This is a genomic window from Aeromonas sp. TW 6, assembly GCF_013168745.1.
Lineage (GTDB): Bacteria > Pseudomonadota > Gammaproteobacteria > Enterobacterales > Aeromonadaceae > Aeromonas > Aeromonas caviae.
Map to the genome: position 1 here is coordinate 57,672 of NZ_JABERS010000007.1, position 56,460 is coordinate 114,131.

Annotated in this window: 54 protein-coding genes and 1 pseudogene (2 of these 55 running past the window's edge); 24 read left to right on the forward strand and 31 right to left on the reverse strand. The window is 63.2% G+C overall.

Features of this window, described 5'->3' with window-relative positions; all coding sequences use genetic code 11:
• The 4 genes and pseudogenes from HKD46_RS05210 to HKD46_RS05225 all read right to left on the reverse strand — a co-directional run.
• Positions 1-740, reverse strand: partial view of an efflux RND transporter periplasmic adaptor subunit gene (locus HKD46_RS05210; RefSeq protein ID WP_109112196.1) — the 5' portion only. It extends 280 nt beyond the left edge of the window; only the first 740 of its 1,020 coding nucleotides appear in the window; it begins with the start codon at positions 738-740; the stop codon falls past the left edge of the window.
• Between the two features lie 39 nt (positions 741-779).
• Positions 780-1,225 (reverse strand): annotated as a pseudogene (locus HKD46_RS05215) (DUF6691 family protein).
• A 13-nt stretch (positions 1,226-1,238) separates the two neighbouring features.
• Positions 1,239-1,652, reverse strand: a complete 414-nt coding sequence (locus tag HKD46_RS05220; RefSeq protein ID WP_042881673.1) for a YeeE/YedE family protein — start codon at positions 1,650-1,652, stop codon at positions 1,239-1,241.
• Positions 1,649-1,963: a helix-turn-helix transcriptional regulator gene (locus HKD46_RS05225; protein ID WP_042864166.1), complete on the reverse strand. Its 315-nt coding sequence runs from the start codon at positions 1,961-1,963 to the stop codon at positions 1,649-1,651. The genes HKD46_RS05220 and HKD46_RS05225 overlap by 4 nt, the downstream gene beginning before the upstream one ends.
• An 87-nt stretch (positions 1,964-2,050) precedes the next feature.
• Here HKD46_RS05225 and HKD46_RS05230 point away from each other — a divergent pair, with 87 nt between their 5' ends.
• From HKD46_RS05230 to HKD46_RS05245, 4 genes are all read left to right on the forward strand, one after another.
• A complete protein-coding gene (locus HKD46_RS05230) occupies positions 2,051-2,236 on the forward strand; it encodes a DUF2892 domain-containing protein (protein ID WP_041213243.1) in 186 nt (61 codons plus the stop codon).
• Between the two features lie 13 nt (positions 2,237-2,249).
• Positions 2,250-3,560: an NAD(P)/FAD-dependent oxidoreductase gene (locus tag HKD46_RS05235; protein WP_260395633.1), complete on the forward strand. Its 1,311-nt coding sequence runs from the start codon at positions 2,250-2,252 to the stop codon at positions 3,558-3,560.
• A gap of 371 nt (positions 3,561-3,931) precedes the next feature.
• A complete protein-coding gene (locus tag HKD46_RS05240; RefSeq protein ID WP_043154730.1) occupies positions 3,932-4,306 on the forward strand; it encodes a hypothetical protein in 375 nt (124 codons plus the stop codon).
• 182 nt (positions 4,307-4,488) lie between these two features.
• Positions 4,489-5,217: an MgtC/SapB family protein gene (locus HKD46_RS05245; RefSeq protein WP_041213246.1), complete on the forward strand. Its 729-nt coding sequence runs from the start codon at positions 4,489-4,491 to the stop codon at positions 5,215-5,217.
• A 78-nt stretch (positions 5,218-5,295) separates the two neighbouring features.
• Here the strand turns inward: HKD46_RS05245 and HKD46_RS05250 are convergent, their stop codons facing one another.
• The 8 genes from HKD46_RS05250 to grpE all read right to left on the reverse strand — a co-directional run bounded on the left by HKD46_RS05250 (position 5,296) and on the right by grpE (position 16,204).
• Positions 5,296-6,306, reverse strand: coding sequence for a substrate-binding domain-containing protein (locus tag HKD46_RS05250; protein WP_109112194.1), 1,011 nt, complete (start codon positions 6,304-6,306; stop codon positions 5,296-5,298).
• A 27-nt stretch (positions 6,307-6,333) separates the two neighbouring features.
• Positions 6,334-7,749 carry a sucrose-6-phosphate hydrolase gene (locus tag HKD46_RS05255; RefSeq protein ID WP_171864992.1) on the reverse strand — a complete coding sequence of 472 codons (1,416 nt, stop codon included), beginning with the start codon at positions 7,747-7,749 and terminating at the stop codon, positions 6,334-6,336.
• Positions 7,749-9,113 carry a sucrose-specific PTS transporter subunit IIBC gene (locus HKD46_RS05260; RefSeq protein WP_041214803.1) on the reverse strand — a complete coding sequence of 455 codons (1,365 nt, stop codon included), beginning with the start codon at positions 9,111-9,113 and terminating at the stop codon, positions 7,749-7,751. Before HKD46_RS05260 ends, HKD46_RS05255 begins: the two co-directional genes overlap by 1 nt.
• A gap of 83 nt (positions 9,114-9,196) precedes the next feature.
• Complete coding sequence (locus HKD46_RS05265) at positions 9,197-10,156, reverse strand: aminoimidazole riboside kinase (RefSeq protein WP_171865010.1); 960 nt, start codon at positions 10,154-10,156, stop codon at positions 9,197-9,199.
• A 111-nt stretch (positions 10,157-10,267) separates the two neighbouring features.
• Entirely contained in the window at positions 10,268-11,758 is a 1,491-nt protein-coding gene (locus HKD46_RS05270) for a carbohydrate porin (RefSeq protein ID WP_171864993.1), read from the reverse strand.
• Positions 11,759-12,024: 266 nt separating this feature from the next.
• Positions 12,025-13,161: a molecular chaperone DnaJ gene (gene dnaJ / locus HKD46_RS05275; protein WP_010673647.1), complete on the reverse strand. Its 1,137-nt coding sequence runs from the start codon at positions 13,159-13,161 to the stop codon at positions 12,025-12,027.
• A gap of 254 nt (positions 13,162-13,415) precedes the next feature.
• Positions 13,416-15,344 carry a molecular chaperone DnaK gene (gene dnaK, locus HKD46_RS05280; RefSeq protein WP_010673646.1) on the reverse strand — a complete coding sequence of 643 codons (1,929 nt, stop codon included), beginning with the start codon at positions 15,342-15,344 and terminating at the stop codon, positions 13,416-13,418.
• A 284-nt stretch (positions 15,345-15,628) separates the two neighbouring features.
• Positions 15,629-16,204, reverse strand: coding sequence for a nucleotide exchange factor GrpE (gene grpE, locus HKD46_RS05285; protein WP_042014244.1), 576 nt, complete (start codon positions 16,202-16,204; stop codon positions 15,629-15,631).
• Between the two features lie 263 nt (positions 16,205-16,467).
• Here grpE and nadK point away from each other — a divergent pair, with 263 nt between their 5' ends.
• Positions 16,468-17,352 (forward strand): NAD(+) kinase, encoded by an 885-nt coding sequence (gene nadK / locus HKD46_RS05290; protein WP_010673644.1) that lies wholly within the window; start codon positions 16,468-16,470, stop codon positions 17,350-17,352.
• A gap of 24 nt (positions 17,353-17,376) precedes the next feature.
• Here the strand turns inward: nadK and HKD46_RS05295 are convergent, their stop codons facing one another.
• Complete coding sequence (locus HKD46_RS05295) at positions 17,377-18,237, reverse strand: GGDEF domain-containing protein (RefSeq protein ID WP_311697600.1); 861 nt, start codon at positions 18,235-18,237, stop codon at positions 17,377-17,379.
• Complete coding sequence (locus HKD46_RS21300) at positions 18,168-18,533, reverse strand: hypothetical protein (RefSeq protein WP_234887996.1); 366 nt, start codon at positions 18,531-18,533, stop codon at positions 18,168-18,170. Before HKD46_RS21300 ends, HKD46_RS05295 begins: the two co-directional genes overlap by 70 nt.
• A gap of 305 nt (positions 18,534-18,838) precedes the next feature.
• On the opposite strand from HKD46_RS21300, the gene recN reads away from it, so the two are divergent.
• From recN to HKD46_RS05330, 7 genes are all read left to right on the forward strand, one after another.
• Positions 18,839-20,503, forward strand: coding sequence for a DNA repair protein RecN (recN, locus tag HKD46_RS05300; RefSeq protein ID WP_042014248.1), 1,665 nt, complete (start codon positions 18,839-18,841; stop codon positions 20,501-20,503).
• Between the two features lie 471 nt (positions 20,504-20,974).
• A complete protein-coding gene (locus HKD46_RS05305) occupies positions 20,975-21,415 on the forward strand; it encodes a universal stress protein (protein WP_042864170.1) in 441 nt (146 codons plus the stop codon).
• A gap of 194 nt (positions 21,416-21,609) precedes the next feature.
• Positions 21,610-22,773, forward strand: coding sequence for an efflux RND transporter periplasmic adaptor subunit (locus tag HKD46_RS05310; RefSeq protein ID WP_171864994.1), 1,164 nt, complete (start codon positions 21,610-21,612; stop codon positions 22,771-22,773).
• Positions 22,770-24,794: a MacB family efflux pump subunit gene (locus tag HKD46_RS05315; RefSeq protein WP_171864995.1), complete on the forward strand. Its 2,025-nt coding sequence runs from the start codon at positions 22,770-22,772 to the stop codon at positions 24,792-24,794. The genes HKD46_RS05310 and HKD46_RS05315 overlap by 4 nt, the downstream gene beginning before the upstream one ends.
• Positions 24,791-26,164 (forward strand): efflux transporter outer membrane subunit, encoded by a 1,374-nt coding sequence (locus HKD46_RS05320; RefSeq protein WP_171864996.1) that lies wholly within the window; start codon positions 24,791-24,793, stop codon positions 26,162-26,164. Before HKD46_RS05315 ends, HKD46_RS05320 begins: the two co-directional genes overlap by 4 nt.
• A 132-nt stretch (positions 26,165-26,296) precedes the next feature.
• Complete coding sequence (locus HKD46_RS05325) at positions 26,297-27,103, forward strand: siderophore-interacting protein (RefSeq protein WP_161470471.1); 807 nt, start codon at positions 26,297-26,299, stop codon at positions 27,101-27,103.
• A 251-nt stretch (positions 27,104-27,354) separates the two neighbouring features.
• A complete protein-coding gene (locus tag HKD46_RS05330; protein WP_161470472.1) occupies positions 27,355-28,461 on the forward strand; it encodes a 3-deoxy-7-phosphoheptulonate synthase in 1,107 nt (368 codons plus the stop codon).
• Positions 28,462-28,931: 470 nt separating this feature from the next.
• Here the strand turns inward: HKD46_RS05330 and HKD46_RS05335 are convergent, their stop codons facing one another.
• Together HKD46_RS05335 and dsdC are read right to left on the reverse strand one after the other, a co-directional pair.
• Entirely contained in the window at positions 28,932-29,339 is a 408-nt protein-coding gene (locus HKD46_RS05335) for an H-NS family nucleoid-associated regulatory protein (protein ID WP_010673634.1), read from the reverse strand.
• Positions 29,340-29,688: 349 nt separating this feature from the next.
• Complete coding sequence (dsdC, locus tag HKD46_RS05340; RefSeq protein ID WP_161470473.1) at positions 29,689-30,633, reverse strand: DNA-binding transcriptional regulator DsdC; 945 nt, start codon at positions 30,631-30,633, stop codon at positions 29,689-29,691.
• Between the two features lie 215 nt (positions 30,634-30,848).
• Here dsdC and dsdA point away from each other — a divergent pair, with 215 nt between their 5' ends.
• Complete coding sequence (gene dsdA / locus HKD46_RS05345; protein WP_161470474.1) at positions 30,849-32,180, forward strand: D-serine ammonia-lyase; 1,332 nt, start codon at positions 30,849-30,851, stop codon at positions 32,178-32,180.
• A 339-nt stretch (positions 32,181-32,519) separates the two neighbouring features.
• Complete coding sequence (locus tag HKD46_RS05350; RefSeq protein ID WP_010673631.1) at positions 32,520-32,696, forward strand: hypothetical protein; 177 nt, start codon at positions 32,520-32,522, stop codon at positions 32,694-32,696.
• A 66-nt stretch (positions 32,697-32,762) separates the two neighbouring features.
• On the opposite strand, the gene icd is transcribed toward HKD46_RS05350, so the two are convergent.
• On the reverse strand, positions 32,763-34,016 hold the full coding sequence (icd, locus tag HKD46_RS05355) for an NADP-dependent isocitrate dehydrogenase (RefSeq protein ID WP_010673630.1): 1,254 nt from the start codon (positions 34,014-34,016) through the stop codon (positions 32,763-32,765).
• A gap of 401 nt (positions 34,017-34,417) precedes the next feature.
• On the opposite strand from icd, the gene HKD46_RS05360 reads away from it, so the two are divergent.
• From HKD46_RS05360 to HKD46_RS05370, 3 genes are all read left to right on the forward strand, one after another.
• Positions 34,418-35,271, forward strand: a protein-coding gene (locus tag HKD46_RS05360) for an IS5 family transposase (protein WP_103261584.1) whose coding sequence is annotated in 2 segments (ribosomal slippage) — positions 34,418-34,760 and positions 34,760-35,271 — 855 coding nt in all. Because the reading frame shifts where the segments join, the coding sequence is not laid out codon by codon here.
• Between the two features lie 1,934 nt (positions 35,272-37,205).
• On the forward strand, positions 37,206-38,264 hold the full coding sequence (locus HKD46_RS05365) for a sensor domain-containing diguanylate cyclase (protein ID WP_053288364.1): 1,059 nt from the start codon (positions 37,206-37,208) through the stop codon (positions 38,262-38,264).
• Between the two features lie 86 nt (positions 38,265-38,350).
• Complete coding sequence (locus tag HKD46_RS05370) at positions 38,351-38,638, forward strand: hypothetical protein (protein WP_039041204.1); 288 nt, start codon at positions 38,351-38,353, stop codon at positions 38,636-38,638.
• A 102-nt stretch (positions 38,639-38,740) separates the two neighbouring features.
• On the opposite strand, the gene HKD46_RS05375 is transcribed toward HKD46_RS05370, so the two are convergent.
• From HKD46_RS05375 to HKD46_RS05405, 7 genes are all read right to left on the reverse strand, one after another.
• The gene (locus tag HKD46_RS05375) at positions 38,741-39,019 is read right to left on the reverse strand and encodes a hypothetical protein (protein ID WP_029314742.1); all 279 of its coding nucleotides are present in this window, start codon (positions 39,017-39,019) and stop codon (positions 38,741-38,743) included.
• A gap of 280 nt (positions 39,020-39,299) precedes the next feature.
• Entirely contained in the window at positions 39,300-40,022 is a 723-nt protein-coding gene (locus tag HKD46_RS05380) for an ABC transporter substrate-binding protein (RefSeq protein ID WP_029314741.1), read from the reverse strand.
• A gap of 190 nt (positions 40,023-40,212) precedes the next feature.
• Positions 40,213-40,707 (reverse strand): GDYXXLXY domain-containing protein, encoded by a 495-nt coding sequence (locus HKD46_RS05385; protein ID WP_171864997.1) that lies wholly within the window; start codon positions 40,705-40,707, stop codon positions 40,213-40,215.
• Positions 40,704-41,711, reverse strand: coding sequence for a DUF4401 domain-containing protein (locus tag HKD46_RS05390; protein WP_171864998.1), 1,008 nt, complete (start codon positions 41,709-41,711; stop codon positions 40,704-40,706). The genes HKD46_RS05385 and HKD46_RS05390 overlap by 4 nt, the downstream gene beginning before the upstream one ends.
• The gene (locus tag HKD46_RS05395) at positions 41,704-42,642 is read right to left on the reverse strand and encodes a DUF2157 domain-containing protein (protein ID WP_171864999.1); all 939 of its coding nucleotides are present in this window, start codon (positions 42,640-42,642) and stop codon (positions 41,704-41,706) included. The genes HKD46_RS05390 and HKD46_RS05395 overlap by 8 nt, the downstream gene beginning before the upstream one ends.
• A 217-nt stretch (positions 42,643-42,859) precedes the next feature.
• Entirely contained in the window at positions 42,860-43,417 is a 558-nt protein-coding gene (locus HKD46_RS05400) for a TMEM165/GDT1 family protein (RefSeq protein WP_010675206.1), read from the reverse strand.
• Between the two features lie 253 nt (positions 43,418-43,670).
• Positions 43,671-44,000 carry a translation initiation factor gene (locus tag HKD46_RS05405; RefSeq protein WP_010675205.1) on the reverse strand — a complete coding sequence of 110 codons (330 nt, stop codon included), beginning with the start codon at positions 43,998-44,000 and terminating at the stop codon, positions 43,671-43,673.
• A 119-nt stretch (positions 44,001-44,119) separates the two neighbouring features.
• Here HKD46_RS05405 and HKD46_RS05410 point away from each other — a divergent pair, with 119 nt between their 5' ends.
• Genes HKD46_RS05410 through HKD46_RS05420 form a run of 3 tightly spaced genes read left to right on the forward strand, consistent with a single transcriptional unit; the run spans position 44,120 to position 46,902 of the window.
• On the forward strand, positions 44,120-44,347 hold the full coding sequence (locus HKD46_RS05410) for a FeoA family protein (RefSeq protein ID WP_010675204.1): 228 nt from the start codon (positions 44,120-44,122) through the stop codon (positions 44,345-44,347).
• Positions 44,344-46,614, forward strand: a complete 2,271-nt coding sequence (feoB, locus tag HKD46_RS05415; RefSeq protein WP_103260352.1) for a Fe(2+) transporter permease subunit FeoB — start codon at positions 44,344-44,346, stop codon at positions 46,612-46,614. Before HKD46_RS05410 ends, feoB begins: the two co-directional genes overlap by 4 nt.
• Before the next feature lie 45 nt (positions 46,615-46,659).
• Positions 46,660-46,902 (forward strand): FeoC-like transcriptional regulator, encoded by a 243-nt coding sequence (locus HKD46_RS05420; protein ID WP_171865000.1) that lies wholly within the window; start codon positions 46,660-46,662, stop codon positions 46,900-46,902.
• A 61-nt stretch (positions 46,903-46,963) separates the two neighbouring features.
• On the opposite strand, the gene tapW is transcribed toward HKD46_RS05420, so the two are convergent.
• Positions 46,964-48,100, reverse strand: coding sequence for a type IVa pilus ATPase TapW (gene tapW, locus HKD46_RS05425; RefSeq protein ID WP_029314740.1), 1,137 nt, complete (start codon positions 48,098-48,100; stop codon positions 46,964-46,966).
• Positions 48,101-48,156: 56 nt separating this feature from the next.
• Complete coding sequence (locus HKD46_RS05430; RefSeq protein WP_010675200.1) at positions 48,157-48,513, reverse strand: DMT family protein; 357 nt, start codon at positions 48,511-48,513, stop codon at positions 48,157-48,159.
• 112 nt (positions 48,514-48,625) lie between these two features.
• Between HKD46_RS05430 and HKD46_RS05435 the strand changes: the two genes are divergently transcribed.
• The 3 genes from HKD46_RS05435 (at position 48,626) to HKD46_RS05445 (ending at position 51,200) form a co-directional block, all read left to right on the forward strand.
• The gene (locus HKD46_RS05435; protein WP_042878521.1) at positions 48,626-49,357 is read left to right on the forward strand and encodes an ABC transporter substrate-binding protein; all 732 of its coding nucleotides are present in this window, start codon (positions 48,626-48,628) and stop codon (positions 49,355-49,357) included.
• 75 nt (positions 49,358-49,432) lie between these two features.
• A complete protein-coding gene (gene btuC, locus HKD46_RS05440; protein WP_161470766.1) occupies positions 49,433-50,440 on the forward strand; it encodes a vitamin B12 ABC transporter permease BtuC in 1,008 nt (335 codons plus the stop codon).
• Positions 50,427-51,200: an ATP-binding cassette domain-containing protein gene (locus tag HKD46_RS05445; protein ID WP_039041214.1), complete on the forward strand. Its 774-nt coding sequence runs from the start codon at positions 50,427-50,429 to the stop codon at positions 51,198-51,200. The genes btuC and HKD46_RS05445 overlap by 14 nt, the downstream gene beginning before the upstream one ends.
• 207 nt (positions 51,201-51,407) lie before the next feature.
• On the opposite strand, the gene HKD46_RS05450 is transcribed toward HKD46_RS05445, so the two are convergent.
• A complete protein-coding gene (locus HKD46_RS05450; RefSeq protein WP_010675196.1) occupies positions 51,408-52,472 on the reverse strand; it encodes a 3-deoxy-7-phosphoheptulonate synthase in 1,065 nt (354 codons plus the stop codon).
• Between the two features lie 141 nt (positions 52,473-52,613).
• Between HKD46_RS05450 and HKD46_RS05455 the strand changes: the two genes are divergently transcribed.
• Positions 52,614-52,994, forward strand: coding sequence for a diacylglycerol kinase (locus tag HKD46_RS05455; RefSeq protein ID WP_039040385.1), 381 nt, complete (start codon positions 52,614-52,616; stop codon positions 52,992-52,994).
• A gap of 78 nt (positions 52,995-53,072) precedes the next feature.
• Here the strand turns inward: HKD46_RS05455 and serA are convergent, their stop codons facing one another.
• From serA to HKD46_RS05475, 4 genes are all read right to left on the reverse strand, one after another.
• Positions 53,073-54,305 carry a phosphoglycerate dehydrogenase gene (gene serA / locus HKD46_RS05460; protein WP_171865001.1) on the reverse strand — a complete coding sequence of 411 codons (1,233 nt, stop codon included), beginning with the start codon at positions 54,303-54,305 and terminating at the stop codon, positions 53,073-53,075.
• 265 nt (positions 54,306-54,570) lie between these two features.
• A complete protein-coding gene (rpiA, locus tag HKD46_RS05465; RefSeq protein ID WP_039040383.1) occupies positions 54,571-55,224 on the reverse strand; it encodes a ribose-5-phosphate isomerase RpiA in 654 nt (217 codons plus the stop codon).
• A 143-nt stretch (positions 55,225-55,367) separates the two neighbouring features.
• Positions 55,368-55,964 (reverse strand): 5-formyltetrahydrofolate cyclo-ligase, encoded by a 597-nt coding sequence (locus HKD46_RS05470; protein WP_161470712.1) that lies wholly within the window; start codon positions 55,962-55,964, stop codon positions 55,368-55,370.
• 104 nt (positions 55,965-56,068) lie between these two features.
• On the reverse strand, positions 56,069-56,460 hold the 3' end of the coding sequence (locus HKD46_RS05475) for a Na+/H+ antiporter NhaC family protein (RefSeq protein ID WP_171865002.1). The gene runs 955 nt beyond the window's last position; only the last 392 of its 1,347 coding nucleotides appear in the window; its start codon lies beyond the right edge, outside the window — the gene reads right to left on this strand; it ends in the stop codon at positions 56,069-56,071.

Here is a 56,460-nt window from a genome sequence, read left to right on the forward strand (position 1 = left end):
AGGCGCAGCCGGAAACTGTGGCTCTGGCTGTCGGCGTAGTTGAAGCGGGTCAGCTTGACGGGAGTCACGGCCTTGCCACCGGGCAGCAGCACCTGCACATCCGACGGCTGGCCGGCGAGAGCCAGTGCGGACTGGGGCAGCTCCAGCTCCACCCTCAGCTCGCCAAGGGAGAAACCGGATAGCAGCGGCGTACCGGGGGCCACCGTCTCCCCCAGCTCCACCAGCCGCCTGGTCACCACCCCGGCGTAGGGGGCGAGGATACGGGTATAGCCGTAGGCTTCCCGGGCCTGGATGAGGGCGGCCTCGGCGGCATTGACCTCGGCGCGGGCGGCCCGATCCGTTGCCTGGGCGTTGTCGAGCTGGGCCCGGGTGATCACCCCCTTGGCGATGAGGGCCTGATAACGGGTGAGCTGGCGCTCGGCCTCCACCTGCTGGGCCTGGGCCCTGGCCACTCGCGCCTCGGCGCCGGTCACGGCGGCAGACTGCTCCTTGCCGCTTATCTCGAGCAGGGGCTGCCCGGCCTGTACCTCGTCATTCACATCCACCAGCATGCGGGAGACGCGGCCACTGGTCTGGGCCGCGACCGTCCCCTGATGAATGGCGCTCACGGTACCGCTCAGGGTGAGCCAGTCGGTGACGCGCTGCGGGGTCAGCGTCAGCGACCCCTTGGCCTCCTCGGCCGCCACCAGGGTGGATGTCATGACCAGCAGGGTGGTCACCAGCAACCGGATTGTGTTCATCATGATTCTCCTTCCCTGGCTCATTGGCACCTTGAAAACTCAGGCAGTACGGTGCTGGCGAGCCTTCTCCAGCACCCTGTTCCAGACCTTGTCCACCAGCAGGACCCCGGCCGCCATGGCCCCGATGAACAACATTATCATGGGCTGCCCGCTGGAAATGAGACTCAGAGCAGGCCCAGGACAGATGCCCACCAGGCCCCAACCGATCCCGAACAGTGCGGCCCCGCCAATCAGGCGGCGATCCAGCACGGGAGCGGGAACCCGGGCCATGGGCTCCCCCAGCAGGCTCAGACGACGGGGTTTCACCAGCAGGAAGTAGCCCGGCATGAAGACAGCCAGGGCCCCCCCATCACGAAGGCCAGGCTGGGATCCCAGGCACCGGCCAGATCGAGAAACCCGGTGACCCGCGCCGGATCCATCATCCCGGAGAGGGCCATTCCCAGCCCGAACAACAGACCCGCAAACACACTTGTCAGCAATTTCATGGCAATCAACCCGTCAAAACATGTGGTGAGTAAAGAACACGGTCGCCACGCCCATCCCCATAAAGGTGAGCGTCGCCACCACGGAGCGCGTCGACAGCCTCCCCATACCGCAGATGCCGTGACCGCTGGTGCAGCCATTGCCAAGACGGGTGCCGATGCCCACCAGCAGGCCGGCCAGCAGCACCACGGGCCAGCCGGGCAAGGCATCAAAGGCGGGCATGGTGGCCCAACCCAGGGTCAGCGCCAGCCAGGCCCCCAGTCCCAATCCCAGCAGAAACAGCACCCGCCAGGGGGTTTTGTACTGCATTGCACCGGCCAGAATGCCGCTGATCCCGGCCACCCGGCCGTTGAACAACATCAGGATCAGGGCCGAGAGCCCCGCCAGCATGCCGCCCCCCAACGAGAGCAGCCATTGGCTTTCCATCATCGAATTTCCTCATCTGAGTGACAAAAATGGGTTTGCAGCGCCGCCAGCACATCGGCTGCCGCCTCGCTCACCAGGGAGTAGTAGATCTGCTGGGAGACTTTGCGCGAACGGATAAGGCCGTAGCGCTTCAACACCGACAGTTGCTGGGAGAAGGCCGACTGCCCGAGCTGGCTGTGGGCCAGCAGCTCCCCGACCCCCTTCTCCCCTTCCACCAGCTGGCAGAGCACCATCAGGCGTTCGGGATGAGCCAGCGCCTTGAGCAGGCCGGCGGCGGCTGTCGCATGTCGGTTCATCTCGTCGAAGTGGCTCATAAGATTAAATTAGCAATTGCTGATATTTGTTCTATTGTATAAAACATCCCTAAATTAGCAATCACTAAACAAAAAAGGAGACGAGAAATGACCGTCGATAACGGAGTCAGAGTGGTCGCGGGTGGCATGTTGCTGCTGTCGCTGCTGCTAACGGCCTGGGTCCACCCGGGCTTTGTCTGGTTGAGCGTCTTTGTCGGGGTCAACCTGATCCAGAGCGCGTTCACCGGGGTCTGTCCCGCCGCCGCCGTGCTCAGGCGAATGGGGCTCAAATAGGCAGGCGGACATATTGGCTCACAGGAGCCGTGTAATAGAGCGGAGGCTCATTATTGCAACCATCATCATCATCGGGGCAGGGTTGGGGGGCATGTCGGCCGCCTACGAGCTCAAGGCCGAACTCGGCAAGCAGCACGACGTCATCCTGGTGAACGACAAACCCGACTTTGAATTCAACCCTTCGAACCCGTGGATTGCGGTCCGGTGGCGAGAGCGCAAAGATATCTCCCTCCCCATAGAGCCTCATGTGAAGAAGAAGGGGATCCGCTTCATCCACGCCGCCCTGACCGGGTTGCAACCCCTCGAACAGCAGATCCGCCTCTCCGATGGCCAGCACCTGCACTACGACTTTCTGGTGCTCTGCACCGGCCCCGCACTCGCCTTTGAAGAGGTGCAGGGAGCAGGCCCGACGGCGGGCGGCACCGCCAGCGTCTGCACCCTCTCCCACGCAGAGGAGTGCCTACACAGTGTCAACGGGCTGCTCGACGAACCGGGTCCGGTGATCGTCGGTGCCATGCCCGGCGCCTCCTGCTTCTGCCCGGCCTACGAATACGCCTTCATCCTCGATCGCCACCTGCGCGACAAGAAGGTGAGAAAGGACGTGCCCATGACCTTCGTCACCAGCGAACCCTACATCGGTCACCTCGGCCTCAACGGCGTGGGGGATTCCAAGGGCATGCTGGAGAGCGAGCTGCGCATGCGCGACATGCAATGGATCTGCAATGCCCGCACCGTGGCGGCCAGGGATGGGGTGATGACGGTGGAGGAGCTGGATGAAGATGGCAACGTCAAGCGCACCCACAGCCTCCCCTACAAGCATGCCATGATGCTGCCCGCCTTCGCCGGCATCAGCCCCCTACGGGGCCTCGAGGGGCTGGTCAATCCCCGCGGGTTCGTCATCGTCGACGAACACCAGCGCAACCCTGTCTTCCCGCAGATTTACGCCGCCGGGGTCTGCATCGCCATCCCGCCCCAGCACAAGACGCCGGTACCGACCGGGGTGCCCAAGACCGGCTACATGATCGAGGCCATGGTGCGCACCCTGAGCCACAACATCAAGGCGGAGCTGGACGGCCAGCCCCCGGTCACCCGGGCGGTGTGGAATGCCATCTGTCTGGCGGACATGGGGGACACAGGGGCCGCCTTCGTGGCCATGCCGCAGATCCCGCCGCGCAACGTCGCCTGGTTCAAGAAAGGGAAGTGGGTCCACCTGGCCAAGATAGCGTTCGAGAAGTATTTCCTGCACAAGATGCAGGTGGGCGACACCGAACCCATCTATGAAAAACTGATGCTCAAATACCTGGGCATCGACAAGACCCGGTAACCCCCCAAGGGCCCGCCGGTGAAGGGAAGAGGGCTCCCTTCACCGGCGCTTTCATCTCTTTTTTATTATGTTTCAATATGTTGCTATCAAGGGCTCGGGGTTTACCCAGGCCGCCGTATCGGCTACCATGTCGCCTCTTTATCACTAGCGGAGACCATCGGTGGGCAACTCATCAAGTGACAGACGCACGCCGACCCTCGTCGTCGGCACCCTGGTCGCGAGCTAGCCGCAGGTTTTTCTCTGCCGCGACTCGCCACCCTGCGAGAAGTGGATCCCTCTTTTCCCCGCTTTTCACACTTGACGTCAGGTGACGCGGACTCATCCCCCGACACCTTGCCTGCATAGTTTCTGCTTCCCAAAAGGAGGCTGCTATGCGCTTGATTTCAAACAACCCTGTCGCTGACAAATCCCCTTCCCTGCTGAGCAGACTGGGGCGGGGCCTGCGACCACTCTGGCAACGTGGCAGACGGCGTCAGCACCTCTATCGGCTGCACATCCGCTGCGAAGACAGAGCCGACATGGAGCAGGTGCTGGCGGCGGTGAGCCACACCCTGCAACCGGCCGGACTCAGTCCCCTGCAGTCCATGAAGCCCGGGCGCGGTGAAGGCCGCGTGCTGGTGCTGAGCCTCTACTGCACGCCGCCCCAGCGCCGCTATCTGGTGCAGTTCATCCACCAGGTCGGGGCTGTCCACCCGGTACGCTGGGAACTGCGCCCCCGCGCCGGGGACGACGCCACCAGGCATTGACCCTCGAATGAGGCGAGGTCCTTCCCGGGCAACCGTGAAGGGCCTTTACCCTGTTCTGCGCCATCCCGCCCCGTCAGGAGGCGGGTCGCGCCCTTGCATTCACCACGATGTCGACCTTGCCCCCCGTCTCTCACACAACCCGGGGGAGCAGGCTGGTCGGCATCCCCAGGAGGAGACTCTTCATGAGAATGTGGCAACAACTCGATTTTCTCGCCCTGCTCGACACCCTGGCCAGCCTGCTGCTCGCCTTCGTGCTGGGCAGCCTGGTCGGCCTCGAGCGCCAGTACCGCCAGCGCACCGCCGGTCTTCGCACCAACGTGCTGGTCGCCGTGGGGGCGGCCCTGTTCGTCAACCTGGCCCAGCGCATCTATGACCTGCATGGCGGCAGTTACGGGGTCGTCCACGTGGTGGCCTACATCGTCTCCGGCATCGGTTTTCTCGGCGCTGGTGTCATCATGCGGGAATCCGGCAACATCCGGGGCATCAACACAGCGGCCACCCTGTGGGGCGTGGCCGCTGTCGGGGCCGCCTGCGGCGCCGGGTTCGCCCTGGAGGCCATCCTCGGCGCCCTCTTCGTGCTGGCCGCCAACACCCTGCTGCGCCCCCTGGTCAACCAGATAAACCGTGACCCGGTGGACAACATGGACACCGAAGTGACCTATCACGTGACCGCTCTCATCGGCCGCGCTCACCAGAAGGAGGTGCTGCCCTGGCTCGAGCAGATGCTGGAGCAGGCCCACTACCCCCTGAGCGAACTCGACATCACCCCCTTCGGCGATCAGGATCTCGAGATCTCGGCGGCGCTGCTCGCCACCGCCATCGATGGCACCAAGCTCGATGCCCTGATGAACACGCTCGGGGAGCACCCTCACATCAAGCAGATCTTCTGGCGGGCCAGCATCACCGATTGACGCCCTCATACCAGGCGCAGCACAAAAAGCCCCGCCGGATCCGGCGGGGCTTTTTCACAGGAAAGGGAAGCCGTGTGCCTAGCGGCGGCTGCGCCAGCGCACCCTGGGGTTGATGACCTGGGCGGTCTGGGCTGGGGGATTGCCCGCGATGAGTTGCTGCATCATCTCGGAGGCGGCCCGGGCCAGGGCCGGGCAATCCTGGGCCACGGAATCGATGCGCATGGGGATGCAGTCGAGCAGATCGTGATCGTCGAAGGTACACAGGCGCATGCCGGTCTCCATCAGTCCCGCCTCGTTGAGGTAGCGCAGCACCCCCTCCAGCAGGGTGAAAGAGGCGGTAAAAAGCCCCTTCGGCGGTGCCCCGAGTTCGTCCACCAGCTCAGACATCAGCTGATAACCCGAGCTCGGCTGGTAGTCACGGTGGCGGACCCGGTCTGAAGTGGCCTCCAGCCCGGCCCGGTGCAATCCGAGCTCGTAACCCGCCAGCCGGTGGCGGCTGGGGGAGAGATCCAGCAGACCGCCGAAGTAGTAGATCTCCTCCCCGCAATCCTCGGCCATATCCTGCACCAGCTCGGCGGTAGCCTTGCAGGCGTCCGAGATCACCATGGGCAGGCGCGACTCACCGATGTGGCGGTCGAGCTGCACCACCGGCAAGCGGTCGTGGATGCGGGCATAGATATCGTCACTGTGGCCGCTGGAGGCGACGATGAGGCCATCCACCTGGCGGCTGATGAGGTTGTCCACCACCCGCTGCTCCAGGGTGGGGTCATCCTCGGAGCAGGCGATGAGCAGCTGGATCCCCGCCTCCCGACAGCGGGCCTCCAGGGCACGGGCGATGCTGGCGAAGCCGAAGTTGGTGAGGTCGGGGATGACCAGCCCCCAGGTGTAGCTGCGCACCTCCCGCAGGGAGCGGGCGTGGATGCTCGGCTGATAGTGGCACTCGTCCGCCACCGCCTGGATCCGCTTGCGGGTATCGTCGGCGATGCGGTATTCCGCACTCTTGCCGTTGAGCACCAGACTGGCGGTGGCCTTGGAGACCCCCGCGAGCGTGGCTATCTGGGCAATCGTGATCCGTTTCTTCTTCTCCACCTGACCTCCCGGCACACTGAGACCGGGCTATTGTACTAGGCAGGTCGCCAGCGGCCAGTGATCGAGACAAATTTTGCTGCCATCATCACCGCAACGTGCGGAAAGTACTGGGTTTTCGCCGGGGAAGTAACGGGTCGACAAGCTCTGGCGCCCGCCATCGACGAAGCACTCCAGGCTGGAGCGGTCACACAAGACGGTGATCTTGCCCCCAAGCCAGGGGGCGCTTCGCTCCTCCCACTCCCCGCTCTGCCAGTTCTGGCGACGCAGGACAAGACGCCCCGGCTGCCACACCAGCTCGACCACGGCCCCGAACCCGATGCGCCCTTCACCGCACAGCGCCAGATCGAGCCAGGCCGAGTCGATGGCCAGGGCAGGCAGCTCGTCCGGCGCCCCCTCGAAGCGGGTCTGCTCCCCTTTCAGGGCGCCCAGCTCTGCCACCGGCCGCTGGCAGAGCCACTCATCCTGCCAGAACAGCTCCCGCGGGCAGCTCATCTGGTGGATCCAGCCGTGCTCGAGAGTGGGCTGGCTCATCTCGTTCTCCTCCGGCAAGCCCAGCCAGCCGAACAGCAGGCGCCGCCCCTGGCTATCCTGGGTAGTCTGGGGGGCATAGAACTCGAATCCCCGGTCCAGCTCGTGGAAGGACCCGTGGGCGAAATGCGTCCCGTCGAAGTCACCCGCCAGCCAGCCGCACTGGTAGAGGTTGCGATAATCCTCTCCCTGCGGGGCAATCCCCTGGGGGCAGCTGATCAGCACATGGCGATCTCCCAGGGGGAAGAGATCCGGACACTCCCACATGTAGCCAAACTCCCCGAGACCGCCGCGCCCGCTGCCAGCGATGGGGCCCACCAGCGTCCAGGCATCCAGGGTGTCACCGCGATAGAGCAGCACCTCACCCCGATCGTCCAGGGTGCGGGCCCCCAGCACCATCAGCCACTGCCGACCGTCGTGCCACACCTTGGGGTCGCGCACATGGCCGCTGTAGCCTGCGGGTAGATCCAGCACAGGGCCCAGCTTGGCAAAGCCCCCCGCACCGTCGGCGCGGGCCAGACACTGGTAGGCGGTGCGGCTGCCGTCCGGGTATTTGACGTTGCCGGTGTAGATAAGGGTCAGACGCCCCTGCTCATCGCTCACCGCCGAGCCCGAATAGCAGCCGTGGCTCTCATAGGCCTCGGTGGGCAGCAGCGCCACCGGCTCGTGCTGCCAGTGCAGCAGATCGGTGGAGGTGACATGCCCCCAGCCCTTGTTGCGGTGCTCGCAACCGAGCGGGTTCCACTGGTAGAAAAGATGGTAGCGCCCGTCGTGCTCGATGAAGCCGTTGGGATCGTTGAGCAGCCCCACCGGGGCTGCCTGATGCCAGCGGGGCCGATGGGGATCGGCCGCCGCCTTGAGCTGTCCGGCCAGCAGGGACCGGACAACCTGGTTCAGGAGATGGCTTTCCTTCATCACTCCACCTTGTACTTGAGCAGGTAGGAGGCGGCGAAAGCGGCGCCAAAGGCGATCACCAGACCGATGACGTAGTGGATGAGGCTCATGGGCTGGACGATGGCCATGCCCGGGATGCCGGTCAGGCCCACCGCCGTCATGCCGACCTTGGCCGCCACCACGTAGGCGCCGCCGCAGGCCCCGCCGAACAGGCCGGCCAGGAAGGGCTTGATGTAGCGCAGGTTGACCCCGAAGATCGCCGCCTCGGTGATACCGAGCAGGCAGGACATGGCCGCCGGCACCGTGATGGCCTTGATCTTCACGTCCCGGGTCTTGAAGTAGACCGCGAGGCAAGCCCCGCCCTGGGCCACGTTGGCCATGGCCCAGATGGGCAGCAGGAAGTTGACGCCGATGGCAGGGTTGGCCAGCAGCCCCGCCTCGATGGCGTGGAAGCTGTGGTGGATGCCGGTGATGACGATGAGCGAATAGGTGCCGCCAAACACCAGCCCCGCCAGCCAGCCTGCCTGCTCATAGAGGGCGCTCAGACCGAACGAGATGCCATCCCCCAGCACCCGCCCGGCGGGGCCGATGAAGAGCAGCGCCACGAAGCCGGTGATGATGACGGTCAAAAACGGGGTGAGGATGAGATCCAGGGCGTCAGGGATGCGCTTGCGCAGCTGCTTCTCCAGGTGGGACATGAACCAGACTGCCAGGAGCACCGGGAAGACGGTGCCCTGGTAGCCGATCATGGCGACATCCAGGCCGAAGAAGTCCATGGTCTTGAAGCCCCCGGCCACGCCCCAGGCGTTGGTCAGGGCCGGGTGGGTGAGAATGCCGCCGAGCGTCGCCCCCAGATAGGGGTTTCCGCCGAATTCGCGCGCCGCCGTAAAACCGATGAGGATCGGCAGGATGATGAAGGCTGCCGAGCTGAACATGTCGAGCATGACGAACAGGGCGCTGTCGGCGTTGACCCAGCCGTAGGTGCGCACCATGCCGAGCAGCCCCATCAGCAGGCCAGAGGCGACGATGGCCGGAATGATGGGCACGAAGATGTTGGAGAGGGTCCGCGCCAGACGCTGGGCCACGTTGAGCTTGGCCGTCGCCATGTCGGTCAGCTCCGCCTTGCTGGCGGTGCCGGTCCCGGTCAGGGTGACGAACTCCGCATAGACCTTGTTGACCAGGCCGGTGCCGAAAATGACCTGGATCTGGCCGGCGTTGCTGAAGCACCCCTTGACCCCCTCCAGCTTGTCGATGGCGGCCTTGTTCACCTTGCTGTCGTCCGCCAGCACCAGCCGCAGCCGGGTGGCGCAGTGGGCGGCGCTGACGATGTTCTCCTTGCCCCCGAGCAGGGGCACCAGATCCTGGGCTATCGCACTGATATTCATATTCTTCCTCTTATGACCCGCCACGCTGGCGGGCCCTTGTCACATGAGAGTAGGGGCTGTCGAGCCGGGCTTCTAGCCGCAGATCAACAGCCGTCTGCGCCTGATCGCAAAAATTCATCCAGCTGGGTGCGGGTGGGCAGTGCCGTCATCGCCCCCTTGGCGGTGGTGGCGAGCGCCCCGCAGCCGTGGGCCTGAGCCAGAATGGCGGGCAGCTCGGCCAGCGTCGGCAGCGAGGTCCGTTCGGCCAAGGCCGCCAGCAGCCCGGCAACGAAGGCGTCCCCCGCCCCCGTGGTATCGAGTGGCGTCACTTTGGGCCCCACCCACTCCAGCAACTCGCCACCCAGACGGGCCACCACACCGGCCGCCCCCCGGGTCACCAGCACCAGGGCCGGGCCTGAAAGAGTGGCAAGCCCCGCCGCCAGATCGTCCAGACCGCTCAGCAGTTGCAGCTCCTCCACCGAGAGCTTGACCACGTCTGCGAGGGCCATGGCCTCGCGCACCACGGGCAGCATCTCGGCAGGGTTGCCCCACACCTCTGGCCTCAGGTTGGGGTCGAAGCAGACCCGCCCCCCGACGGCACGGATGGTCGCCATGGCTTGCAGACAACTGCTGCGCACCGGCTCGTTGGCGAGCGCAATGGAGCAGGTCAGCAGCCACTGCCCGGCCTGGAAGACCGGCAGATCGGCGGGGCTCAGGAACTGATCGGCGCTCGGGCGCACCATGAAGGTGAAGCTGCGCTCCCCCGCCTCATCGAGATCCACCAGCACCGTGCTGGTGCGATGGGCCGGATCCTGGATCAGGTGGCGAATGTCGACCCCCTCCCTGGCCAGGGTCTCCCCCATGAAGCGGCCGAAGGGATCCGCGCCGACCCGGCCAATGAAGGCCGATTCCCCGCCGAGCCGGGCAACGCCCACCGCCACGTTGGCCGGTGCGCCACCCGGACACTTGAGGTAGTACTGCTCCCCTTCCGGGATCAAGTCCACTACCGCATCCCCCATTACCCACACACGATTCGTCACCTTGTTGCTACTCCACTGCTGCACAGGATTTGCCGGGGTCAGCCCCGGGTTCTGGGTCCGCATTATCAGCTAAACCGTTTTAGCTAACCAACAGATCCCGGGGCCGCCTGCCATTTTTGTGATCGGGATAACGAACTAGAACCAGGTTTCCATCTGCACGCCAAAGTTCCACTCGCCCCCGGCGGTGAAGTTGCTCTGGCCCATGGCATCGGAGCTGGCGTAGTTGTCGAGCTCGGAGGACCAGTCCATCCAGGTGGCGAACACCCGCAACTCGGGCCGCTCGAAGAAGCCGGCGGTCTGCGCCTTGAAGGTCGGCGCGAAGGTGAGCTTGGTGAAATCGCCGCTCACCGCCTGACGACCCTTGTAGCCCTTGGGATCGAGGTCCATGTACTGCCAGGTCGCCTCGTAAACCAGCTCGACGTTCTGGCTCAGTACCTGGGCCAGGCGGCCATTGAGGGTCACCCAGCGGTACTCGTCCCCCTTCACGTAACGATCCTGGCTGTGCTCGGCCAGCAGGGCCGGGGCGACACGCCAGCGAGGCGCAAGATCGGTAGCGCCAAATACGGCGACCCGCACCGCATCGGCATCCGGCAGCAGCTCGCTGTCGGAGCCCAGCCCCTTGAGCTCGGCACCCAGACCGTGGCCATACAGCACCGCCGCCTTGGAGAAACCGGGGTTTATGCCAAAGAAGCTGTCGGCGTGGTAGGCCACCAGGGTGTGGGCCCCCTTGTTCGCCGCTTCGCTGCCCGCGCCGCCGTCATTGATGCGCGCCTCGTTGTCCTTGGCGGAGAGGCCGTTCAGCATCCACTGCCAGTTGCCAACGCGGTTGTTCATGGTGAGGATGTAGCTCTCGATGTCGGAGAGACCGCTCGCGCTGATGTCGCCGTAGTCGCGCCCGTAGAGGGAGAAGTTCGCCTTCCAGTTGTCGGCCAGCTGCACGTCGTAGACGCCGCCGCCGGTGCCGGCCAGGAAGACCACGTCCGAGTCGAGCCAGTGGATATCGAAGTTGTCCCGGTCAAAGCGCTTGCCCGCCCAGAGCACCGAGTGCTGGAAAGGACCGCTGAAGCTCGCCAGATCGCCGATTTCGGCAAACACCTGGCGGGTGTTGAGGCTGGAATCGCTGGCGGTCCAGTCGTTGCTGGTCTCCACCCCGTCCGCCAGCATCAGCTTGTAGCGGGCCCAGCTGCCATCGTCGAAGGTCTGGGTCTTCAGCAGGTTGGCCTCCATGTAGGTGTCATCCTCGTTGCCAAGGCGACCCACGGCGCCGCCCACCGAGCCGGCCGGGGTGATGTAGGGGCCGCCGCGGCCACCATTGCCGTTGCCGTTCACCAGCAGGCCCGAGCGGGCATAGCCGTGGAACTCGAAGCCCTGGGCCCCGGCGGTCTGCTTGTCCACCTTCTCGCTCTGGGCCTTGGCAACCACGGCGGTCTCGCGGGCTTCGTTTGCCTTGCTCTGGGCCTCATCGGCCCGCGCTTCGGCAGCGGTGGCGCGCGCCTCGGCTGCCTGCACCCGCGCCTCCAGCGCCGCCAGACGAGCCTCGATACCACCATCCGCCGCCCACAGCGGGCTGCTCATTCCCAATCCCAGCGCCACGGCCAGCGCCAACTTGCTCTTGAACATCGTCATCGTCCTCACCTGTCTTCTGTCGCCCGTCCGGGCTCTGTTGTTGTTGACGAGCCGAGGATAGCTAAACCGCTTTAGCTGACTCAATATGCCAGCTAAACCGTTTCAGCAGGAGTGTGAGCGGGATAACATTTGTACAGGAGGAATTGGTGGAAGTTGTGAGGAGGATCCCTCATCGGGATCCACTCAATAAGGGGGGGTCCAGGCCAGATGGCGGGCAAAAAAAAAAGCCGGCACATCCGTGCCGGCTTGGGTAACGCGGGTCGCGTTTATTTGGTCAGGTCGTCGAAGAAGCGTTTCACCCCTTCGAAGAAGCCTTCGGATTTCGGCTTGTGGGTCTTGGCAGCGGCGCCGCTGAAGGAGTCGTCCAGCTGGCGCAGCAGATCTTTCTGGGTCTCGGTCAGCTTGACCGGAGTCTCGATCACCACCTTGCACATCAGATCCCCCACCTGGCCGGAGCGCACGGACTTGACGCCCTTGCCCCGCAGGCGGAACAGCTTGCCGGTCTGGGTCTCCGGGGTCACCTTGAGCTTGACCCGGCCATCCAGGGTCGGCACTTCAATCTCGCCGCCGAGCGCTGCGGTGGTGAAGCTGATGGGCACTTCGCAGTAGAGGTCGTTGCCGTCACGGACGAAGATCTCGTGCTCGCGCACGTGAACCTGTACGTACAGATCCCCCGCCGATGCGCCGGTTTCCCCCGCTTCCCCTTCGCCGGAGAGACGGATGCGATCCCCGGTATCGACCCCGGCCGGGATCTTGACCGACAGGGTCTTGGTCTTCTGGTAGCGCCCTTCCCCATGGCACTTGCGGCACGGATCCTTGATGATCTTGCCGCGACCGTGACAGTGGGGGCAGGGCTGCTGCACCGCGAAGAAGCCCTGGCGCATCTGCACCTGGCCGGAGCCGTGGCAGGTGGGGCAGGTCTGGGCCTGGCTGCCGGTATGGGCACCGGAGCCGTTGCACACTTCGCAGTGGACCTGGGTCGGGATCTTGATCTCCTTGGAGACCCCGCGCACCGCCTCTTCCAGCGTCAGCTCCATGTTGTAGCGCAGATCGGCGCCACGGGCCGGGCCGCGACGACCGCCCCCGCGACCACCGAAGATGTCGCCAAACACGTCGCCGAAGATGTCGCCGAAATCGGCACCACCGCCAAAGCCGCCGTGGCCGCCACCCTGGCTCGGATCCACCCCGGCATGACCGTACTGGTCATAACGGGCACGCAGGTTCTCGTCGGTCAGGACCTCGTAGGCTTCCTTGACCTCTTTGAACTTCTCTTCAGCCCCGGCATCACCCTGGTTGCGATCCGGGTGATACTTCATGGCCAGACGCTTGTACGCCTTCTTGATCTCGCGCTCGTCGGCACCTTTCGATACCCCGAGCACTTCGTAGAAATCGCGCTTCGACATACTCATCCTGTTGCTATATCAGCAGTTACGCAGACGGGCGTTGGTTACCCAACGCCCGTAAATTCATTGACGAATCTGCTCACACTCTTACTACGAAGCCGTGATCAAGGCTCATGTGCTGCTCGGAATCCTCACGTATATCTATACGCTCCGGTTCCTGCGCTGCTCTTTACCTTGCTGACGGCCTCTCGCGACAGACCGTGAACAGATTCTGAGCCGATGGGCGAAGCGGACTTCGCCCATCCGGGTCGGGCTTACTTCTTGTCGTCTTTCACTTCTTCGAACTCGGCGTCGACCACGTCGTCGTCAGCCTTGGCAGAAGAGGAGGACTGACCGGCGTCAGCACCGGCGGCGCCTTGCGCCTGAGCCTGCTGCTGGGCAATTTCCATCAGCTTCTGGGACGCTTCCAGCAGCGCTTGCTGCTTGGCTTCGATGGCAGCCTTGTCGTCACCCTTGATGGCGGATTCCAGCTCGCTCAGGGCAGTCTCGATCTTGGTCTTCTCGTCGGCAGGCAGAGCTTCACCGGCTTCGGTGACCTGCTTGCGCACGGAGTGGACCAGACCGTCAGCCTGGTTGCGGGCCTGCACCAGCTCTTCGAACTTCTTGTCCTCGGCCGCGTTGGCTTCGGCTTCGCGTACCATGCGTTCGATCTCGTCATCAGACAGACCGGAAGAGGCCTGGATGGTGATCTTCTGCTCCTTGTTGGTCTCCTTGTCTTTCGCGGAGACGTGCAGGATGCCGTTGGCATCGATGTCGAAGGTCACTTCGATCTGCGGCAGACCGCGCGGTGCCGGGCGGATGCCTTCCAGGTTGAACTGGCCCAGGGACTTGTTGTCGCTGGCGCGCTTGCGCTCACCCTGCAGCACGTGAATGGTCACGGCAGACTGGTTGTCTTCGGCGGTGGAGAACACCTGGGACTTCTTGGTCGGAATGGTGGTGTTCTTCTCGATGAGCGCGGTCATCACGCTACCCATGGTCTCGATCCCCAGGGAGAGCGGAGTCACGTCCAGCAGCAGTACGTCGGTCTTGTCACCGGACAGTACGGCACCCTGGATGGCAGCACCCATGGCCACGGCTTCGTCCGGGTTGACGTCTTTGCGCGGCTCTTTGCCGAAGAAGTCGGCCACGGTCTTCTGAACCAGCGGCATACGGGTCTGACCACCCACCAGGATGACGTCGTCGATCTCGCCAACCGCCAGACCGGAGTCTTTCAGGGCGACACGAACCGGCTCCAGGGAGTCTTTCACCATGTCTTCCACCAGGGATTCCAGCTTGGCGCGGGTCACCTTGATGTTCATGTGCTTCGGACCGGTGGCATCTGCTGTGATGTACGGCAGGTTGACGTCGGTCTGCTGGGCAGAAGAGAGCTCGATCTTGGCTTTTTCGGCGGCATCTTTCAGACGCTGCAGGGCCAGCTGGTCGTTGCGCAGGTCAATGCCCTGCTCGCGCTTGAACTCGTCAACCAGGTAGTTGATGACGCGGTTGTCGAAGTCTTCACCACCCAGGTGGGTGTTACCGTTGGTTGCCAGCACTTCGAAGGTGGTTTCCCCTTCGACTTCGTCGATCTCGATGATGGAGATATCGAAGGTACCGCCACCCAGGTCGTATACGGCAACCTTGCGCTCACCCTTGACCTTGTTGACGCCGTAGGCGAAAGCCGCGGCAGTCGGTTCGTTGATGATGCGTTTTACATCCAGACCGGCGATGCGACCGGCATCCTTGGTGGCCTGACGCTGGGCGTCGTTGAAGTAGGCCGGTACGGTGATGACGGCTTCGGTCACCGGCTCGCCCAGGTAGTCCTCGGCGGTCTTCTTCATCTTTTTCAGCACTTCGGCAGAGATCTGCGGCGGTGCCATCTTCTTGCCTTTCACTTCAACCCAGGCGTCACCGTTGTCGGCCTTGGCGATGGCGTACGGCATGATTTTCAGGTCACGTTGTACTTCGTCATCTTCGAAACGACGGCCGATAAGACGCTTGATGGCGAACAGCGTGTTCTTCGGGTTGGTGATGGCTTGGCGCTTGGCCGGCTGACCAACCAGGATTTCGCCGTCATCGGCATAGGCAATGATGGACGGAGTAGTACGGTCGCCTTCCGCGTTCTCGATCACGCGAGCATGGTCGCCATCCAGAATAGCGACGCAGGAGTTGGTAGTACCCAGGTCAATACCGATGATTTTACCCATTTGACGAATCTCCAAATACTTTGAATAAACTGGCGAGGGGCTCGCCTTGATACGTTAACGGCTAGGTGGGGCCTGCCACTGTGGCTTTCAAGCTCCCGGCATCAAATTTTTTGTGCCGCCGTGGCCTTGCAACCTATATGGGGTCTCAAGTCGGCGCTTCAAGTCCGGCCCTGAAAAAACCTGCATACAGGCCACCTGACAGCCAAATGACGCCAGACACGTTTTTTTGGCGCCACATCCAACAAAAAGCCCGCCAAGCGGCGGGCTTGGTGAGAACAGCGTGATCAGTCAGCGGACTTGGAGACCATCACCATGGCCGGGCGGATGACGCGGCCGTTGAGCTCGTAGCCCTTCTGCATCACGGCGATCACTGTGTTCGGCGCCACGTCGGCACTGGGCACCATGCTCATGGCCTGGTGGGCATTGGGGTCGAACGGCTGGTTGGTCGGGTCCAGCGCCACCAGGCCGAACTTGGCCACGCCGCTCTGCATGGATTTCAGGGTCAGCTCGACCCCTTCAATCATCGGCTTGAGGGTGTCGTTCTCCTTGTCCGCCAGCTCGATGGCGCGCTCCAGGTTGTCCAGCACCGGCAAGAGCTCTGCGGCGAACTTCTCCAGTGCAAACTTGTGGGCTTTCTCCACGTCCTGAGCAGCACGGCGACGCAGGTTCTCCATCTCGGCGACGGCGCGAATGGCGCGCTCGCGCTCTTCCAGGGAAGCCTGCTGGGCCGCCTCCAGCTGGGCCTCCAGCTCGGCGATGCGGGCCTGCTCGGCTGTCACTTCACTGTCTACATCGGTCGGCTCGATTGGCTGGGCTTCCACTTGCTCCATCGCTTCAACCTTTTGTTCTTCGTGGCTCATGACATCTCCAATATTCAGGGGTTGCGTGTGAGGGTGGCTGGCGTTCAGACAAGCGACACGCGCCAGCAGACCCTGTGTTGGCGCTATTATGGGGACACAGCCCCGGCTTTCAAGGGGAAAAGGGCAGATCGGGCACAATGGCGCCCATCCGCGTGCCAGGCAGCCCCTTTTCGGGGCCGATTGCACCAACCGCCACGGAGGCAGACAAATCCCCGGCAAAGCGCGGTATACTCCCCCCAAGACTCTCCCAGACCCGATAACCTATGGATTCTCCGTTCAAAACCGTTGCCCTCATCGGCAAGCCCCATCACGAGGGGGCCAACCAGACCCTGACCGGCCTGTACCAGTACCTGACCAGCCGCGGCTTTCGCGTGCTGCTGGAGAGCCGGGTGGCCCATACCCTGGGGCTGCTCGGGGAGAACGTGATGGATCTGGTGCAGCTCGGCGAGCAGGCGGATCTCGCCATTGTTGTCGGCGGTGACGGCAACATGCTGGGGGCCGCCCGGGTGCTGTCACGGTTCGATGTGGCGGTGATCGGGGTGAACCGGGGCAACCTCGGCTTCCTGACCGATCTCTCGCCCCAGGATTATCTGCTGCCCCTGGAGCAGGTGCTCTCGGGTCACTTCAAAAGCGAGCATCGCTTCCTGCTGGAGGCCGCCGTCTATCGCCACGGGGAGCGCAAGTCGAGCAACCTCGCGGTCAACGAGGCGGTGCTTCACCCGGGCAAGATCGCCCACATGATCGAATTCGAGGTCTACATCGACGGCAGCTTCATGTACAGCCAGCGCTCGGACGGCATCATAGTGGCGACACCCACCGGCTCCACCGCCTACTCCCTGTCGGCAGGGGGCGCCATCCTCACCCCCAAACTCAACGCCATCACGCTGGTGCCCATGTTCCCGCACACCCTGAGCAGCCGCCCCATCGTGCTGGATGCGGACAGCGAAGTGCGGCTGCTGGTCTCGCCGGACAATCAGGACGACGCCATGCAAGTGAGCTGCGACGGCCAGGTCACCCTGGCGGTCCACCCGGGGGACGAGATCCTTATCAAGAAGAGCAGCCACAAGCTGCATCTGGTGCATCCGCTGGATTACAGCTACTTCCACGTGCTGCGCAACAAGCTCGGTTGGGGCAGCAAGCTCTTCTAGCCAGGCAACACCGGTGGCGAGGGTCTACCCCTCGCTGCTTTCGACCAGCCGAGGCGGTGCCGGCTCGAATGCCAGATTCACCCCGTTTCTCCCCGCTTCCTTCACCCGGTACATGGCAGCATCGGCTTTGGTCAGTATCAGTGCCAGGTCAGCCTCGGCACTGGCGCACACGACCCCCATGCTCACCGTAACCCCCTCGCACGGCAGGCAGGCCCCCTGCCGGGAGCCCGTCTCTATCTGGCGGCGGATCCGGTCACAGATGTCGTGGGCCATCTGGCCGCTCACGCCCCCCATGATGATGGCGAACTCCTCGCCACCGATGCGCCCCACCAGATCATCCTTGCGTACCTCGGCCACCAGCACCCCGGCCACATAGCGAATGACTTCATCCCCGCAGCCGTGACCAAACTGGTCGTTGACCCGCTTGAAGTGATCGATGTCCAGGACCACCACGCAGCGCGTCTGGCCAGGCGTAGTACCCTCTCCGTGCCTGAAGAGGCCGCGCCGATTGAGCACCCCGGTGAGGGGATCCCGCTCCGAGAGCGCCAGCAATGCCTCCTCCGTCTCCACATAGGCCACCAGAGGCAGCAACAACACCGAGCCGATGGTCAGCACCATGTGCATGAAGAAGATGAGATCGAGCCAGTCTCCGTCCCCCATCCGCTCTTCGACTCCCAGCAAGAGCAGCCCCCCCTGACTCAGCAGGATGGTGAAATGCAGCAGGTAAATGAGCGCCACCACATGGAGCACCCGCTTCTGTTGCCGGTCGAGAGAGACGATGAGGCAGGCGCACCACAGGTACAACATCGACTCCATCAGAGCCAGCACAATGCGCACGGGGGCGAGGCTGGACAGTCCCAGATAGAGCAGCAGCAACACCGCCACGCCTCCCCCCACGGCACGGGGATGCCATGCGCGCTCGTAAAGCGCACAAAAACCAGCGAGCAACAGCGGATGCTCATGAGCGAGACCAGGCCGCCGACCCGGATGCCCAGCGCCGGATGGCCGCCCAACACCCCCAGACTGAGCAGCAGGATGGAGAGGGAGAAGAGAAAAGCGGAGAGGGACCAGTACAGAAAGTTGCCTCGACCCGGCTTCAGGGAGTGGATGAACAGCATGATCAGCCCCGACATCAGGTTGATTGCCAGGGAGATCAGCAGCAGGGTCGGGGTATGGATCATCGTGACGCATCCTTGCGAAGAGGTCTGTGCACAGCCCAGGCTCAACCAGGACTGTTTCGAGTGTGTCTCAACCCGCTACTCACCACAAGAGAGCCCCTCAAGGTGGCTTCTCGCATCGCCTCAGCCCATGCCAGGTACGCAGGTTGATTTGCAGGCCATCTGATCGGCGTCACACCCATGCCGCGGCCTTGACATCCTTGCCCTCCCCCTGTTTCGCAAAAATCCTCCCTGCCCACTTTACTGTATATAAGACCAGTATATACTGGATGCATACACAGTAATGTTGACCCATACAGGATGAGACCATGCTGACCCAGCTGACCGTCAACAACTTCGCCATCGTCAAGTTTCTCGAGCTCGATCTGCAACCGGGGATGACCTGCATCACCGGGGAGACCGGGGCGGGCAAATCCATCGCCATCGACGCTCTGGGGCTGTGCCTGGGAGAGCGCGCCGAAGCCAGCATGGTGCGCCCGGGCAGCGACAAGACCGAGGTGAGTGCCCGCTTCCTGCTGGAGGGTAATCCTGCCGCCCGGGCCTGGCTCGCCACCAACGAGCTTGAAAATGACGGTGAGTGCATCGTCCGGCGGGTACTGTCCGCCGAGGGGCGCTCTCGCAGCTATATCAACGGGGTTCCCGTCCCCCTCGCCCAGCTCAGGAACCTGGGTCAACTGCTGGTCAACGTCCACGGTCAGCACGCTCACCAGATGCTGCTCAAACCCGATTACCAGCTCGCCCTGCTGGACGGCTACGCCGGTCATCATCTGCTCCTCGACGATGTGCGCCGCCACTACCAGCAGTGGCGCCAGTTGCAAAACGAGCTCAACCGGCTCAAGGCCGAGCAGCAGCAGCGGGAAGCCCGCCGTCAACTCATCGAATACCAGGTGCAGGAGCTGGACGAATTTGCCCTTCAGCCGGGAGAGTTTGAAGAGATTGAAGAGGAGCATCAGCGGCTCGCCAATGGCACCGAGCTGATGCAGGAGTGCGGGTATTGCCTCGATCTGCTCTATGACAATGAAGAGACCACCATCGCCGGTCTGCTGCAGACGGCGGTGGACAGGGCCGAGACCCTGGTCGGCATGGACAGCCGGCTTGGCAACGTGCTCGGCATGCTCAACGAAGCCCTGATCGGCGTACAGGAGAGCCACAGCGAGCTGCGCAGCTATCTCGACCGGCTGGAACTGGATCCAGAGCGCTTCAACGAGCTGGAGAGCCGCCTCTCCAAGGCCATCAACCTGGCACGCAAGCACCATGTCAAACCGGCGGAGCTGGCCCTGCACCATCAGGAGCTGGCCGCCGATCTGGCCCGCCTCAACTCCGACGAGGAACGACTCGAGGGGATGGAAGACGAGCTGGCCTCGGCCCGACAGGCCTTCGTGCAGGCCGCCGAGGCCCTGAGCCAGAGCCGCCAGCGCTATGCCGAGGAGCTGGGCGCAAAGGTAAGCGCCAGCATGCACGAACTGGCGATGCCAGATGGCCGCTTCGCCATCGAGGTGCGACCCGATGCCCAGAGCAGCCTCTCGCCCCTTGGCATCGATCGGGTGGAGTTCATGGTCACCACCAACCCGGGTCAGCCCATCCAACCCCTTGGTAAGGTGGCTTCCGGCGGCGAGCTGTCGCGTATCAGCCTCGCCATCGTGGTGATCAGTGCCCGCAAGATCTCCACCCCGACCCTTATCTTCGACGAAGTGGATGTGGGGATCAGCGGCCCGACCGCCGCCGTGGTGGGCCGCCTGTTGCGCCAGCTCGGCGAATCCACCCAGGTGATGGTGGTCACCCACCTGCCCCAGGTGGCAGGCAAGGGTCACCAGCACATGGTGGTGAGCAAACACACCGACGGCAAGACAACGGAAACCCAGATGCAGGCGCTCACCCCGGGTGCCCGGCTCAACGAACTGGCCCGCCTGCTGGGGGGCGATCAGATCACCGACAACACCCTGGCCAACGCCCGTGAGTTGCTCGCAAGCTGACCACGGGGCGGGAGGGATGCCCTCCCGTCCATGTCGGCCCTTTCAGATTGACCGTGCCATCATCGCGCTGGCCAGTTGAAGCCTCTTGCCGATGGCACCGGCCTGGTTGGCCCATGCCGTGAGCCGCAAGCAAGAACGAGGGGCTGCCCGGGCTAATCCGCGGCACGTGTCTTGATGCTCAGTCTGAACCTGCCAGCCTGGTCATCACCCAGTCGGGCTTCCATCGCCATGGTCAGGACGCCACTCATCTTCGTTGCACTCATTCACATTTCGAACGGCCCCACTCCTTCATTTTCCATTCAACTCAGTCTGTTATGATGATGTAAACGGACTCGGTACCTTCAGTTGCCATCGACAGAAGGTGACGCTTGATGCAAACACACCGGGTTCGTTTGAGCTGACATTTCGCGGGAAGGGAGGATGGGAGCGCGCTTCCGCCGTCTGACCCGCACCTGCCAAGGAGAACTGCTTATGAGCCCGACCAATATTGTGCTGTTGCTGGAAGGCAAGGATTACGAGCAGGAGACACTGGCCAAGGCGAGCCGTCTGGCACAAGGGCTGGGCGCCAACCTGACCTTGTTGCACCTGACCCACAGCAGCAAGACCCGTCGCAATAGTCTGTCCCTGTCACAAGAGGAGCGCAGCGCCCAGGGCACCCTGGATGCCAAGGCGATCATCAGTGAACTCATCACCCAGCTGTCTCATCCGGTGGATTACCAGTGTCTGGTGGTGGATGACGTGGTGCCGGATCTACAGCGCTGGCTGGCCGCCCACCCCGCCGATCTCTTGCTGGTCGGCAGCCGTCATCACTGGATGGAGGGCTCGCTGGCCCGCCTGCTCCTCTACAAACTGCCCCTCGATATCCAGATCTGCCACGAGCCTCACGCCGCCTTGCTCAAAGCCGTCGGTTGACACCACAAGACCCGCTCCCTGAGCGGGTCTTCTTGTTTCTGACGCCCCGCCGTCATCCTCCCCCAGCTTGACCTCCTCCACTGCGTCACCGCCAGAACCACACGATTTCTTACACATTGCTCGCTTCTTTTTGAGGGCCATTTGCTGCACGATATGGCCCTTGCACGCCTTCGCTCGTTTCGTTCAGGTGATAAATGAAAGCTCTTCGAAAACCCGGCAAGCTCGCCCTGCTCGCCCTTGTGCTGATCCCTCTCGTCACCTGGCTGGCCTGGCCAGGCAACACACCGGACCCGGTACTGACCGCAACGGTTACCCGACAGGATGTGGAGCAGACGGTGCTCGCCAGTGGCGTACTGCAGGCCATCGAGCAGGTGGATGTGGGGGCTCAGGTCTCGGGTCAGGTCACCTATCTCGCGGTGGAAGCGGGTCAACAGGTCAAACAAGGAGAGCTGCTGGCGGAGATCGATCCCCTGATCGCCCAGAACAACCTCAAGACCGCCGAGGCGGAGCTGGCCAGCCGCCGCGCCCAGCTCAAGATCAAGCAGGCACAGCTCAAACAGAACGAGCTTGCCTGGCGCCGCCAGCAGCAGATGTTTCGGCAGGAAGCGAGCTCTCGTGCGGATCTGGAGAGCGCCGAAGCCCAGCTTGCCGTCACCCGGGCCGAGCTGCAAAGCGCCCAGGCCGACATCGACAACGCCATCATCAAGGTGGAGCGCGCCAAGACGGAGCTCGGCTACAACCGCATTCAGGCCCCCATGGATGGTACCGTCGTCTCCATTGTCACCCGGCAGGGGCAGACCCTGGCCGCCAGCCAGACGGTACCGACCCTGCTCAAGCTCGCCAATCTCGACACCATGACGGTCAAGGCCCAGATCTCCGAAGCGGACGTCACCCGTGTCAAGGCGGGCATGCCGGTCTATTTCACCCTGATAGGGGATCCGGATACTCGCTACCACGGTACCCTGCGCACGGTCGAGCTGGCCCCCACCAACATCAATGAGCAGACGGCCAGCACCACAGCCACCAGCAATGCGGCCATCTACTACTATGCCCTGTTCGATGTGCCCAACCCCGGCCATCAGTTGAGGGTCGCCATGACGACCCAGGTCACCATCGTACTCGGCGAGCGCAAGCAGGTACTGACGATTCCCCAGACCGCCCTCGGCAAGAAGACTGGCGACAACGAGTACGAGGTCAGCCTGCTCAAGGCAGGGGACCAGAGAGAGACCCGCCGCATCAAGACCGGCATGAAGGATGACATCAAGATTGAGGTGGTGAGCGGCCTGACCGAGCAGGAGAAGGTGATCCTGGAGCAGGGCAAGCCGGCCCTGCACGATGAAGGGGAGATGGAGCCGTGAGCGAGCCCCTGATCCGTCTCAAGGGCATCGAGCGGCGCTACCAGAGCGGAGAGCACGAAGTGACCGTGCTGCACCCGCTGGATCTCGCCATCGATGCCGGGGAGATGGTGGCCATCGTCGGCGCCTCCGGCTCCGGCAAATCGACCCTGATGAACCTGCTGGGCTGCCTCGATCGCCCGAGCGGCGGCCAGTATCTGTTTCGCGGCCAGGATACCGCGACCCTGGATGCCCTCTCCCTGGCACGGCTGCGCTGCCACCACTTCGGCTTCATCTTCCAGCGCTATCACCTGCTGCCCCATCTGGATGCGGCCGCCAACGTGGAGATCCCCGCCATCTATGCCGGCACCGCCCACCTTGATCGCCAGGCCCGTGCCCGCACCTTGCTGACCCGCCTGGGACTGCAGGATCGCAGCCACCACAGACCCGGCCAGCTCTCCGGCGGTCAGCAGCAGCGGGTCAGTATTGCCCGGGCGCTCGCCAACGGCGGCGAGGTGATCCTGGCGGACGAACCCACCGGCGCTCTCGACAGCCAGAGCGGCAAGGAGGTGATGGCCATCCTCAAGGAGCTGCACGCCCAGGGCCACACCATCATTCTGGTGACCCACGACATGGCGGTGGCAAGCCATGCGGATCGCATCATCACCCTGCGTGACGGGCGGGTAGTGGAGGACAGCGGCCATCGGGCGACCGATGACAACGCAGCCTCACCCTCCCTATCCGGGACGCCGGCCCACCCGCAGCCAGGTGACGGCAGCCAGCTGCCCCCTCCCCCTGTCGGGCAAGATGCACAGAGCACAGGCGCCGCCGTCCGCACCGCAAGCCGGGGCTGGGATCGCTACCGGGAGGCGGGGCGCATGGCCCTGCACGCCATGCTGGCCCATCGCATGCGCACCTTCCTCACCATGCTCGGCATCATCATCGGCATCGCCGCCGTGGTCAGCGTGGTGGCGCTGGGTCAGGGGGCGCGCGCCAAGGTGATCGACGACATCAACGCCATGGGCACCAACACCATCGACATCTTCCCCGGCAAGGACTGGGGAGACGAGAAGGCCGCCAGCATCCAGACCCTGAACGAGCGGGATCTCGACGCGCTGCTCGGCCAGCCCTATCTGGAGGGGGCCAGCCCCCAGATAGCGACGTCGGGCCAGCTTCGCTATCGCAACAAGACCAGCAGCGGCAGCGTGATCGGGGTCGGCAACGACTTTTTCCGGGTCAAGGGGATGACGCTCACCCAGGGGCGCCTGCTCGATGAGCGGGACATTCGCAACCGGACGGCAGTCGCCGTGGTGGATGGCAAGACCATAGAGAGCCTGCTCGGCAAGGTGGACCCGGTCGGCCAGGTGGTGCTGGTCGGCACCCTGCCGGTGCGCATCGTGGGGGTGGTCACCCAGGAGACCGGCTTTGGCCGCAGCAGCCAGTCGGTCAATGTCTGGCTCCCCTACAGCGCCGTCATGAGCCGTCTCCTCTCCCAGCAGCACTTCACCCAGATCACCATCCGGGTCAAGGACGGCGTCCAGCCCGCCCTGGCCGAGCAGGCGGCAGTCGCCCTGCTGACCCAGCGCCACGGCGTGAAGGACTTCTTCACCTTCAGCAGCGACAGCATCGTCAAATCGGTGGAGAAGACCACCGCCACCCTGACACTGCTGGTCTCCGCCATCGCGGTGATCTCCCTCATCGTCGGCGGCGTCGGAGTGATGAACATCATGCTGGTCTCGGTGGTGGAGCGCACCCGGGAGATAGGGATCCGCATCGCCGTCGGCGCCCGCCAGTCCGACATACTGCAACAGTTCCTCATCGAGGCGGTGATGGTCAGCCTGCTGGGGGGGCTGCTCGGTATCGGCCTCGCCCTGCTCATCGGCGCTCTCTTCTCCCTGCTCGTGGAAAGCTTCCAGATGCGCTTCTCGCTCTTCTCCATCCTGATGGCCTTCGGGTGCTCCTCCCTCATCGGGATCCTGTTTGGTTACCTGCCCGCCCGCAATGCGGCCAGGCTCGATCCGGTGGAGGCACTGGCGAGGGAATGACGATGCACAACCTATCAAGGCTCGGGCTAAGCCTGATGCTCACCGCCAGCCTCGGTGCCTGCAGCCAGCAGAGCACCTATCACAGACCCGATCTCGACGTGGCGCCAGCATGGCAGCAGGAGAGCCGGGGTCTCACCGCGCAGCAGGCTGGCCCCTGGTGGCAGGGATTCCAGGATCCCGCGCTCGATCGCCTGGTCGAGGCGGTGCTGGCCGCCAACCCGGACATGCGGGTGGCCGGGCTCAAGCTCAAGAATGCCCTGCTCGGCGCCGATCTGGCTGACACCAACCTCACCCCCTCGGTCAGCGCCAATCTCGGGGCCAGCGGCACCAAGAACATGAAAGATGGCAGCGCCAGCAGCAACCTGGGCCCCTCCCTCATCCTCAGCTACGAGATGGATCTCTGGGGCAGACTGGCCGCGGCAAGGGATCAGGCGAGCTGGGAGGCACAGGCCAGCGAACAGGATCTGGCCGCCACCCGATTGCTGCTCATCGGCAAGACCCTGGAGCAATACTGGCAGCTGGCCTACCTCGGCTCGGCCATTACCCTGGGCACCCAGCAACTGGCCAATCTGGAGCGCATTGAGCGCCTGACCCGCGCCAAATACGAGGCGGGCGCCGTGACCCGACTCGATCTGGTACAGGCCAGCCAGCAGAAGGCAGGCAAGCAGGCGGAGCTCGCCACCCTCACCCAGCAGCGGGCACAGGCGGGCAATGCTCTTCGCCTGCTGCTGGGCCGCAGCAGCGGGCCGCTCGCTGACGCTCCCGACGCCCTGGTAATGGGCCCGATCCCGTCCCTGGCGGCCGGCATCCCAGCCGATGTGCTGGCCCGGCGGCCCGATGTGCGCGCCGCCGAACTCAGGCTGCGCAAGACTCTCGCGAGGGGAGACGAGATCCGCACCGGCTTTTATCCCACCCTGAGCCTGACCGGCGGTGCCAGCACCACCTCGGATACCCTGACCCAGGTGCTGCAAAATCCGGTTGGCACCCTGGGCGCCACGCTGGCGCTCCCTTTCCTCGAGTACAACAAGACCCGGCTCTCCATCGCCAGCGCCGACATCGACTACCAGATTGCCGAAACCGAGTTTCGCAAGCAGCTCTATACCGCGCTGCTGGAAGTGGAGGATGGCCTGGCCGCCCGTCAGCAAGGGGAACAGCGGCTGCGCTATCTGGAGCAGCAGAGGGCCTATGCCCGGGAGGCCGAGAGGCTGGCAGGCGCCCGTTTTCTGGCCGGTGCCACTGGGGTGCAACCCTGGCTGGATGAGCAGAACCGCCTGTGGGATGCCGAGCTCGCTCTGCTGGCACAGCAGCAGGCCCAGCTCAACAACATGGCAGGCATCTATCGGGCGCTGGGGGGAAGCGATCGAACCTGACCCAGGCAGAGTGTGTGGGATCGCGATGGACATCCAGAGGAGGTCAATCGCGACCCATTCTGCCCACAAACCAATTGATAATAGTTTTCATTTCATCAAGAATGGGCGCCATCATCAGCCAGGAGTATGCCCATGTCTCAACCCGCCCCGGCCAATCGCCCCCGCCTGCTCACCGTCAAGCATGTTCAGGATGTGAGCCCGCATCTGCGCCGAATCTGCCTGACCAGCCCCGAGCTTGTGGACTACCCCTTCAGCTGTGGCGGTGCTCATGTCAAGATCATGCTGCCCCGACCGGGTCAGCGCGAGATAGTGTTGCCCACCCCCACCGACAAGGGGCCTCGCTGGCTCGATCCCGCCCAGAAACCCGTCATTCGCACCTTCACCATACGCGCGTTTCGCCGAGAGGCGCTGGAGCTCGACATCGACTTCGCCCTGCACGGCGAGGCCGGCACCGCCAGTCGTTTCGCCCTGCACGCCAAACCGGGTGACAAGCTCGCCATCTCGGGCCCGGGCGGTCCCGACCCCATGCTGCAAACGGCCGAGCACTATTACATGGCGGGGGATCTCACCGCCCTGCCCGCCATCAGCGCCATGGTGGAGGTGATGCCGGCCCATGCCCTCGGCCATATCGCCCTGCTGGTCCCCCATCAGGACGACGTACAGGATCTGTCGCTGCCGGCCGGCGTCGACCTGCGCTGGTTCGTGGGCAATCCGGAGCAGGCCGCGACCCTGGTGGCGCATTTCACCGCCCAGCCTATGGTCGCCGAGGGGAGCTATTTCTGGTTTGGCGGGGAAGAGAGCCTGGTCGTGCCGCTGCGCCGCCACGTCAGACGCACCCTGAATGCCGAGCGCCAGCGGGTCTACGCAGTCCCCTACTGGCGCAGCGGCAAGGATGAAGACGCCTACCATCAGGACAGGCACGCCGTGATGGACAGCTGACCCCCTCTTTATCTGGTGACTGGCGGGCTTCTTCCCTCGGGGAAGCGGCCTGCTTTTGCTGCGGTTCCATCGCCATCGTTCTCTCTCCCCCCATCTTCGCCTGGCGATTTCATTGCACTTGCATTTGAGACAAACACCAAGATAATGACAATCATTCTCAACAACTGCGATAAGCCGTGAATCTGTCTGCTCCCAACAGGATGCCGCATACGGGTTCTCCATCGCACACATGCACAGCAAGGTAACTCCAGATGGCAGTTTTGAATTCGGTCATGCGCGCCTTCGCCATAGAGGCGCTACCCACCCCTGCCGAGCTGCTGGCGCAGCACCCCTGTCCGGCCGACATGGCCCGGCACATCGACAACCAGCGCCATCAGGCACGCCGGATCCTGGCAGGTGAAGACGATCGCCTGCTGGTCGTGATTGGCCCCTGCTCCATCCATGATCCCGTCGCGGCCCTGGACTATGCCGGACGGCTGGCACGACTCGCCACCGCCTATGAAGACAGCCTTCAGATAGTCATGCGAGCCTATTTTGAAAAGCCGCGCACCACGGTGGGCTGGAAGGGGCTGGTCTTCGATCCGCACCTGGACGGCAGCAACGACATCAATCGGGGATTGCATCTGGCACGCCAGGTGCTGCTCGACATCAATGGACTGGGGCTCGCCACCGCCACCGAATTCCTCGACACCACCAGCTTTCTCTATCTCGCCGATCTCGTCAGCTGGGGCGCCATCGGGGCACGCACCACTGAGTCTCAGGTCCACCGGCAATTGGCCTCCGCACTGCCCTGCCCCGTGGGATTCAAGAACGGTACGGACGGCAATATCCGGGTCGCCATCGATGCCATCCAGGCCAGTACCGCCTCCCATCTCTTCACCGCCCCCGGCAGCCAGGGCGGCATGGTGGTGATCAAGAGCGAAGGCAATCCCGACGGCCATATCATTCTGCGTGGCGGCACCCTGCCCAACTACCACCAGAGCGATGTGGCGGAGGCAGCAGACCGCCTCACCCGTCAGGGGCTCCCCTCTCGCCTGATGGTGGATTGCAGCCATGGCAACAGCCAGAAGCTGCACACGAACCAGCTGAAGGTCGCCAAAGAGCTCTGTCGCCAGCTGAGCGAAGGGAGCCAAGCCATCGCCGCCGTCATGGTCGAGAGCTTCTTGCTGGGAGGAAACCAGAAACCGGCTCCTCTGGGTGAACTGCAATACGGTCTGTCAGTGACCGATGCCTGCCTCTGCTGGGAAGAGAGTGAACACCTGCTTGCCATGCTGGCAGAGGCGGTCCAGGCCCGTCGCCGCACCCGGAGAAAATACACACACGCCGTTCAGTCTGCACTCGGACAACCCGTCATCTAGCATTCGGTTTATTTGTTTGCCACCAATCCGTGTCTGCCTCATCCGCACATTGTCCGGCATCGTGCGGATATATCGCAGAAGAGCGGTGTCAAACAGACCATAAATATAGGGGATAAATTAATAGGCGGTGGGCGTCATGCATCAGCATGAAAAAGAGACGGGCCGCTCAGGCATACAGATGAGGATCCACCGCCGCTATTTCATTCTGTCACAGCAGGTATCCATGATCGTTTCTCACAAGGGACGAAGAAACACGGGCTGTATGAGTCCTCAGTGCGTATAAGTGGCGAGGTGGCGTGGAAGATGATGCGCCAACTTTATTGGGCACATGATGGTTATGGCTATTCCAGACGAGGCTCTCCAATTAACCGGAGTAACCTGCGCAATTGGGTTTTACTGCGACATCCTCTGAACCCTGAAAATAATAATGCCGCCCTGCAGGCGGCATTATCGAGATCCGGATCCGGCGATCAGATCAGGAAATCGTTCAGATCCTTGCCCAGCGCAACTTGCTCGGCGATGGCCTTGGGCATACGACCCTGACCGGTCCAGGTCTTCTCCTGACCGTCTTCCTGGTACTTGTATTTCGCAGGACGTGGAGCACGCTTGCTCTTGGTGGTGCCCGCCGCAGCCGGAGCCGCCACGCTGCCGATCAGCTCACGGGGATCGATACCAGCCTGTTGCAGCATTTCGGTGAATTCATTCAGTTTGCGCTGACGCTCTTCCTGTTCGGCACGTTCCTGTTCAACGGACTCGGCACGCTCGTTATATACCAGGTCAAACTTTTCTTTCGCTTCTTGCAGTTGCTCAAACGGCAGTTCACGAATGGCAGCGCGCAAGCTGCGAATGTTCAGCAGAACCTTCAGAAACTCGTTCATTACTTCCTCACAGAATTATTTTTGTATGTCACAGGGATAACACGATTTGAGAGTAGCATGCCCATTGGATAACAACATAATGTTTTTATACCATCCGGCAGCGCTCTGACACCATATGGACATTATTCACCGTGGTTAATTCCCTGCCTGATACTTATTGGGAATACCCTCACGGACTTTATTTTCTATTTTCCCCGGTTAATCTCTGGTTCACCTCATCCGTTGCACACGCTGTTATCTCTTACCCGCGTCGCTCTGCGCCAGGTCATTTAGCAGCAGTGTCGGCACTTATTGTACAAATAGTGCGCTCATGGCCATGACCTTCGCGGACAATAAACCAGGTCCCGTGTCAGGATGCCCCTTGCGCCTGATCCTGTATCCAGCGGATGAATGCCTGGATCTTGGGACACTGGCGGTGAGGGAGGGTCGCCAGGTAATAACGCGGCTCGCAGCGCACCGCCATGTCCGGGAAGGGCATCACCAGCGCTCCGCTCGCCAGCGCCTGGCTTGCCAGTTGCCTGCGCCCCATGGCGACACCGGCGTGGTGGGTGGCGGCAAGGATCGCCAGATCCGCTCGATCAAATCCCATGTGTGATGCGCAAGTCTCCAGGGAGAGATGCCAGTGACTCCCCCAGGTGCGCCACTCGTCGCTGTCGGTGTCCTGGCCCCAGGCCTGCCTGTCATGGAGCAGGCGGCACTGCTGCAGATTCCTCACCTCCCCCATCAGACCGTGGTCGCTGGCGTATTGCGGGCTGCACACCGGCACCATGTATTCATCCATCAGGGGGTGGATGGCCAGGCCCGTCGGGGTTCTGGCATCGAAGTTGAGGGTCAGATCGATGCCGTAGCCGTGCAGGTTTATGTGCTCGTTGCCCGTCAGCAGGTTGAGCTCGATGTGAGGATGCAGACGGGAAAAATCGGCGAGCCTTGGCACCAGCCAGCACTGGGCGATGGAGGGGCGCGAGTGCAGCGTCAGGGAGCCCGACAACGCCTGCTCCCTGATCTCCAGCACCTCCTGATTGATGAACTCCAGGGAGGAGGTGAGGGCCCAGAAGATGCGCTGCCCCTCCGTGGTCAAGGCCACCTTGCGGTGAAAGCGCTGGAACAGCAAAAACCCGAGCGCCTCTTCCAGGGCCGAGATGCGGTGGCTCACCGCGCTTGGGCTCAAGGAGAGCTCGTCGGCGGCGAGCGCAAAGGAGCCGTGGCGGGCCGCCGCCTCGAAGGTGTGGAGCCTGGCTAGCTGATGGCTGCTGAGCAGCTTGCTCCTCACCCCTGGGTGCTCATCGCGTTGCATGGTTGGGCCTCCCTCTCTTTTATCTGGCAGATGATACCAGAAGGGCGAGGTTTGCATTCACCAGGAAGACTCAACTCACCCGTATGCGAAGACACAACAGGGTAGATGACCATTTGCATCAACTGGGCTCATCCAAGCCACGCGTTTTATCATTTGTCACGGCAACGCTGGTGCCATTCAATGGGATGATTCCGTCACCACCCCGAGAGGCTTTCATGACACACACCGACATTGCCGGGCTCATCGCCCGCTTCCCCCTGCTCGAACCGCTGATCGCCCTCACCCCTGTGACCTGGTTCAATCCGGGGGCCACCTCCCTCGCTGAAGGGTTGCCCCATGTGGGGCTCACCCGGCACGATGTGGCCGCCGCCTCCGCCCGGCTCGCCCGCTTCGCCCCCTACCTGTGCGAGGCCTTCCCCGAAACCCGCGCCAGCCACGGCATCATCGAGTCCGGGATCGCCGCCATCCCGACCCTGCAGGGGACCCTCAATGGGCGCTATGGCGTCGAACTCACCGGCAGGTTGCTGCTCAAACAAGACAGCCACCTGCCCATCTCCGGCTCCATCAAGGCGCGCGGCGGCATCCACGAGGTGCTGGCCCATACCGAACATCTGGCCATCCAGGCTGGGCTGCTGCGCGAGACGGATGACTATCGCACGCTGTTCTCGGACGAGTTCCGCCACTTCTTCAGCCAATACAGCATTGCGGTGGGGTCGACCGGCAACCTCGGCCTCTCCATCGGCATCATGAGCGCCCGCCTCGGCTTTCGCGTCACCGTCCACATGTCCGCCGATGCGCGGGAGTGGAAGAAGCAAAAGTTGCGCGAACATGGCGCCATCGTCGTGGAATATGCTGACGATTACGGGGTGGCGGTGGAGCAGGGGCGCAAGGAGGCCGAACGCGATCCCACCTGCTTCTTCATCGATGACGAGCACTCTCGCACCCTGTTCCTCGGCTATGCGGTGGCGGGCGAGCGGGTGAAAAAGCAGTTCGACGAGATGGGCATCAGGGTGGACGCCGACCATCCGCTCTTCGTCTACCTGCCTTGCGGCGTCGGCGGTGGCCCGGGCGGAGTGGCCTTTGGTCTCAAGCTGGCGTTCGGGGACAACGTGCACTGCCTGTTCGCCGAACCTACCCACTCCCCCTGCATGCTGCTCGGGGTCCACACCGGGTTGCACGATGCCATTGCGGTGCAAGACCTTGGCATCGACAACCTCACCGCCGCCGACGGCCTCGCGGTGGGACGCGCCTCCGGTTTTGTCGGCCGCGCCATGGAACGCCTGCTTGCGGGCTTCTACACCCTGAGCGATCAGGAGATGTACGACCTGCTGGGGCTCCTGGCCCGGGATGAAGAGATCCGGCTCGAGCCCTCGGCACTGGCGGGCATGGCAGGCCCCTGGCGAGTGGCCGCCAACCTTGAGTGGCAGAGTGGGCAGGGACTGGATGCTGCCAAGATGGCCGGGGCCACCCACCTGGTGTGGGCCACCGGCGGCGGCATGGTGCCCGCCGAGGAGATGGAGAAATACCTGGCCTGCGCCCGGATCTGATCTTTTTTTCGCCCCCGTGACCCGCCGACCTGGCGGGTTTTTCTGCTGCGAGATCAGCATGATGGCACCTCAGCCCTCGCCCCCATGACACAGACGGCCAGACTGCTGGACAGCCTGATTTGTCATCCAGCCCCACCGACTGGTTATTTTGTGATACGATAGAGACCGTTTTTTGACATCTGCGCCCCGTTGTCCCCTTTTTCCGGTGAGATAACCACCGGTTCCGGCGACCAACACCTGCCGGGCGCAGCACAACATGTGCCCAGTTCGAATCGCTCCTGCGCGACCTTGATGCCAGGAGCACTCCCCTCTGGGCACCTTAGATAAGGAGATCGGGCGATGAAACAATATCAAAGCTGGTTGGGACAATATCTGATGAGCCGCCGTGACGGAGACCACGCCATGGCATCCGAGCTCGCCAGCTCCATCTGCGAATTCTGGCAGGCCCGTGGAGATGAGGCCGAGACCAGCAAATGGCAGCAGATCTACGAGCAGCACGTGGAAAAAACCACCTGACGACCTGCTCTCCTCCATAAAAAAACCGGCGCTCATGGCGCCGGTTTTGCATTTCAACGACCCGGATCACATCTGGTCGATCATGTCTTGGGCGAACTGGGAGCAGGAACGCAGGGTGGCGCCTTCCATCAGACGCTCGAAGTCATAGGTGACGGTCTTGTTGGCGATGGCCGCTTCCATCCCCTTGACGATGAGGTCAGCCGCCTCGGTCCAGCCCAGGTGGCGCAGCATCATCTCGGCAGAGAGGATGAGGGAGCCCGGGTTGACCTTGTCCTGGCCAGCGTATTTCGGCGCGGTGCCGTGGGTGGCTTCGAACAGGGCAACGCCATCGCCGATGTTGGCGCCCGGCGCGATGCCGATGCCGCCGACCTGGGCCGCCAGCGCGTCGGAGATGTAGTCGCCGTTGAGGTTCATACAGGCAATGACGTCATACTCGGCCGGACGCAGCAGGATCTGTTGCAGGAAGGCATCGGCGATGACGTCCTTGACCACGATGGTCTTGCCGGTTTTCGGGTTCTTGAAGGAGCACCAGGGGCCGCCGTCGATGAGCTGGGCATCGTACTCTTTCTGGGCCAGGGCATAGCCCCAATCCTTGAAGGCACCTTCGGTGAACTTCATGATGTTGCCCTTGTGCACCAGGGTCACGGAGTCGCGATCGTTGTCGATGGCGTACTCGATGGCGGCACGGACCAGACGCTCGGTACCGGCCTTGGACATGGGCTTGATGCCGATGCCGCAGGACTCGGGGAAGCGAATTTTCTTCACGCCCATCTCGTTTTGCAGGAAAGCGATCACCTTCTTGGCTTCATCGCTGTCCGCCTTCCACTCGATGCCGGCGTAGATGTCTTCGGCGTTCTCGCGGAAGATCACCATGTCGGTCAGCTCGGGGTGCTTGACCGGGCTCGGGGTCCCTTCGTAGTAACGGACCGGGCGCAGACAGACGTAGAGATCCAGCTCCTGGCGCAGGGCCACGTTGAGGGAGCGAATACCGCCGCCGACCGGGGTGGTCAGCGGGCCCTTGATGGCCACGCAGTATTCACGAATGAAATCCAGGGTTTCGGCCGGCAGCCAGGCACCTTCGCCATAGACATGAGTCGATTTCTCGCCGGTATAGATCTCCATCCAGGCGATCTTGCGCTCGCCTTTGTAGGCTTTCTCGACCGCAGCATTCACCACATTCAACATGGCCGGGGTCACGTCCACACCGATACCATCCCCTTCGATAAACGGAATGATGGGGTTGTGGGGAACCTGCAGCTTGCCGCTGGCATCGACTGTGATTTTCTGGCCCTGGGTCGGGATAACTACTTTGCTTTCCATCGGCATCTCCTAACTTCCGTTTGTTATCAATCTGATCGTTGCGCGCGGCCATCTTAAGCCCATCCATTTGCATAATCAAATAGCGGGCGTGCATGTCAGACCATAGTCGGGGAGTGGATCACAGTGCGCCTGAGGATCCCCTCCTCCCTCGCCGCCCTCTGGTCCTGACGAGGCGCAGGCCCCGTCCATCCGGGCCTCTTCCTCTAGTGATGACAGCGTCTTCCTGCCCTCGCCGCCCCGAAGGCGCCACTCCCCCAAATCCCGTTCGCCTTTACATCGTCGTAACCCCTTTGGCGAGGCAAGGCGCGCCGGGGGACAGGCTGCCGGATCCGGACTAGGCTGTGTTCTTAAAGTGATGAAGATATAATCTCACATCTTCTCAACAGCTTAAGATCCATTCCGTGTCCCGCCGTTATCAGCTGACTGATGCACAATGGGGGCTTATCGAGCCCCAGTTTCCTTCTCGAAGCCTGATCGGGCGCCCTACCCGTGAACCGCGCCAAGTGCTCGATGGCATTCTCTGGATACTCCACACCGGAGCTCCTTGGCGAGACCTTCCAGAACGTTTCGGACCATGGAATTCGGTCTACAACACCTTCCGGCGTTGGCAGGATGCAGGCCGGATTGATGCCATTCTGGAAGCGCTGCAACTCAAGCTCAATGAAGAAGGGCTCATCGATTTCGACCTGTGGTGCCTGGACGGCTCCAATGTCAGAGCATCCAAAGATGCTGCCGGTGCACGTAAAAAAACACCTCAATGAATCAAGCCCTTGGCCGTTCGCGGGGAGGTTTCGGCAGCAAAATTCACTTGGTCACGGACGGTCATGGCTTACCACTGAGCTTCTGCCTGTCACCGGGGCAATCAGCAGAAATCAGCTATGCAACAAGCGCGTTGGCCATGGCGAGGATACCAACGTCATCAGGTCGCTACCGAACACGGCCAGCGCATCTTGCCGCAGACAAGGCCTATAGCAGCAAAGCCTTTCGAGCCGAGCTACGGCGGAGAAGGATAAAAGCGGTCATTCCGCAACGCAGCGACCAGCAACGGCGCCATAAGGGGCGTCCATTGGTACTGGACAAGGTGCATTACCGCAGGCGCAATGTCGTGGAGCGGTGCTTCGGTTGGTTGAAGAAGTTTCGCCGGTTTTCAACGAGATATGAAAAGCTAGCCAAGAGTTTTGCAGCCTTTATCAAACTGGCTTTCTGCCTTCGCTACTTGCGCGAGTTATGTGTGGACAGAAAACCAGCATTTTGAGAACACAGCCTAGGGGCATATGAATATCCGCCTAAAAATAAATCATTTTTGTACCATGGGTCTTTTTCATCATTAATGAGAGTTTTATGAAGGTTTAGTAAATTTTCATGTAGATTTGATTCAAATTCAGAATATCGACGCTTGCAAGGGTGAAAGTTATCAAAAAATGAATCTGTTTTGGCTTTTCTATATGCCAGATATAAATCTGACAATGTGATAAATTCTTTTTCAAATATTATTGGCATAATAATTCAATTCTGTTTAGTGTGTTTTGTTTATGCTATAAACATAGCGATTAGATTTTCATTGTTTAATGAGAACGGGTCGTAAGTTCAATTAATGAAGCGTACTAGGCATTAGATAAATCAGGTTACATCGCAATTAAATATACACTATCGATCTTTCAATATAAGGCTATTCCCAAAAGACACATGGAGCTGTTAATTGGCCTCGGGGCTGAAGGTTCGGGGTTGCCCCCTGTTGTTCGCCGAGGTGAGTCCGTTTGTCCAGGCCGCGAGGCAGGACGCCGAGCGAGCGCCGCTGGGCCAGGGATGGCCCATCGGCGCGTGCCGTGGGACAAACGGATGAACCGAGGGCACCCGACGTAGGAGGGCGAACAAGTGGGGGTGGCCTTTCTTTTGGTGACTTTTCTTTGGCCACGCAAAGAAAAGTCACTCGCCAAGCCGCGTAGCGGCGGCGAAACCCCGTCGAGGACGGAGTCCTCGTGTCCTGCATGGCGAAGCCGTGCTATTGAGGCGTGGGGCGGCATTCGCCAAGCAATGCCGTTACCCACCCCTCACCCTAGCCCTCTCCCCCAAGGGGAGAGGGGACAGAGCCGAAACCCCGTCGAGGGCCGCGCCCTCGTGTCCTGCGCGGTGAAGCCGTGCCATTCACACGTGGGACGACATTGCACCAGGTAATGAGGTTACCGACCCCTCACCCTAGCCCTCTCCCCCAAGGGGAGAGGGGACAAAGCCGAAACCCCATCGAGGACGGAGTCCTCGTGTCCTGCACGGCGAAGCCGTGCCATTCACACGTGGGGCGGCATTCGCCAGGCAATGACGTTACCGACCCTCACCCTAACCCTCTCCCCCAAGGGAAGAGGGGATCAAACCGAAGTCGCTGAGGCTGGCGGGCGAAACCCCGTCGAGGATGGAGTCCTCGTGTCCTGAATGGCGAAGCCGTGCCATTGAGGCGTGGGGCGGCGTTCGCCAGGCAATGACGTTACCGACCCCTCACCCTAACCCTCTCCCGCAAGGGGGGAGGGGATCAAACCGAAGTCTCCGGGCTGGCGGGCGAAACCCCGTCGAGGGCCGCGCCCTCGTGTCCTGCACGGCGAAGCCGTGCTATTGAGGCGTGGGGCGGCATTCGCCAGGTAATGACGTTACCGACCCCCTCACCCTAACCCTCTCCCCCAAGGGGAGAGGGGATCAAGCCGAAGTCGCCGAGGTTGGCGGGCGACGTTCCGTCGAGGGCTGCGCCCTCGTGTCCTGCGCGGCGAAGCCGTGCCATTGAGGCGTGGGGCGGCATTCGCCATGCAATGACGTTACCGACCCCTCACCCTGACCTTCTCCCCCAAGGGGAGAGGGGATGGTTACCGCGGACGATTACGCTTCGCTAATCGACCCTACCGACCCTACAGGCGTAGCAATGCCAAATGACGGCGAGTGACCCCTCACCCTAACCCTCTCCCGCAAGGGGCGAGGGGATGGTGACCGTGGGTGAATACGCGGCAGGAATCGACGCGGCACCCAAGGGCGAGGGCAGGGTTGTGCCCCTGTGTTTCGCATGGCGACGCCGCTTGGGGTCCGGTTATGCCAAAATGTGAACAAATCGATCTTTCCCCCGGTCAATCGCGGTCTGCCGCTTGTCGGGCCCGCCCCGAGTTGGCTAAGGTAGTCGCCCATCAGATGCACGCAGTAGTGGAGGTAGGCATGGATAAAATTTTGCTGGCGCTCTCGGAGCAGATGATAAACGCGCGGGATCTGGAGAGCCTGACCCGCCCCTTGCTGGAGATGCTGGCGTCGGTGACCGGGCTGGAGTCGACCTATCTCACCGAGATTGACCTCGGGCAAAGCACCCAGCATGTCCGTTATGCCCGCAATGTGGCCGGGCTGCAGATCCCCGAGGGGATGACGGTGGAGTGGAGCGATACCCTGTGTCGCCGTGCCATCGACGAAGAGATTGGTTACACCGATGACGTCGCCGCTCTGTGGGGGGACTCCCAGGCGGCCAGCGAGCTCGGCATTCGCTCCTATCTGAGCAGCCCGGTGCGCACCTCGACCGGCTCCCTCTATGGCACCCTGTGCGGCGCCAGTACCGAACAAAAACCCGCGGTGGCGGGGGCGCAGCAGCTCATCGCCTTCTTCGCGCACCTGATTGCCGAACAGGTGGAGCGGGAGCAACTGCTGCGGCAATTGCAGCAGGCCAACGACGAGCTCTCGCGCCTGGCCCTCTCCGATCCCCTCACCGGGCTCCCCAACCGCCGCGCCCTGATGCTGGAGCTCACCCGCTTGTTCTCCCTGTCGGAGCGGGCGGGGCATCCGGTGCTCATCGCCTTTGTGGATCTCGATGGCTTCAAGGCCATCAACGACGAGTATGGCCACGAGGCGGGGGACAGGCTGCTCACCGCCATGGCGCGGCAACTGAGCGAGACCCTGCGTGGCGGCGATCTGCTGGCCCGCTTTGGGGGGGACGAGTTCGTGGCCGTGGGCATGGGGCCTTTCCCGGACGCCGACACGCTGGACGGGGCGGTGGCGGCGTTTCGCCAGCGCCTGTTCGAGCACAGCGTGCTGTCACTGCCGGTGGGGGACAAGGTGATCCATTATCCCGGTGCCAGCGTGGGGGCGGTGGCCGTGATGCCGGCCGAGGTCAGCGTCGAGGAGGCGCTGAACCGGGCCGATGCGAGCATGTATGCGGTCAAGCGCCAGCGCCGGGCCGCAGGGGAGGGCGGTAACCCGCCCCCTTCCAGTCAGGTGTCTGCCCCGCGATAGGAGCGGGGCGGGTTGAGAGGGCACAGGGGGGCGTGTCCACCCGGGTGCCAGTCTGTTTTCCCTTTTATCAGTTCGGAGCCCATACCATGGTTCATCTTCTTGCCCGCCGTGTGCGCGCCCTGGCCGGGCGGGCGGCCACCCTGGTGGCCGGACTCTGCGAGTTTCAGCAGCGCATCTGGGTGGTCAGCATCGTCAAGGAGTCCTACACAGATACCTTCGTGGTCAACGAAGGGGGCTTTGAGGAGCCCTTGCAATGGATGCGCCGCAAGGGCTACAGCGCCGAGATGCTGGCCAGGGTGGAGGCCATGGCCCGATCCCAGGTGCTCCAGCTCGAGTGCGCCGGGCAGCATCACCGTCTGATGCGGGTGAAATAGGGGCGAAGCCGCCCCCGGATGGCCTGGGCGGCACCGCCGCCCGGGTGTTGACCACATATCCTGCCGCCCTCTTCGTGTCAGACGGGGCAAATGGGTCGCCAGTTATGATTTTTCCGTGGTTCTCTCCGGTTTCAGACCGCCTGAGTAGACGCAAATCGCGGAGTTGTAGCTGTTGAAGGTGACCGCGTAGTTGAAATCGCAGAAATAGGCCGGGTGCTTGGTGGCGACAATGTCCCCCGCCTTGCACTTGTCCTGCATCCCCTCCACCAGGGTGTCGTTGTTTGACCCGAGACAGGCCTTGCCGGTGGTCTTGTCACCGCCGCAGGCCATCAGAAGGGCGCAGACCGAGAGACTCATCAACCATTTCGCTGTGTTGTGCATGTGTGTTCCCAAGAGATCGGAGAGATGGCGGGGAAGGGCGTGAGCGCGGCGCTGCCCGATGAAGGCGGTCGGTGGGCACGCTGCCGCCCCTGACTGTCGCTGCCACCGTGCGCCCTGCCCCTTGCCGTGAAAAAGGGGCCAACAGGCTCCTGCGCCCTATATTACGGACCCAGGACGGTCTGCGTCACCCCTTGTCGTTGCAAGTGGCGAACATTAAACGGGTTTCGTGCGCTGGCTCAAAGGCGGGCCGGGGCCTTGGCGGCCCCGGCGGGGGAAGGGGTCAGGGGGAGGGGAAGTATTTGTGCTGGAGCTGCTGGAAGTCGCTGCTGGCCAGCACCTGGGTCAGGCCGAGCTGGAACTCCCTGACCAGGGCATCGTCCACCGGGTGGCTGAAGGCGAAGCAGTACTGCTCGGAACTCAACATCCAGCGCACCTCGAACTGGGCAGGATCCAGCTGCTGGGTCTTGATGAGATCCAGCAGGGTGGACTTGTTGCTGGAGACCAGATCGACCCGGCCCGAGGTGAGCATGCGCAGGGCCTGGGAGAGGCGGTTGGCGGTCATGATCTTCTGCTCGTCGAAGCCTGCGTTGAGCAGCAGTTGCTCCCCCACGTCGGATCGCACGGCGCCTATGGTGTAGCGCTGGGCTTCTTCCAGCCTGGTCAGGGTCAGGGGGCGACTGGCGAGCCCCATCAGCACTATCTCGGCATAGCCGATGGGGCAGGCCCACTTGAACAGGGGATTGCGCGCCTCGGTGCGGGCGGTGGAGAAGAGCACCACATTGGGTTTCTGGGTCAGCAGGTAGTAACCCCTGGCCCAGGGGAGGATGCTGACGGGCTGGACAGGGGTGCCGGTCTTTTGCCACACCAGGTGCAGCAGGTCGATGGCAAAGCCGGTCGGGGCGCCATCCTCCCCGGTGAAGTTGTAGGGTTTGTACTCTTCTGTGAGGTAGTGCAGGCTGGCGAGCGCCGGGCTGGCCTGGGTCGCGGGAGTGCCCCAGACCATGGCCGCGAGGCGGCGCAGGCGACCAGTCTGCGAAGGGGGACTGCAATGTCTATGTTCATCCTGACCGTCCTGCTGCCGAGTGCCCAGTTTCAAGTGTTGCCAAGTCACGGCGTTTCGCCACCCGGCGAAGACGTTATCCGCTGGGGGCCGTCATCATCTTGCCACTCACAACCGGGTCGGCGCCCCCTTTTTACCAGGCCGGACGGGGGTGACCCAGGGGGGTGAACGCTTCGTCCCTCAGCCCTACCAGCAGGGTGCTGCCATCCTCTTGCAGACGAAACTCGCCGTAGCGGGCCGACTCATACTGATCTCCCGTGCCCTCTTCGAAGAAGAAGGCGTCAGGCCCGATAAACCACTGGCCGTCGCGCTGGCGCACCTTGAGCAGGCGCTCCCCCGGGCCCGGGGCCTCGGGCTTGCCCCCTTCCACCCAGTGCACCACCTGATGTTCATCCAGGCGAACGACCAGGGTGTGGGGGCCGGCGGCGGCCTGGCGGCCCGCCAGCTGGCGGGCGAGGGCGTAGTTCAGGCGCATGTAGTCCCCCTGCATCAGGGAGCGGGGGTCGACCGGTGCCAGCTCGATCAGCACCACCTCCCCCTGGCTCATGGCGTGCTCGAAGCGCCAGACGGTGGCGTTGATGCCGGCGAGCAGGGCAAGACCGGTCAGCAAAAAGGCGAGGCGTCTCATGAGGGGCTCCTGTGGTGAAGGTGCTTGAGCCACTGACGGGTACCGAGCAGCAGGGCCCCCGAGGCGAGCAGCAGCCAGGACTTGGTCATCAGGGTCAGCCCCAGATCGTAGTAATAGAGGGAGCCAAAGCCGAGCAGCAGCAGGCCTGCCAGGGTCATCAGGGCCAGGCTGCCGGCGTAGAAGCCGAGCACCAGCACCAGGGCGCCAGCCCCCATGCCGGGAATGATGGCGCTGATCACCACCAGCGGCAGCCCGTAGCGCAGCGGCAGCCTGAGGCGAACCATGACCGCGAGCAGCAGGGCTGCGCAGAGCAGGGGATTGAGCCAGAGGGGCAGGCGGGAGCTGCCGAGCTCATTGAGCACGCTGGTGCCTCCCTCCCACAGGGGGTGGTGCAGCCGTCCCAGCACCAGCAGGGAGAGTGCCAGCCCCAGGGTGAGGGATTCATAGAGCAGATGGCGGGCGGGATCGCGCTCCGCCTGCAGCCAGCACAGGGCGACGGCGCCCATCACCAGCGGCAGGGCCAGCAGGTGCAGGCCGAGGCAGGCGAGGGCGAGGGTGAGCAGGATGGCGGCGGCGAAGCTGTGGAACAGCCTGATCAGCCAGTGCTCGAACAGGGCGGCCACCCCGAGGGAGAAGGCGGTCAGACCGAACCAGAGACACGCGACGTTCAGATCCAGCCTGTCCAGCAGGCCGTAGAGCAGCCAGGCATCTGCCGCCAGCGCCAGCGCCAGCACGAACTGATCCCAGAGATCGCTGCGGGTCGCCATGCGGTTGAGACCGAGGGCGGCGGCCATCAGCACCATCCCCATGGTGAGGGCGTTGTTGGGGTCGCGGGTCAGCTGCTCGAAGGCCATGAAGAGGAAGAAGAGCAGGAAGAGGGCGGCTATCCAGCCCACCATGCCGAGCAGAAAACGGCCCGACCAGTGGGGCTGTTCATCCCGGGGGGCATCCCCTTCCACAAGTTGGGCTGCACGCAGGCGCTCCCAGGGGGTGAGATCAGACATGCTGCCTCCGTTGTTGTTGCAGCCAGCGGCTGGCCATCACCGACAGGCCGATGGTGATGAGGGCCAGCAGCAAAAAGCCGTTCATGTCCGGCTCCATCCACTTGCCAAGGGCCGCGAGGATGACGGCGATAAGGCTCAGGCACCCCATGGTGAGCCCGGCGATGAACCTGTGGTGCCAGCGCAGGTAGGCGGCGCCGAGCCAGGCGAGCCAGGCAGGCCAGACCCAGGGAGAGGCGGCATCGAACAGGGCCAGCAGGGTGAGGAGGGTGATGCCGAGCCCCGCGGCCAGCCCCGCGAGCCAGGAGGGCATCAGGGCGTAGCGGGCGGGCACCAGGATGAGCAGACCCCAGAGGGCGGCGTTGAGCAGGGTCAGGCACCAGCCGAGGGCCTCCTCGTTGAAGGAGAAGAAGAGATCGAGAAGGCCGAGCCGCCAGTAGAGCACCAGGGCGAGCTGACCGAGCAGCCAGGCCAGGGTCCAGAGCAGCGGGCTTCTGCCAAGGGCCGCCAGCGGTAGCAGCATCAGGGCCCAGGTGGCGAAGAGCTGCCAGGGGTCGGCGCCGGTCTGGTAGGTCTGGCCCACCAGGGCGAGCAGGGCGCCGAGGTTGAGGGCCAGGGCCAGCAGCAGGGCCTGGCGCGGGGTGTCACTCATGGGTTTTCGCCAGAGCACTAGGAGCATGGCGAGCAACGGCAGCTCCAGCAGGGCGAGACGTGAGAGGCGCCCCAGGGCCTGCCAGTTGAAGGCGACGAAGAAGACGAGGCCGGCGCCAAGGCAGAGGCAGCCGAGCCAGAGCAGCAGCCTGTCGAACAGCCACTGCCAGCGGGCAGGGCCGGGGGGCAGATCGCACAGGGCCAGGGCGGCAGGCAGCGAGGCCCGTGGCAGGCGGCCGCGCCTGACCCAGTCGAGCAGGGTCTGTCTTGAGGTGAGGTGCATGGGGGCTCCTGAAGCCGTGATGCCTGAAAGATAAGGCATTATGGCACGGCGCCGCGTCTCGGGGCAGGGGCGCCGTCGGCGCTGCGACACAGGTCGCGGCACGGGGCCATGTCTTTGCACTAAAAAGGCCCCCGCCGTGAGGAGGGGGCCTGAAGGACGTCCGGGGCGGCGGTGGCGATCAGTGCTCACGCTGATCCCCCGCCGGCTTCTATGGAGGTCAGGCGAAGATCAGGGTGGAGATGCCAAGCCCCGCAAAGAGGATGGCGCAGGCAATGCGGATCCCCTTGAGGGGGAGCTTGTCGGCCCCGAGCTTGCCGAGCAGCACCACGGGCACGTTGGCCAGCATCATGCCGAGGGTGGTGCCGGTGATCACCTGGATCAGGGAGTCGTACTTGGCTGCCAGCAGCACGGTGGCTATCTGGGTCTTGTCACCGATCTCGGCGATGAAGAAGAGCACGAAGGTGGCCATGAAGGGGCCGTACTTGTCCAGGGAACTCTCTTCATCGTCCATCTTGTCCGGCACCAGGATCCAGGCGGCCATGGCGATGAAGGCGCCAGCGACCAGCCAGGTCATCACCTTGGGATCCATCCAGCGACTGATGAATTCCCCTATCCAGGCGGCCCCTGCGTGGTTGAGCAGGGTGGCAGCCAGCATGCCGGCGATGATGGGCCAGGGTTTGCGAAAACGACAGATGAGCAACAGGGCCAGCAGCTGTGTCTTGTCGCCGATCTCGGCGATGGCAACGCTGATGGTGGAGGTTAACAAGGCTTCCATAAAAATGACCGGGGGACGGAATTGTTATAAACCAAAGACAAGCCTGCGCCATCCGTCCCCGGTTTTGGCACTGGCCCGTCAAAGGTCTTGTCAAATCCGGCATTGCCCGGATCACCCTGACCATGGTGAGTTGGCACCAAGTATGTTGATCAGGATCGCGCACGAAACGGGTCCGTGTCGAGACTACTCCCCCTCGATGGGAGCGGGCATTCTAGGGAAAAAACCCCGGTGAGGCAAGGCGCGGGATGGGGAATTATCCCCCCACCAGCTTGACCTGAAAGCCGGCCTTCTCCAGTTCGGCCTTGATAAGATCCCGTTTGTCCCCCTGGATCTCGATGATCCCCTCCTTGAGACCGCCGCCGGTACCGCACTTCTTCTTGAGCAGGGTGGCGAGGGCCTTCTGCTGGTCGACGGGAACGCCGTGGATGCTGATGACCCCGGCCCCCTTGCGTCCCTTGGTCTCGCGGCGGATGCGCACGACCCCGTCGGCGGGGAAGGGGGAGGCGTGCTGGGCAGGGGCGGATTCCTTGATCATGCCGCCGTCCGTGCTGTAGACCAGGCGGCTGTTGTTGTCGTGACTCATGGCAATACTTTATCGGTTAGCTAAGCGGAGTTTGATTTTACGCAAATAAATGTTGAGGGCACAGCTTATAATCCCCCCATTAAAAGCGAATTATTCTTGTTTAACTTCAGGAGCCCGTCATGGTACTCACAGAGCTGTCGCCGGGACAGAGCGCTCGCATCACGCACATGAACCACCTTGGCCGCGCCTTGCGGCGCAAGCTGATGGTGATGGGGCTGCTGCCCCAGACCGAGATCCTCTATCTGCGGGCCGCCCCCCTGGGGGACCCGCTCCAGATCCAGTGCCAGGGTATCTGCCTCTCCATGCAGCGGAGTCTGGCCCAGCAAATCGAGGTGGAGCCGGTATGAGCTACAACCTGGTCACAGTGGGCAATCCCAACAGCGGCAAGACCTCCCTGTTCAACGCCCTGACCGGCTCCCGCCAGCAGGTGGGGAACTGGAGCGGGGTCACCGTCGACAAGAAGATGGGGGCCTTTGCTGCCCGCGGGCAGGAATACACCCTGGTGGACCTGCCCGGCATCTATGCCCTGGCCAACCAGGAGGCGAGCCTGGACGAGCAGATCGCCAGTCGCTTCGTCCAGCGCCAGCAGCCGGATCTGCTGCTCAACGTCATCGATGCCGCCAACCTGGAGCGCTCCCTCTACCTCACCCTGCAACTGCGGGAGCTGGGGCTGCCCATGGTGGTGGTGCTCAACAAGATGGATCTGCTGCAAAAGCGGCGCATCACCATCGACGAGGCCTTGCTCGCCAAGGCGCTGGGGTGCCCCGTGGTGTCGCTCTCGGCCCACAATCGCCAGCAGGTGGCGGCCTTCAAAGAGGGGATCCACCAGTTTATCGGCCAGTCCCAGCCCGCCCTGGTGCTCGACTACGGTCAGCCCCTCGAGGGAGACATCGCCGAGCTGGAGACTCTGCTCGCCCCTCATCATCTGCATCGCCGTGGTCGCGCCCTGCGCCTGCTGGAGGAAGACATCGCCATGCAGGAGACCCTGGCTGCGGGGCAGCAAGCGGCGGCCGACAACGTGGTGAGCCGCGCCCACCACGCCCAGGACATCGACCTGCAACTCGCTGATTTGCGCTACGGCCATATCCACCACTGGTGCCAGCAGGCGTGCCGTCATCAGGACAAGCTCACGGTCGCCCAGAGCGAACGGCTGGACAGGGTGCTGCTCAACCGCTGGGTGGGCATCCCCTTCTTCCTGCTGGTGATGTACCTGATGTTCATGTTCGCCATCAAGGTGGGCAGCGCCTTCATCGACTTCTTCGACATCCTCGGGGGGGCCCTCTTCGTGGACGGGGTGCACCACCTGCTGGGGCTGATGAGTGCCCCCGACTGGCTGGGGGCCGTGCTCGCGGACGGCGTGGGTGCCGGTTTGCAGACGGTGGCGACCTTCATCCCCGTGGTGGGCTGCCTCTTTCTCTTCCTCGCGGTGCTGGAGAGCTCCGGCTATCTGGCCCGCGCCGCCTTCGTGGTGGACGCCCTGATGCGTCGCCTCGGCCTGCCCGGCAAGGCCTTCGTCCCCATGCTGATGGGCTTTGGCTGCACCGTGCCCGCGGTGATGGCGACTCGCACCCTGGGGTCGGAGCGCGAGCGGCTGATGACCTCGGCCATGGCACCCTTCATGTCCTGCGGTGCCCGTCTCCCGGTCTACGCCCTGTTCGCGGTGGCCTTCTTCCCCGAGTCGGGGCAGAACCTGGTGTTCGGTCTCTATCTGTTCGGCATCCTGGTGGCGGTGCTCACCGGCCTCTTCCTGCGCAGCACCCTGCTGCCGGGCAAGAGCGACTCCATGGTGATGGAGATGCCCGATTACGAGTGGCCCCGTCCGGTGGACGTGGGGCTGCGCACCTGGCAGAAACTCAAGGGCTTCATCTTCGGCGCGGGCAAGACCATCGTCCTGATGGTGGCGGTGCTGAGCGTGCTCAACTCCCTCGGCACCGACGGCAGCTTCGGCAACCAGGATCAGGAGAACTCGGTGCTGAGCAAGCTGAGCCAGTCCGTGACCCCGGTGCTGCATCCCATAGGCGTGCGGGACGACAACTGGCAGGCCACGGTGGGTATCCTCACCGGCATCTTTGCCAAGGAGGCGGTGGTCGCTACCCTCAACAGCCTCTACGCCGGCGGCGCCGGTGATGAGGAGGAGAGTGAATACTCCCTGCTGGGCAGCCTGAAAGCGGCGCTGGCCACCATTCCCGCCAACCTGGCGGACATCGACCCCGCCGATCCCATGGGGATCAAGGTGGGGGATCTGGAGGACAAGCAGGCGGCAGCCGAGGCCCAGGAGGTGGACACCTCCACCTACGGCAACATGCAGACCCACTTCGACGGCGTGGCCGGGGCCTTTGCCTACCTGCTGTTCGTGTTGCTCTACATGCCCTGCGCCGCCGCCATGGGGGCTCTGGTGCGAGAGACCGGTCGCCAGTGGGCCCTGTTCACCGCCGCCTGGTGCAACTACGTCGCCTTCCTGTGCGCCACCCTCTTCTATCAACTGGCGACCTTCGCCGCCCACCCGGCGCAGAGCCTGGTCTGGAGCCTGAGCTATCTGCTCTCCCTGGTGCTGCTCTGGTGGCTGGGGCGTCGTCACGGCGACATCGTCGCCCGCAAGGTGGTGACCCTGTGAAGGGGCTCATGGTCAGGGGCGAGTGCGCCGAGAGGGGGGTATTCTGTGATCCTGCGTGAACTGGGGGACTATCTGGCCCTGCACAAGAAGGTGAGCCGGCGGGCGCTGGCCCGCCACTTCCAGACCTCCGAGGATGCGGTAGAGGCCATGCTCGGGGTCTGGATGCGCAAGGGGCGCGTCGCCAAGCGGGAGAGCCGCCTGTGTGGCGGCTCCTGCTGCGGCAAGCACGAAGAGGTGACGTTCGAGTGGTGCGAGCCCGGCCAGATAGGGCTGATCCAGAAGGGCTGACGCCTGCCCATATGAAAAAGGGAACCCGAGGGTTCCCTTTTTCGTGGCCGCCGTGCCCGTCTCAGAAGAGGTCGCCCTCGTCCTTGGTGGGCTCCAGGCTCCAGCCGCTCGCCGCCGCGCTGTTGCCAATCTGGCCCTTTTCCCGCCAGAGTTTGATCTTGAGGCGCAGGTTGTTCTGGGAGTCCGCGTTCTTCACCGCCTCCTCCTCGTCGATCACCCCCTCGACCACCAGATCGAACAGAGTGCTGTCGAAGGTCACCATGCCAAGGGCCCTGGATTTTTCCATGATCTCCTTGAGGCCGCCAAACTCGCCGCGCTTGATGAGATCGCGCACCGTGTGGGTTCCGAGCATCACCTCCACCGCCGCCCGGCGCCCGCCGTCCGTGGTCTTCACCAGCCGCTGGGAGACAAAGGCCTTGAGGTTGTTGCCAAGGTCGTTGAGCAGCTGGGGTCTGCGCTCTTCCGGGAAGAAGTTGATGATGCGATCCAGCGCCTGGTTGGCGTTGTTGGCGTGCAGGGTGGAGATGGCCAGATGCCCGGTCTCCGAGAAGGCGAGGGCATGCTCCATGGTCTCCCGATCGCGGATTTCACCGATGAGGATGACGTCCGGCGCCTGGCGCAGGGTGTTCTTCAGGGCCGCGTGGAAGCTGCGGGTATCCACCCCCACCTCCCGCTGGTTGATGATGCTCTTCTGGTGGCGATGGACGAACTCCACCGGATCCTCGATGGTGATGATGTGGCCGCCGCTGTTGCGGTTGCGATGATCGATGAGGGCCGCGAGCGATGTGGATTTGCCGGACCCCGTGCCGCCGACGAAGAGCACCAGACCCCGCTTCTCCATGATGGTGTCGAGGAGCACCGGAGGGAGTTTGAGATCCTCGAAGCGGGGGATCTCGGTCTTGATGTTGCGCGCCACCAGGGAGACTTCATTGCGCTGCTTGAAGATGTTGACCCGAAAACGGCCTATCTGGGGCAGGGAGATGGCGAGGTTCATCTCCAGCTCTTTCTCGAACTGCTGTTTCTGCTCGAGATCCATGATGTCGTAGGCGATGCGGGCCACCTCGCCCGGCCCCAGGGGCTCCTGGGTGAGGGGGCGCAGGGCGCCGTTGAACTTGGCGCAGGGGGGGGCGCCGGTGGAGAGATAGAGATCGGAACCGTCCTGTTTGGCCAGGATCTGCAGCATGTCTCTCAATTCCATGAGGGGCCTCGTCGCTCAAAGGGCTGGGGGATGATGAATGGCTTGAGTGTACAGCCTCAGGCGCCGGTCAGTTTTTCGCGGAACACAAAAAAGACCGCGCCCAGGATGCACAGACCCGCCCAGAGGTAGTCCCACTTCAGATCTTCTTTCAGATAGAAGATGGAGAAGGGAACGAACACGGTGAGGGTGATCACCTCCTGCAGGATCTTGAGCTGGCCGACGGAGAGCACGGTGTGGCCGATGCGGTTGGCGGGCACCTGCAACAGGTATTCGAACAGGGCTATCCCCCAGCTCACCAGGGCGGCGATGATCCAGGGTTTGTGATTCATGCTCTTGAGATGGGCGTACCAGGCAAACGTCATGAAGACGTTGCTGCAGATGAGCAGGCCGATACTGGTCATGATGGGGTTCATTAGGTTCTCCTTTTAAATCAATGCATTTTATCTCGACTCCATGGGTTTTCATAAGTGGTGCTTGAGGGTATTTTTAGCTCACAAGGATGTAACAAAAGAAGGCGAAAGCTGGATGGGCAAGACAAGCTGGGGTGCGCTTTGTCTGTTGTTTGCCTGCTGGGCGCAAGGTGCGCCGACCCTGACGGTGGCCACCGATGTCTGGCCGCCGTTTCGCATGCTGGCAGAGAACGACGACTTCCAGGGGCTGGATATCGACATTCTGCGCCAGTTGCAGGCACGCAGCGGCATTGTGCTCACCCTCAAACGGGTGCCCTGGGGACGGGCACTCAAACAGATGCAGACCGGTCAGGTGGATCTGATGATAGGGCTGGCTCACACCGAGGAGCGGGCCGCCTTCATCGACTACCTGCAGCCGTCCTATTACCAGTGCCGGCCTGCCTTCTATGGCAAGCCCGCCGCCGTGGCAGGTCTCAGGCGCTACGAGGATCTGCGAGGCCGCGAGATAGGCTATGTGCTCAACTCCGCCTACTTCCCCCCCTTCGATGGCGACACCCAGCTAGACAAGCACGGGGTCCCCACCGAAGACCAGTTGCAGCGCATGGTGGAGCGGGGCCACCTGCCCCTGATGATAGGGACCGACTGCCAGGTGGATTACGCCCTGAGCCAGCGCAACGACGCCGGCCTCGTCAAGGCGCCCTTCCAGCCCCCCAACCCGGTGGTGCTCTACCTCGGGATGAGCAAGCACTCACCCCACCACGAGCTGGGCTCCAAGCTGGCGCAGGCGTTGCAAGCCATGGTGGAGAGCGGCGAGATAGCGGCGCTGGCCAAGCCCTACCAGCCTTGACCTTGGGTGGTAACGCGCTGTTATCATGCAGTTTTCCTGCCTGCCCCCCGGCGGGCCTCGCTTCTTGGGGATCCCGTGTATCTCGCTCTCATCCGTCGCCAGCAGCGCTGGCAGCGCCGCTGGCTGTTCCTGCTGTCGCTGCTGACCCTGGCCCTGTTCCTGCTCTCCCTCGCCCTCGGGGAGTTCGTGCTGCTGCCCTGGCAGCCGCTGGGGGATCTGGAGCTGCGCATCCTGCTGGAGCTGCGCCTGCCGCGCGCCCTGCTGGCTCTTCTGGCGGGGGCCTCCCTTGCCTGCGGCGGTGCCGTGCTCCAGGTGATGCTGCACAACCCGGTGGCGGAACCCGGCCTGCTCGGCGTCTCGAGCGGCGCGGGGTTGGCCGCCATGGTGGCGATGGCGGTGGCCAAGGGGCTCGGGCTCTATCTGCCGGGCTGGGGGCTGTCGCTGGCGGCCTTTGGCGGCGCCCTGGTGGTGACCATGCTGCTCATCCGTCTCGCACGCCGGGCACGGCTCGGCCATGGGCGGCTGCTGCTGTTCGGGGTCGCCATCGGCATCCTCACCAATGCGGCCATGACCTGGCTGATGTATTTCGCCGACGACGGCGCTTTGCGGGAATTCATGTTCTGGATGATGGGCAGCCTCGCCTACGGCAGCCAGCAGCTCGCCTGGTGGTGGCTGGTGCTGCCCCTCACCCTCGGCTGGCTCTGCTGGCAGGGGCGGGCACTGCAACAACTGCTGCTGGGGGAGACCCAGGCCCGCCTTATGGGGTTGAACGTGGACAGCATGCGGGTACGCCTGGTGCTGGCGGTCTGCCTGCTCACCGGGGTGGCGGTCTCCCTGTGCGGCGTCATCGGCTTCGTCGGCCTGGTAGTGCCTCACCTGCTGCGCCTGTGCGGTGGCAGCGATCAGCGCTTCCTGCTGCCCGCCTCGGCGATGGGGGGTGGCGCCCTGCTGCTCGGGGCCGATCTGGTGGCCCGCTCGGCGCTGCACGCCGGTGAACTGCCCATCGGGGTCATCACCGCCTCGGTGGGCGCCCCGCTCTTTATCTATCTGCTGCTGAGGCAAGATGCCGATGTGTCCCGCTGATCCCGCCCCCTGGCGGCTGGAGGCCCGCGCCCTGGCCATCCCCCATCGCCTCGCCCCCCTGGATCTGGCCTGGTCCGGTGGTCAGCTGGTGGCCCTGCTCGGCCCCAACGGCAGCGGCAAGTCCTCCCTGCTCGGGGCCCTGGCGGGCCTGCTGCCCGCCGATGGCGCTGTCTTGCTGGGGGGAGAGGCCATCACGACCCTGAGCTGGCCCGAGCTTGCAATGCGGCGCGCCATGCTGCCCCAGCGCCAGCCCCAGCTGTTCCACATCCCGGTGTTCCAGGTGCTGAGCCTGGGGCTGGAGGAGGGGGGCCCCGATGCTCAGGCGCAGGCGGTGGCGGATGTGTGCGACGCCCTGGAACTGGCACCTCTGCTGGCACGGGACTTCAGCCGATTGTCCGGGGGGGAGCAGCAGCGGGTGCTGATCGCCCGCACCCTGCTGCAACTGTGGCCAAGCCTCAATCCGACCGGGCGGGTGCTGCTGCTGGATGAACCCCTGGCGGGGCTGGATCTGCATCACCAGATGGCGCTGCTGCGGCTGCTCAAGCAACTGGCCGCGCAGGGATTGCTGGTGGTGGTGGCCATCCACGACATCAATCTGGCCATCGACTGGGCGGATCGCGTGCTCTGCCTGCAACAGGGCCGCGTGGTGGGGGAAGGGGACGTCGGGATCATCGACGAGGCGCTGCTGGAGCGGGTGTTCCAGATCCGCACCGATCGCATCGAGGCGGCCGGCCGCACCTGGTTTATGCCGAGCCTGTGAGGCGGGCTTCCCCCTCATCCCCAGCCCTTCTCCCATTCTTTTGAAACAAGTGGGAGAAGGGAGCCGCTCCGTCGACTACGGATACAGCATTGAAAACCTGCAGAGGTTGAGTGAAGCCAAGGGGGCGATTGAATCACCGTGGAAATGAAAAGAGCCAGGCATCCGTGATGCCTGGCTCTTTTGGTAGAGAGAGCGTTGAGCGGTTGCTCAGGCTTTCTGCTTGTCCAGCCGCACCTGGGCGGCTTCTGCCAGCATGGCCAGCAGGGTTTCGGTGTCACTCCACGACAGACAGGCATCGGTGATGCTCTGGCCGAAGGTGGCGGCACAGCCGTTCTCCACGTCCTGACGCCCTTCCACCAGGAAGCTCTCGGCCATGATGCCGGCGATGCCGGTGCGGCCGCGGCGCAGTTGATCGCAGATATCCTGGGCCACCAGCAGTTGGCGGCGGTGATCCTTCATGCTGTTGCCGTGGCTGAAGTCCACTACCAGGCGCTCCGGCAGGCCCACCTGGGCCAGAGCCTCGCACGCCTCGTCGATGCTGGCGGTGTCGTAGTTGGGACGGTGGCCGCCGCGCAGGATCACGTGGCCGTAGGGGTTGCCGGCGGTGCGGTAGATGGTCATCTTGCCGTCCTTGTCCGGGGAGTAGAAGATGTGGCTGTGACGGGCGGCGCGCACCGCATCGATGGCGATGCGGGTGTTGCCGTCGGTGCCGTTCTTGAACCCCACCGGACAGGAGAGGGCGGAGGCCATCTCCCGGTGAACCTGGGACTCGGTGGTGCGCGCCCCGATGGCGCCCCAGGTGATGAGATCGCTGATGTACTGGCCGGTCACCATGTCGAGGAACTCGGTGGCGGTGGGCATGCCGGTCTCGTTGATGTCCACCAGCAGCTTGCGGGCCAGTTTGAGCCCTTCATTGACGTCGAAACTGCCGTCCAGGCGCGGATCATTGATGAGCCCCTTCCAGCCGACGATGGTACGTGGCTTCTCGAAGTAGGTGCGCATCACGATGCACAGGCTCTCTTTGTACTCTTCACGCAGGGTGTTCAGACGCAGAGCGTATTCGTGGGCGGCGGCGGGATCGTGGATGGAGCAGGGGCCGACGATGACCAGCAGGCGCTGATCCTCACCGGACAGAATGGCTTCCACTTGGCGGCGGGCATCCAGCAGGTTCTGGGCGATGGTGTCGGTTAACGGGAAGGCGTGCGCCAGCTCGCTTGGGGTGATCAGGGCCTCCAGGCGACGGGTGCGCAATTCATCGGTGTGAATGGACATACGACTCAATTCTCGAGTGGATAAGGTGGGCGGGATGCCAAAATGCAAGGGAATAAAATAAAGCAAAAGTCACCCGATGGAAACCTTGGGCGGCTCTGATAGGATGTGAACCCAAAAGCCATTTCAAATGAGGTAGTTATCGTGGCAAAGCCAGGCGCGACCGGGATCACCCGCATCATCAACGCAACCGGTTACAGCATGAAAGGTCTCAAATCGGCCTGGATCAACGAGGCCGCCTTCCGTCAGGAGCTGCTGCTCATCCTGCTGCTGATGCCGCTGGCATTCTGGATAGGTGACTCCCTCAACGAGATCCTGCTGCTCGTCTGCATCAGCTGGCTGGTGGTGATCGTCGAGGTGCTCAACTCCGCCGTGGAGGCGGTGGTGGATCGCATCGGCTCCGAGCATCACGAACTCTCGGGCCGCGCCAAGGATCTGGGCTCCGCCGCCGTCTTCATCGCTCTGGCCCTCAATGCCTTGGTGTGGGGCGCCCTGGTGGGCCGCAACCTGCTGGGCTGGTGGTAAGCTGCGAGAGCAACCTTTCTCCTGACATAAAAAAGCCCGTCATCACGACGGGCTTTTTACTGCGCAGATAAGGGCTTATCAGTGCAGGATCCGGGCACGGATGGTCCCATTGATCTCTTTGAGACGGGTCAGGGCCTTCTCGCTGTGCTCAGTTTCGACGTCGATGACCACGTAACCGATCTCGCTGCTGGTCTGCAGGTACTGACCGGCGATGTTGATCCCCTCGTCGGCGAAGATCTGGTTGATCTGGTTCATCACGCCGGGCTGGTTGCGGTGAATGTGCAGCAGGCGGCTGGAGCCCTTGTGGCCGGGCAGGGAGACTTCCGGGAAGTTGACCGCGGAGAGGGTGGAGCCGTTGTCGGAGTATTTGACCAGCTTGTTGGCCACTTCCAGACCGATGTTCTCCTGGGCTTCCTGGGTGGAGCCGCCGATGTGGGGGGTCAGGATCACGTTGTCCAGGCCGCGCAGCGGGGTGAGGAACTCCTCGTCGTTGGACTTGGGCTCCACCGGGAAGACGTCGATGGCGGCGCCGGAGAGGTGGCCGCTCTTGATGACGTCGGCCAGGGCGTCGATGTCCACCACGGTGCCGCGGGAGGCGTTGATGAAGATGGCGCCCGGTTTCATCATGCGCAGTTGCTCTGCACCGATGAGATCCTTGGTGGAGGCGGTTTCCGGTACGTGCAGGCTGATGACGTCAGACATGTTGAGCAGCTCCACCAGGTTCGGCACTTGGATGGCGTTGCCAAGGGAGAGCTTGTTCTCGATGTCGTAGTAATAGACCTTCATGCCGATCATCTCGGCGATGATGCCAAGCTGGGTGCCGATGTGGCCGTAGCCGATGATGCCGAGCTTCTTGCCGCGGGCTTCGACGCTGCGGTTGGCCAGCTTCTCCCAGACGCCGCGATGGCACTTGGCATTCTTCTCGGGAATGCCGCGCAGCAGCAGCAGGATCTCCCCCAGTACCAGTTCGGCCACGGAGCGGGTGTTGGAGAAGGGGGCGTTGAAGACGGGGATGCCGCGCACGTGGGCGGCGTCGAGGGAGACCTGGTTGGTGCCGATGCAGAAGCAGCCGATGGCCACCAGCTTGGTGGCGGCATCCAGCACCTTCTCGGTGATCTGGGTGCGTGAACGCAGGCCCACGAAATGCACGTCACGAATGCGCTCGATCAACTCCTCTTCCGACAGGGACGTCTTCAGATATTCCACATTGGTGTAGCCGGCTGCCCGAAAGGTCTCCACCGTGTTGGGATGGACTCCCTCCAGCAGCAGTACCTTGATCTTATCCTTGTCCAGCGAAAACTTGGCTGTCATGACGTTCCCTCTATTGTTTTGAAAAATGCGTTCAGGCTTGCAGTGTGAAGAAAACCGTAAAGTAGCAAAAACGTTTGGGAGAGGGAATATTTGTGACGAAAGTCAAATTCTTTGAAGTTATCAACGATTGTTGCAGATGTGCTGCTACAACCCATTGAGGGATAACCAGAAACGGCGCCATGAGGCGCCGTTGTCCATTTGGGGCAGTCAGATTGACTGACCCGGGCGGGGGCTTGCCCGGAGGGGGAGGTCCGGGGAGCGGGCCTTAGTTGGTGATCACACCCTCGGGGGTGCCGATCAGCACAACGTCGGCGCCACGGTGGGCGAACAGGCCGTTGGTGACCACGCCCACGATGCTGTTGAGGCGGGTTTCCAGAGCCTTGGCATCGGTGATGGCCATGCCCTTGACGTCCAGGATGATGTTGCCGTTGTCGGTCACCACCCCTTCACGCCACACCGGGTTGCCGCCAAGGGCGCGGATCTCGCGGGCCACGTATTCGCGGGCCATGGGGATCACTTCCACCGGCAGGGGGAAGGTGCCCAGCACGTCGACGGTCTTGGTGTTGTCGATGATGCAGATGAACTGGTCGGCCACGGCGGCGACGATCTTCTCGCGGGTCAGGGCGGCGCCGCCCCCCTTGATCATGTCGCGGCTGGCGTTGATCTCGTCGGCACCATCCACGTAGACGGAGAGGGCATCGATGTCGTTGAGGTCAAACACCGGGATGCCGAGACCCTTGAGGCGCTCGGTGGAGGCGATGGAGCTCGACACCGCGCCCTTGATCTGGTCTTTCATGGTCGCCAGTGCGTCGATGAAGTGATTGACGGTAGAGCCGGTGCCCACCCCGACGATGGTGCCGGGTACCACGTATTTGAGCGCAGCCCAACCGGCCGCCTTCTTCATTTCATCTTGAGTCATGATGGATCCTTATGGAAAAAGCGGGCGCATTATATCCAAGCATCCCCCCCAGAGCGACCATGGTACTCACGTTCCGGCGCAAAAATCCCCAAGATGTAAATCGTTTGCCTGTTTATTGAACCGAAGGGGGCGCCCTCGCCTCATCAGGCAAAGTGCCAGCTGCGGCTGGGGGTGATGATCTGGGGGAGCGGCACGTCCCACTGCTCCCGGGGAACGGCATCCACCTGCTGGCAATCGTGGGCGAGCCCCAGGGGACTTGGGCCGAGCTGGTGCTCGTGCCAGCAGGCGAGGGTGCGATCGTAGTAGCCGCCCCCCATGCCGAGGCGGTTGCCAGCCTCATCGAAGGCCACCAGCGGGGTGCAGATGATGTCCAGCATGCTGTGGGGCAGCACCTGCTGCACGTCGAGCTCGGGCTCGGCGATGCCGTAGCGGTTGCGGGTCATGGGGGTGGTGGCGGTGTAGCGCAAGAAGAGCAGGTGACCCGGGGTGAAGGGGTGCAGCACCGGCAGGTAGACCTCCTTTTGCCGGGCCCACAGCCAGTGGATGGCGGGCAGGGGATCGAGCTCCCCGTCGTTGGCCAGATAGAGGGCGATGCGCCTGGCCGCGAGGATGCCGGGGTGTTCCTGGAAGCGCTCGACCAGCTGTTGGGCCGCGGCCTGCTGCTCGGCCTGGCTCAGGCTTTTTCTGCGCTGGCGAATGAGCTGGCGCAGGTTCTGTCGTTCGGGTTGGGTATCCGGCATGGGGACTCCTGGGCAAAGGTGGGCTGGCGCTACCTTAGCAAGGGGCCGACGGGATGAAAAGCCGATGGCGGGGCCGCCAGCCGGGCGGCCCCTGAGGTCGGGCGTCAGGAACGGTTGGGGGCGGGAGCCACTGCACCCATCTGGTGCTTGAGGAAGACGGCCACGATGGCGGCCAGGGCCAGCGCCATGGGGTAGAAGCTCATGCTCACGACCAGGATCGGCGAGAGGGCGAAGATGGAACCCAGCAGCAGCGCCTGGGCGCCCCAGGGAATCAGCCCCTGTACCACGCAGGAGAAGATGTCCAGCATGGAGGCGGCGCGGCGCGGGGTGACCCCGTGATGGTCCGCCAGATCCCTGGCCACCTTGCTCGCGACTATGATGGCCACGGTGTTGTTGGCGGTGCACAGGTTGGTGAGGCTCACCACGCCGGCGATGCCGAGCTCGGCCGCCTTTTCGTTCTGCTCGCCATCGTGGTGGCGGGTGAAGCGGACAATCA

Bases quoted from the DNA above. Each gene is read 5' to 3' on its own strand.
- HKD46_RS05220 (WP_042881673.1), bottom strand. From the start codon at position 1,652: ATGATGGAAAGCCAATGGCTGCTCTCGTTGGGGGGCGGCATGCTGGCG.
- HKD46_RS05225 (WP_042864166.1), bottom strand. From the start codon at position 1,963: ATGAGCCACTTCGACGAGATGAACCGACATGCGACAGCCGCCGCCGGC.
- HKD46_RS05230 (WP_041213243.1), top strand. From the start codon at position 2,051: ATGACCGTCGATAACGGAGTCAGAGTGGTCGCGGGTGGCATGTTGCTG.
- HKD46_RS05240 (WP_043154730.1), top strand. From the start codon at position 3,932: ATGCGCTTGATTTCAAACAACCCTGTCGCTGACAAATCCCCTTCCCTG.
- HKD46_RS05245 (WP_041213246.1), top strand. From the start codon at position 4,489: ATGAGAATGTGGCAACAACTCGATTTTCTCGCCCTGCTCGACACCCTG.
- HKD46_RS05255 (WP_171864992.1), bottom strand. From the start codon at position 7,749: ATGAAGGAAAGCCATCTCCTGAACCAGGTTGTCCGGTCCCTGCTGGCC.
- HKD46_RS05260 (WP_041214803.1), bottom strand. From the start codon at position 9,113: ATGAATATCAGTGCGATAGCCCAGGATCTGGTGCCCCTGCTCGGGGGC.
- HKD46_RS05270 (WP_171864993.1), bottom strand. From the start codon at position 11,758: ATGACGATGTTCAAGAGCAAGTTGGCGCTGGCCGTGGCGCTGGGATTG.
- dnaJ (WP_010673647.1), bottom strand. From the start codon at position 13,161: ATGTCGAAGCGCGATTTCTACGAAGTGCTCGGGGTATCGAAAGGTGCC.
- dnaK (WP_010673646.1), bottom strand. From the start codon at position 15,344: ATGGGTAAAATCATCGGTATTGACCTGGGTACTACCAACTCCTGCGTC.
- grpE (WP_042014244.1), bottom strand. From the start codon at position 16,204: ATGAGCCACGAAGAACAAAAGGTTGAAGCGATGGAGCAAGTGGAAGCC.
- nadK (WP_010673644.1), top strand. From the start codon at position 16,468: ATGGATTCTCCGTTCAAAACCGTTGCCCTCATCGGCAAGCCCCATCAC.
- HKD46_RS21300 (WP_234887996.1), bottom strand. From the start codon at position 18,533: ATGATCCATACCCCGACCCTGCTGCTGATCTCCCTGGCAATCAACCTG.
- recN (WP_042014248.1), top strand. From the start codon at position 18,839: ATGCTGACCCAGCTGACCGTCAACAACTTCGCCATCGTCAAGTTTCTC.
- HKD46_RS05305 (WP_042864170.1), top strand. From the start codon at position 20,975: ATGAGCCCGACCAATATTGTGCTGTTGCTGGAAGGCAAGGATTACGAG.
- HKD46_RS05310 (WP_171864994.1), top strand. From the start codon at position 21,610: ATGAAAGCTCTTCGAAAACCCGGCAAGCTCGCCCTGCTCGCCCTTGTG.
- HKD46_RS05320 (WP_171864996.1), top strand. From the start codon at position 24,791: ATGACGATGCACAACCTATCAAGGCTCGGGCTAAGCCTGATGCTCACC.
- HKD46_RS05325 (WP_161470471.1), top strand. From the start codon at position 26,297: ATGTCTCAACCCGCCCCGGCCAATCGCCCCCGCCTGCTCACCGTCAAG.
- HKD46_RS05330 (WP_161470472.1), top strand. From the start codon at position 27,355: ATGGCAGTTTTGAATTCGGTCATGCGCGCCTTCGCCATAGAGGCGCTA.
- HKD46_RS05335 (WP_010673634.1), bottom strand. From the start codon at position 29,339: ATGAACGAGTTTCTGAAGGTTCTGCTGAACATTCGCAGCTTGCGCGCT.
- dsdC (WP_161470473.1), bottom strand. From the start codon at position 30,633: ATGCAACGCGATGAGCACCCAGGGGTGAGGAGCAAGCTGCTCAGCAGC.
- dsdA (WP_161470474.1), top strand. From the start codon at position 30,849: ATGACACACACCGACATTGCCGGGCTCATCGCCCGCTTCCCCCTGCTC.
- HKD46_RS05350 (WP_010673631.1), top strand. From the start codon at position 32,520: ATGAAACAATATCAAAGCTGGTTGGGACAATATCTGATGAGCCGCCGT.
- icd (WP_010673630.1), bottom strand. From the start codon at position 34,016: ATGGAAAGCAAAGTAGTTATCCCGACCCAGGGCCAGAAAATCACAGTC.
- HKD46_RS05365 (WP_053288364.1), top strand. From the start codon at position 37,206: ATGGATAAAATTTTGCTGGCGCTCTCGGAGCAGATGATAAACGCGCGG.
- HKD46_RS05370 (WP_039041204.1), top strand. From the start codon at position 38,351: ATGGTTCATCTTCTTGCCCGCCGTGTGCGCGCCCTGGCCGGGCGGGCG.
- HKD46_RS05375 (WP_029314742.1), bottom strand. From the start codon at position 39,019: ATGCACAACACAGCGAAATGGTTGATGAGTCTCTCGGTCTGCGCCCTT.
- HKD46_RS05380 (WP_029314741.1), bottom strand. From the start codon at position 40,022: ATGGTCTGGGGCACTCCCGCGACCCAGGCCAGCCCGGCGCTCGCCAGC.
- HKD46_RS05385 (WP_171864997.1), bottom strand. From the start codon at position 40,707: ATGAGACGCCTCGCCTTTTTGCTGACCGGTCTTGCCCTGCTCGCCGGC.
- HKD46_RS05390 (WP_171864998.1), bottom strand. From the start codon at position 41,711: ATGTCTGATCTCACCCCCTGGGAGCGCCTGCGTGCAGCCCAACTTGTG.
- HKD46_RS05395 (WP_171864999.1), bottom strand. From the start codon at position 42,642: ATGCACCTCACCTCAAGACAGACCCTGCTCGACTGGGTCAGGCGCGGC.
- HKD46_RS05400 (WP_010675206.1), bottom strand. From the start codon at position 43,417: ATGGAAGCCTTGTTAACCTCCACCATCAGCGTTGCCATCGCCGAGATC.
- HKD46_RS05405 (WP_010675205.1), bottom strand. From the start codon at position 44,000: ATGAGTCACGACAACAACAGCCGCCTGGTCTACAGCACGGACGGCGGC.
- HKD46_RS05410 (WP_010675204.1), top strand. From the start codon at position 44,120: ATGGTACTCACAGAGCTGTCGCCGGGACAGAGCGCTCGCATCACGCAC.
- feoB (WP_103260352.1), top strand. From the start codon at position 44,344: ATGAGCTACAACCTGGTCACAGTGGGCAATCCCAACAGCGGCAAGACC.
- tapW (WP_029314740.1), bottom strand. From the start codon at position 48,100: ATGGAATTGAGAGACATGCTGCAGATCCTGGCCAAACAGGACGGTTCC.
- HKD46_RS05430 (WP_010675200.1), bottom strand. From the start codon at position 48,513: ATGAACCCCATCATGACCAGTATCGGCCTGCTCATCTGCAGCAACGTC.
- HKD46_RS05435 (WP_042878521.1), top strand. From the start codon at position 48,626: ATGGGCAAGACAAGCTGGGGTGCGCTTTGTCTGTTGTTTGCCTGCTGG.
- HKD46_RS05445 (WP_039041214.1), top strand. From the start codon at position 50,427: ATGTGTCCCGCTGATCCCGCCCCCTGGCGGCTGGAGGCCCGCGCCCTG.
- HKD46_RS05450 (WP_010675196.1), bottom strand. From the start codon at position 52,472: ATGTCCATTCACACCGATGAATTGCGCACCCGTCGCCTGGAGGCCCTG.
- serA (WP_171865001.1), bottom strand. From the start codon at position 54,305: ATGACAGCCAAGTTTTCGCTGGACAAGGATAAGATCAAGGTACTGCTG.
- rpiA (WP_039040383.1), bottom strand. From the start codon at position 55,224: ATGACTCAAGATGAAATGAAGAAGGCGGCCGGTTGGGCTGCGCTCAAA.
- HKD46_RS05470 (WP_161470712.1), bottom strand. From the start codon at position 55,964: ATGCCGGATACCCAACCCGAACGACAGAACCTGCGCCAGCTCATTCGC.